Here is a 57,671-nt window from a genome sequence, read left to right on the forward strand (position 1 = left end):
TCATTGGTGCACCTGTGTTGTTCTGAGGTGAGCATATCACCTCTGTTCAGGTGGCCAAATTCAGTAAACCACTTCAAGGGCTGTGTCCACATTACGTGGGTAGGATCATACAGGCTCGGTGGTATCGAGGCACCCACATACTTCACTGAATATTTCATCCCATGGTTTGCCAATCTGTTTGATCAGAAAATAAAACAATGGTGTGTAATCTCGGCCCCGCTTCTGTCTGCCATGCATTGTCTCGCGCTTTGCCAGTAGCTCATCTCCGACTTTTTTACGATTGCGTTCCCAGCGATACTCAGCACCTGGATTATTAGAATGGTGTCGCGTAGTCGTGTTGACGCTGCGATACAGCTTACGGGATTTATTCAGTTGATGAGTACGCATAGCTCGATCTCGTGCATCCTTTCTTTTGTGGGTCAGTAGCCCTTTTCGGAGCTAGATTCAATAGTGATTGGCTGTATAAAAAATGGCCATGCTTGAAGGCAGTCTCATTCTGCTCAAATACCTTCCTACTGACAACTACCAAAAGTCCGCTCTTGGTTGTGAGTTCAACCGATGGATGCAACACACTTATTGAACCGCTCTGCGGGTAAGCAAATTGCACGTTATTCTGTGAGTTCCATTAATTCGATCTGGAACGTTGCCGTTCGTAGGCGAACATACGACGTCGCCGTCCGTATCAAACACGTCATACGTTTGCATGTTGGATGTTGTCAGCCGGTGCAAACCCTGCTTTTATAGCAACACAAATGGGACATGAAAACGCACAGCGGGTTTATACAGTGTACTCTGCCTGGATACATGCTCTGGACGGTGATCAGATTGCATTCCTCAACAAGCGCATCGATGAATACAACTCTGCCCCCATAGTGCCCCTGACGGTAAAACCAGTTTAGCTAACTCATTGTATTTATGGTGTGATGTCATGAAAAAGCTGTTTGTGCAGTTTTATCTGTTGCTGTTTGTCTGCTTTCTGGTCATGACCTTGCTGGTTGGTTTGGTTTATAAATTCACTGCCGAGCGCGCAGGTAAGCAATCGCTTGACGATTTGATGAAAAGTTCGCTGTACCTGATGCGCAGCGAACTGCGCGAGATCCCTCCCAGCGACTGGGGGAAAACCCTTAAAGAGATGGACCTCAATCTCTCATTCGATCTGCGTGTTGAACCGCTGAATAAATACAAACTGGATAGCATCACGACGCAGCGACTGCGGGAAGGCGATATCGTCGCGCTTGACGATCAATACACGTTTATTCAGCGTATTCCGCGCAGCCACTACGTGCTGGCCGTGGGGCCGGTGCCGTATCTCTATTTTCTGCATCAAATGCGTTTGCTGGATATGGCGTTGATGGCCTTTATCGCTATCTCCCTCGCCTTTCCAGTTTTTATCTGGATGCGGCCACACTGGCAGGAGATGTTAAGGCTGGAATCCGCAGCGCAACGCTTCGGCGAGGGACATCTCACCGAGCGGCTCCATTTTGACAATGGTTCCAGCTTCGAACGCCTCGGGATCGCCTTTAACCAAATGGCGGATAACATCAATGCCCTTATTGCCAGCAAAAAACAGCTTATTGATGGCATTGCCCACGAGCTCCGCACTCCGCTTGTACGTTTGCGCTATCGCCTGGAGATGAGCGACAATCTGAGCGAGCAAGAGTCGCTGGCGCTTAATCGCGATATTGGTCAACTGGAAGCGTTAATTGAGGAATTACTGACCTACGCTCGCCTCGATCGGCCGCAAAATGAATTAAAGCTTACGGTCCCCAACCTCCCCGCCTGGCTGATTGCCCATCTTGACGATGTGCAAAGCGTCAATCCTGAACGTGAAGTCCATCTGAGCAACCTGGTGTCTGGCGATTACGGCGCGCTGGATATGCGACTGATGGAGCGCGTACTGGATAACCTGCTTAACAATGCTTTGCGCTACTGTCATTCCACCGTGCATGTCAGTCTGCTGTTAGCGGGCAACCAGGCCACCCTGCTTGTTGAGGATGATGGCCCGGGTATCGCACCCGATGCGCGTGAACGCATCTTTGAGCCGTTTGTACGCCTCGATCCCAGCCGGGATCGCGCCACGGGCGGTTGCGGACTCGGATTAGCGATTGTTCGCTCAATCGCGCTGGCAATGGGGGGAACGGTAAGCTGTAGCGAAAGCACGTTGGGCGGCGCACAGTTCAGTTTCAACTGGCCAGTCTGGCACGACATCGCCGATTTCCCCCCTGTAAGACCTTAACCGCACGGTGGTCAGGCGTGGAATGTTGTGGTATACAATAAGTATGTTGTAACTAAAATGGTGAACATATGGCCCGTTACGATCTTGTTGAACGCCTGAATGGTACCTTTCGCCAGATAGAGCAAGAACTGGCAGACCTGACGGAAAAGCTTGAGCAGCATACCTTGCTGATGGCGCGTGTCTTTTCTCTGCCAGAAGTGACAAAAGAGGCCGAACATTCGCCGCTGGAAACCATCGACGTTAAACAGCATCTGGGGAAGGAAGCCGAAGCGCTGGCTTTGCGCCATTACCGTCACCTGTTTATCCAGCAGCAGTCTGAACATCGCAGCAGCAAAGCCGCAGTACGTCTGCCGGGGGTGCTCTGCTATCAGGTTGATCATGCCACGCAGGCGATGTTCGAAAATCGGATTCAACGCATCAACCAGTTAAAAACCACGTTTGAGCATCTTGTGACGGTCGAATCCGCCCTTGCGCCCAATGCGCGTTTCGAGTGGGTACACCGGCATTTACCCGGGCTTATTACGCTGAATGCTTACCGCACACTGACGGTTATTCGCGATCCGGCCACCTTGCGATTTGGCTGGGCAAACAAACATATCATCAAGAATTTGCGCCGCGATGATGTTCTGGCGCAGCTGGAGAAGAGTCTCAGTTCGCCGCGTAGCGTTTACCCGTGGACCCGCGAAGAGTGGCAGACCAAACTGGAACGCGAATATCAGGATATCGCTGCCCTGGGGCAACACGCCAGACTGAAGATTAAGCGGCCGGTGAAAGTGCAACCTATCGCCAGAGTCTGGTACAAAGGGCAACAGAAACAGGTTCAGCATGCCTGTCCGACACCGCTTATCGCGTTGATTAATACGGACAACGGCGCTGGCGTACCGGATATTGGTGAATTGTTAAACTACGATGCTGAAAATATTCAGCACCGTTTTAAACCACAGGCACAGCCGTTACGATTGATCATCCCACGGCTGCACCTGTATGTGGCGGATTAATGGCCCGGTTTCATACTGCCGACCATCAATTCCGGGCGAACCCAGCTGTCGAACTCCGCTTCCGTCAGGTAGCCTAACGCCAGGGCTGACGCTTTCAGGGTCAGCCCTTCTTTATGCGCTTTTTTGGCGATTTCTGCTGCTTTGTCATACCCGATATGCGTATTGAGCGCCGTCACCAGCATCAGCGATTCGTTGAGCAACTGGTTGATGCGCTCACGATTCGGCTCAATTCCCACGGCACAATGCGCGTTAAAACTCTCCATACCGTCTGCCAGCAAACGAACAGATTGCAGGAAGTTATGAATCACCATCGGACGATAGACGTTAAGCTCAAAATTGCCTGATGCCCCGCCCATATTCACTGCTACATCATTGCCCATCACCTGGCAACACAGCATAGTCAGCGCTTCACACTGGGTCGGGTTCACTTTACCCGGCATTATCGAACTTCCCGGTTCATTTTCTGGAATTTCAATCTCGCCAATTCCACAGCGTGGGCCTGACGCCAGCCAGCGCACATCGTTGGCAATTTTCATCAACGACGCTGCCAGCCCCTTTAACGCACCGTGCGCATGGACCAGCGCATCACAGGTTGCCAGCGCTTCAAATTTGTTCGGCGCAGTAACAAACGGCGCGCCGCTACTTACCGCCAGTTCATCCGCCACCCGGCCGGCATACTCCGGATGGGTATTCAACCCGGTTCCGACGGCCGTTCCGCCCAGCGCCAGTTCCGCGACGTGCGGCAAACTATGCTCAATATGGTTGAGATTGTGTTCCAGCATCGCCACCCAGCCCGAAATCTCCTGGCCAAGCGTCAGGGGGGTCGCATCCTGCAGGTGTGTACGGCCAATTTTGACAATATCCGCAAAGGCGTGGGATTTTTCGGTGAGCGTTTTGGTCAATACCTTCAACTGTGGGATCAGCTGATTGCGCAACGCCAGCAGCGCAGCGACATGCATCGCCGTCGGGAAAACGTCGTTCGAACTCTGACTTTTATTGACGTCATCATTCGGATGCACTTTGCGTTCCATGCCGCGAACGCCGCCCATCAGTTCGCTGGCACGGTTTGCCAGCACCTCGTTCATGTTCATATTGCTCTGGGTTCCCGACCCGGTCTGCCAGATAGCCAGCGGGAACTCATCAGTATGTTTGTCAGCCAGCACTTCATCTGCCGCCTGCCTGATAGCAGAGGCTTTCTCCGCCGACAGTAATCCTAAATCTTCGTTGACCTTTGCCGCTGCGCGCTTGGTCAGCGCCAGCGCGTGGATCAGTGAGACGGGCATTTTCTCCGTAGAAATACGAAAATGCTCCAGCGAACGCTGGGTTTGCGCGCCCCATAGCTTATCTGCCGGGACATCAATCGCGCCCATCGAATCTTTCTCGCGGCGTACCGTTACCATGACCTGCTCCTTATACAATCATTTGATTAGGTTATGTTTCGACATGGCCCACTTGCTTGCGGTCTTAATAAGTATCAACGAAATCAGTACCGCCATTTGGTAGTTTGTGCGGTAAAAAAAACCGCCCCGAAGGGCGGCTGACGTTACTTAACGCAGCGTGCGCACTGCGACGTCTGAATCTGTTGGAAGAAATCGTTGCCCTTATCATCGACAAGAATAAAGGCCGGGAAATCTTCGACTTCAATTTTCCAGATAGCTTCCATCCCCAGTTCAGGATATTCCACACACTCCAGACTCTTGATACTGCCCTGAGCCAGTACCGCCGCCGGACCGCCAATGCTGCCAAGATAGAAGCCACCGTGCTTATGACACGCATCGGTAACCTGTTGGCTGCGGTTGCCTTTCGCCAGCATGATCATACTGCCGCCTGCCGACTGGAGCTGATCCACATAGGAATCCATACGTCCTGCGGTGGTTGGGCCAAGCGAACCAGAGGCATACCCTTCTGGCGTTTTCGCCGGGCCGGCGTAGTAGATAGGATGATCTTTCACGTACTGCGGCAAACCTTCACCGTTATCCAGACGCTCTTTCAACTTTGCGTGAGCAATATCGCGCCCCACAATAATGGTGCCGTTCAACGACAAACGCGTCGATACCGGATACTGCGACAGTTGCTCAAGGATCGCTTTCATCGGGCGATTAAGGTCGATCCGAACCGCCTCACCTTCACCGGCCTGACGTAACGCTTCCGGGATGTATTTCCCCGGGTTGTGCTCAAGTTTCTCTACCCAGATACCTTTACGGTTGATCTTCGCCTTGATGTTGCGGTCCGCAGAACAGGAGACGCCCATTCCCACCGGACATGACGCGCCGTGACGCGGCAGACGAATCACCCGGATGTCGTGTGCGAAATATTTCCCGCCAAACTGCGCGCCCAGCCCAAGATTTTGCGCTTCAATCAGCAGCTCTTTTTCCAGTTCGACATCACGAAACGCCTGGCCGTGCTCGTTACCTTCGGTTGGCAGTTCGTCATAGTATTTTGCCGAAGCCAGTTTGACGGTCTTCAGCGTTGCTTCCGCCGAGGTACCGCCAATCACAAAGGCGATGTGGTACGGTGGGCAAGCCGCCGTCCCCAGCGTGCGCATCTTATCGACCAGATAATTTTTCAATTTTCCGGGTGATAACAGGGCTTTGGTTTCCTGATACAGATAGGTTTTGTTCGCCGACCCGCCGCCTTTGGCGATACACAGGAATTTATATTCGTCGCCATCGACGCTGTAGAGATCAATCTGCGCAGGCAAGTTGGTGCCGGTATTGACCTCTTTGTACATATCCAGCGCGGCGTTTTGCGAATAGCGCAGGTTGTCTTCGATGTAGGTGTTATAGACACCGCGGGCAAGCGCGGCTTCATCGCCGCCGCCTGTCCAGACACGTTGACCTTTTTTACCGACGATAATCGCCGTGCCGGTATCCTGGCAGGTTGGCAAAATACCTTTAGCAGCGATGTCGGAGTTACGCAAAAATTGCAGTGCGACATACTTATCGTTTTCGCTGGCATCCGGGTCATGCAGAATATCGGCCACCTGTTGCTGGTGCGCAGGACGCAGCATAAAAGAGGCATCATGGAATGCCTGTCGGGCAACGAGGGTTAAGGCTTCCGGGGCAACCTTGAGCACTTCCTGCCCGGCAAACTCGGCAACGGAAACATGCTCACTGGTCAGTAGATAATATTCGGTGTCATCCTTTTGGAGGGGAAAAGGATCCTGATAATGGAAGGGTTTGTTTGACATTGTACTCTCACTTACAGCTCGGTCTGTTTATACTCTGGGCAGATTTTCCAAAGCCCTGCTAAAAAGCAATTCACCTATCCTACACATTTTTTTAACAAAAACTGAGACAAGGACGACTTTTTACGTGCAGAGGTTACTTCCACTGGGTTTCTTGCTTTAATACACGCATTAATTTCCACATTGAAACAAGGCTTGATAATGCAAAAACTCATCAACTCAGTGCAAAACTATGCCTGGGGAAGTAAAACTGCGTTAACAGAACTCTATGGGATCGCCAATCCGTCTCAGCAGCCGATGGCTGAACTCTGGATGGGGGCGCACCCGAAAAGCAGCTCAAAAGTTCAGGATGCTCACGGTCAAACCGTCTCATTGCGCGACGTGATCGACAGTAACAAATCTGCGCTGCTTGGCGATGCGGTCGCTAACCGTTTTGGTGAGTTGCCGTTCCTGTTTAAAGTGCTGTGCGCCGCGCAACCGCTCTCCATTCAGGTACACCCGAACAAACACAATTCTGAAGTCGGATTTGCGAAAGAGAATGCCGCGGGTATCCCGATGGATGCCGCAGAGCGCAACTATAAAGATCCGAACCACAAACCCGAGCTGGTTTTTGCCCTGACGCCATTTTTGGCGATGAATGCGTTTCGTGAGTTTTCCGAGATTGTTTCTTTGCTACAGCCAGTTTCCGGCGCACACCCAGCCATTGCGCACTTCCTGCAAGCCCCTAACGCGGAAAGTCTGAGTCAGCTCTTTGCCAGCCTGCTCAATATGAAGGGTGAGGAGAAATCCCGCGCGCTGGCGGTGTTAAAAGCCGCACTGAACAGCCAACAAGGCGAACCGTGGCAGACTATCCGTGTTATTTCTGAGTTCTACCCGGATGACAGCGGCCTCTTTTCACCGCTGCTGCTGAATGTGGTCAAACTGAACCCTGGCGAGGCCATGTTCCTGTTTGCCGAAACGCCGCATGCGTACCTGCAGGGCGTGGCTTTAGAAGTCATGGCGAACTCCGACAACGTGCTGCGTGCCGGATTAACGCCAAAATACATTGATATCCCGGAACTTGTCGCCAACGTTCAGTTTGTGGCAAAACCCGCGTCTCAATTGCTGACCACCCCGGTCAAAAACGGTGCGGAGCTGGACTTCCCTATCCCGGTGGATGATTTTGCGTTTTCCCTGCATGACCTGTCTGCGCAGGAAACGGCTATCGCCCAGCAAAGCGCGGCCATTCTGTTCTGCGTTGAAGGTGAAGCGGTACTGAGCAAAGGCGAAGAGCGGCTGGTCCTTAAGCCGGGAGAATCGGCATTTATTGGCGCACAAGAGTCTCCGGTTTCTGCCAGCGGCGTGGGCCGTTTAGCCAGGGTTTATAACAAGCTTTAGCAACATACTGAATTTTTTAACAACTCTTGCTAAGCTAGTAAGTGGCTTATAACTTATCCAGGCGGATTCTCCCGCCTGGTTTCATTTTATGGATAATCGATATGAAAAAATCGCTGGTAGCTGCGGGAGTCATCGTTGCACTTGGCATCGTCTGGACGGGTGGCGCCTGGTACACAGGGAAGAAACTGGAAACGCATCTTTCCGAGATGATTTCTGAGGCTAATACCCAACTTAAACTGAATTCACCGGAAGCGAACATAGAACTCAGTTATCAGAACTACCAGCGTGGCGTATTTAGCAGCCAGTTGCAGTTGGTGGTAAAACCCATCGCAGGTAAAGAAAGTCCATGGATGAAACCAGACCAAAGTCTGGTGGTGAATGAAGCGGTAGATCACGGTCCCTTCCCGTTCGCCCAGTTGAAGACGCTGAATCTTGTCCCTTCAATGGCCTCAGTCAAGACCACCCTGGTGAACAATGCGTTTAGTAAGCCGTTGTTTGATTTCGCCAAAGGTGAGTCACCGTTCGAAATTAACTCCCGTATCGCCTACAGTGGCGACACGCGCTCCAGTATCGCCATCAAGCCGTTAAGCTACGAAAATGAAGGCGAAAAAGTGGCATTCAGCGGGGGTGAATTCCAGTTCGATGCAGACAAAGACGGGAGCATCCTTTCTCTGACGGGTGAAGCGCAAAGCGGACTGGTTGATGCCGTCAATGAATATAACCAGAAAGTACAAATCACCTTTAATAACCTGAAAACCGACGGTGCCAGTAGCGTCGCCAGTTTTGGCGGGCGCATAGGTAACCAACAGCTGTCGGTAGAAAAACTGGCAATCTCAGTCGAAGGCAAAGAGATGTCGGTACTGGAAGGGATGAACATCAGCGGGAAATCCGAACTGACGCCTGATGGTAAAACCATCAACAGCCAACTGGACTACGCGCTTAAGAGTCTTAAAGTTCAGGGGCAGGATTTGGGTAGCGGTCAACTAACCTTGAAAGCGGGCCAGATTAATGCTGAAGCCTGGCATCAGTTTAGTAAGCAGTATAACGCGCAAACACAAGCGCTGATGGCACAACCGGACGTGGTGCAAGATCCTGACCTTTATCAGGAAAAAGTGACTGAAGCGTTTTTCACCGCCCTGCCGCTGCTGTTGAAAGGCGAACCGGTGATCACTGTTGCGCCATTGAGCTGGAAAAACGCCAAAGGTGAAACAGCACTTAATTTATCTCTTTTCCTGAAAGATCCGACAACCTCAACCGTTGAGCCGCAAAGCCTGGCGCAGGAGCTGGACCGCTCTGTTAAATCCCTCGAGGGTAAGCTGACGATCCCGGTGGATATGGCCGTTGAGTTCATGACGCAGGTCGCAAAGCTTGAAGGCTATCAGCCGGAAGAAGCGGCCAGTATGGCGAATCAACAGGTAAAAGGTCTCGCTGCGATGGGACAAATGTTCCGTATCACGACGATGCAGGATAATGCCATTGCCACCAGCCTGCAGTACGCGAACGGTCAGGTAACACTTAACGGGCAAAAAATGCCGTTAGATGAGTTCGTGGGGATGTTTGGCATGCCGACGCTCCCTGTTCCACAAGCGCCTGCCGTACCTCAGCCGTAATTTTTCAACACGCAGTCTGCCCGATGACATTACGCTCATCGGGCAATTCGCTTCGCGATGGGTTCAGCCGTTGCGCCAGAACGTTACTTCTGGGTGATAAGTCGGGCCGAAATGGTCTGGCTACGCGACACGCTCTCTTCGTGACCAATCTTCTGCAGGATGCGTTCCGCCAGGGTATACCCTATCTCGCGGGCGGGGGTACAGGCCCAGACAATGGGCAAATCATCCAGTGCATGTTCCGCAACATCGGCAAACGCCGCCAACGAAATTTGCTGATCAAAATAGCGATCCACGCCGCTTTCGCCACTTTGACGCCCTGCCCGCATCAACCCAAACCACGCACCCATCGCGATAGTTTCGTTGTAGCAGACCACCGCGCTAATGGTCGGGTTGTGTCGCAGCAAGGCGGTAATCGCTTCGGCTGCCTGCTTCTGGCTGGAAACACATTCCAGTACCCAGTCGCTGTGAAACGGCAAACCGAATTTCAGGAGGGTTGCGCAATAGCCGCCGACGCGCTCAGCCCGGGTCAGCGATGAACTTTGCCCCCCGAGCCATGCAATGCGTTGATGCCCGTGGCGAATGAGATGCTCGGTCAGCAACTGCGCCGCCTGCATGTTATCCGGGCGGACCGTATCCACTTCATCAAGGTAACTGGCGCGTGAAGCAAACACCACCGGGATCCCTTTTTCCTCTGCCAGTTGTCGCAAGGTATCGCTGCTGCCTGCCGCACCGGCAATCACCACACCATCGACGCCCTGATTGAGCAACATAGAAAAGCGTTGCGTTAGCTGTTCGCCGTCCTGACCGCCGTGAAGGAGAAAAACCATCCGCCCCTGCGACTCCAGCGCTTCCGTCAGCCCGGCGGTCAGTTCTGCATAAAAAGAGGCCGACAGGTCACGCACAATCAATCCAATGACGCCACTCTGCCCGCCGCGCAGCGCCGAAGCCTGACGATTGCGAACAAACCCGAGCTGTTCAATCGCCGCATTCACCCGTTCGCCGGTGGCCGACGAAATGCGGCCTTTACCGCTAAGTACTAATGAAACGGTACTGACAGAGACACCCGCAGCCAACGCAACATCATGGATAGTAATTTTTTTGGCTATGGCCATGAAAACTGAAAACTCCCCCGAAAACGTGACCTACCCGTGCCTTGACCGGATAGAGATAAAACGTTTTATCAATTACTTATATTTATACGCTTTATTATCCTTCTGTAATGTGATTTATGCCGCACTAAAATTAGGTAAAACGTTTTATCTTTTCGTCCCACAAACCTAAAACAGAGCCTTCTTTTCACAAGGAATCGTTAGATGACGACGAGAACAACGCCAAAAATAACCTTATGGGAGTTTTTTCAGCAGCTGGGGAAAACGTTTATGTTGCCCGTGGCCCTGCTCTCTTTCTGCGGGATCATGCTGGGCATCGGTAGCTCTCTGAGCAGCCATGACGTTATCACGCTGATCCCGGCGTTGGGGAATCCTGTGCTACAGGCCCTGTTTACCTGGATGAGTAAAGTCGGCTCCTTTGCGTTCAGTTTCCTGCCGGTGATGTTCTGTATCGCCATCCCGCTCGGGCTGGCGCGTGAAAACAAAGGCGTTGCCGCCTTTGCGGGATTCGTCGGCTATGCCGTGATGAACCTTGCGGTGAACTTCTGGTTAACCGCGAAAGGGATCCTTCCGACCACCGATGCCGCGATTCTGAAAGCCAACAACGTACAGAATATTCTGGGGATCCAGTCGATCGACACCGGGATCCTCGGCGCGGTTATCGCCGGGATTATCGTCTGGATGCTGCATGAGCGTTTTCATAACATCCGTCTGCCGGACGCGCTGGCCTTCTTTGGCGGCACCCGTTTTGTTCCGATCATCTCTTCCGTAGTGATGGGACTTGTCGGTCTGGTTATCCCGCTGGTGTGGCCGGTTTTCGCGATGGGTATCAGCGGACTGGGACACATCATTAACAGCGCCGGTGATTTCGGTCCAATGATTTTTGGTACCGGTGAACGCCTGTTGCTGCCGTTTGGTCTGCACCATATTCTGGTGGCCTTGATTCGCTTCACCGAAGCGGGCGGCACGCAGGAGGTTTGCGGCCATAGCGTCAGTGGCGCATTGACCATTTTCCAGGCACAGCTGAGCTGCCCTACCACCCACGGTTTCTCTGAAAGCGCGACCCGCTTCCTGTCTCAGGGGAAAATGCCGGCTTTCCTCGGCGGTCTGCCAGGTGCGGCATTGGCTATGTATCACTGCGCCCGCCCGGAAAACCGTCACAAAATTAAAGGGCTGCTGATTTCAGGTCTGATCGCCTGCGTCGTCGGCGGAACGACAGAACCGCTGGAGTTCCTGTTCCTGTTTGTCGCTCCCGTGTTGTATGTGATTCATGCCCTGCTGACTGGCCTTGGCTTCACCGTTATGGCGATTCTGGGCGTCACTATCGGTAACACCGACGGCAACATCATCGACTTTGTGGTATTCGGTATTCTGCACGGCCTCTCCACGAAGTGGTATCTGGTGCCGGTGGTGGCCGCCGTCTGGTTTGCGGTCTACTACGTGATTTTCCGCTTCGCCATTACCCGCTTTAATCTGAAGACGCCGGGTCGCGATACGGAAATTGCCAACAATATTGAGAAAGTCGTGGCCGGTGCGCCTGGAAAATCCGGCTATAACGTTCCGGCCATCCTCGCTGCGCTGGGTGGCAGTGACAATATCGTCAACCTGGATAACTGCATTACACGCTTACGTTTGTCGGTTAAGGACATGTCGCTGGTGAATGTGCAGGCGCTAAAAGACAATCGTGCCATCGGCGTGGTACAGCTGAACCAGCACAATTTACAGGTGGTCATTGGCCCGCAGGTACAGTCTGTGAAAGACGAAATGGCCAGTCTGATGAACACCGTTCAGGCATAAGGATAGCGATATGTTCGATTTTTCGAAGGTTGTCGACAGGCACGGAACCTGGTGTACGCAGTGGGATTATGTCGCCGACCGTTTTGGTTGCGCCGATCTGCTGCCATTTACCATCTCTGATATGGATTTCACCACTGCCCCCTGCATTCTTGAGGCGCTGAATCAGCGCCTGACGCACGGTGTTCTGGGGTACAGTCGTTGGAAAAACGAGGAATTTTTAGGCGCCATCAGCCACTGGTTTTTGACGCGCCACCACACCCCGATTGACCCTCAATCGGTGGTGTATGGTCCCTCCGTTATCTATATGGTGTCTGAGCTGATCCGCCAGTGGTCCAATGTGGGCGAAGGCGTGGTCATCCATACCCCGGCTTATGATGCTTTTTATAAAGCCATTGAGGGGAACCAACGCACCGTTCTTCCTGTTGCGCTGGAAAAACGTGATAACGACTGGCTCTGCGACATGACAAAGCTCGAGGCCGTACTCGCTCGCCCTGAGAGCAAGATCCTGCTGTTATGCAGTCCTCAGAATCCCACGGGCAAAGTCTGGACTCGTGATGAACTGGAGACCATGGCGGAACTTTGTCATCGTCACGGCGTCCGGGTTATTTCTGATGAGATTCATATGGATATGGTTTGGGGAGAGCAACCTCACATCCCCTGGAGCAACGTGGCGCGCGGTCACTGGGCCCTGCTGACCTCCGGGTCCAAGAGTTTCAATATCCCGGCATTAACCGGGGCATACGGGCTTATCGAAGATGAAAGCAGTCGGGAACGCTACCTGAGCGCCCTGAAAGGCCGCGATGGTTTGTCTTCACCGGCAGTACTGGCGCTTACCGCGCACATTGCCGCCTATCAGGACGGCGCGGAGTGGCTAGATGCGCTACGCGACTACCTGAGAGATAACCTGGACTTTATCGCGCAGTCACTGAATACAGCATTTCCGGAGCTAAACTGGCAGGCGCCGCAATCCACCTATCTGGCGTGGATCGATCTTCGTCCGTTAAACATTGATGATAAGGCATTACAGGATGCGCTGATTTATCAGGAAAAAGTCGCCATTATGCCCGGCTATACTTACGGTCAGGATGGCCGGGGGTTTGTGCGATTGAATGCCGGTTGTCCCCGCGCGAAACTTGAAAAAGGCGTTACCGGTTTAATCAACGCTATCCGGGCCGTACGCTAACTCTGGTTGCGCAATGAAATTAATCATTGCGCAACATAGATTTTACCCCCCGTTTGTTTTTATAATAGCGAGCACTTTTATATTCAAAAAATGAGTGCGACCATGATTGATACTTCCCTTCCGTTAACTGATGTTCATCGCCACCTTGATGGCAACATTCGTGCCCAAACTATTCTTGATCTTGGCCGCCAGTTTAATTTGACCCTCCCCGCTCAAACACTTGAAACCCTGATCCCACATGTACAGGTAACCTCGACAGAACCTGACCTGGTCAGTTTTCTCTCAAAGCTGGACTGGGGCGTGAAAGTGCTGGCCTCGCTGGATGCCTGTCGTCGCGTGGCCTACGAGAACGTGGAAGATGCCGCACGTAACGGTTTGCATTATGTTGAACTGCGTTTTTCGCCGGGCTACATGGCAATGAGCCATCAACTCCCTGTTGCGGGCGTGGTCGAAGCGGTCATCGCTGGCGTGCAGGAAGGCAGCCAGGCGTTCGGTGTTGAAGTCCGTCTGATCGGCATCATGAGCCGCACATTCGGTGAAGCGGCATGTCTGCAGGAGCTTGAGGCATTGCTGGCCCACCGCGATCGCATCACCGCCCTCGATCTGGCTGGCGACGAACTCGGATTCCCGGGTAGCCTGTTCCTGTCACACTTTAATCGCGCACGTGACGCTGGCTGGCATATTACCGTCCACGCAGGCGAAGCGGCCGGTCCGGAAAGTATCTGGCAGGCTATCCGTGAGCTGGGCGCTGAGCGAATTGGTCATGGCGTAAAAGCCGTTGAAGATCGTGCGTTAATGGATTTTCTGGCTGAGCAGCGTATCGGGATTGAATCGTGTCTGACCTCCAATATTCAGACCAGCACCGTCGCATCGCTCGCCGTACACCCACTGAAAACGTTCCTTGAGCACGGCGTGATGGCAAGCCTGAATACCGATGATCCTGCCGTACAAGGGGTAGATATTATTCACGAATACACCGTCGCGGCGCCTGCGGCAGGTCTGTCACGTGAGCAGATTCGCCAGGCGCAAATCAACGGCCTGGAAATGGCTTTCCTGAGTGAAGCGGAAAAACGCGCACTACGTGAAAAAGTGGCTGCGGCGTAAGCGTATCGTTGCCGGATAAGCCACGCTTATCCGGCATTGCCGAAAAGAGAGAAAATCAGGTAAGACTTAGCGTTGCACGGTGTTTCGCTGACTCAATACCCAGTTCAATCAGTTCCATAATTTGAATAGCCTGACTCGCCGGAACCGGATTTTCACCGTTACCGTTCAGCGCATCGCGGATACCGGCGTAATAAGCCGGATAGTTACCCGGAACGGTCAACCAGGTCTCTTCCACACGTTCTTCACCCTCAACACGCGTTAACACACCGTCACGCATATCGTAGCCCCAATCCTCCTGTGGCAGACGTTCGCCATTTTTCAGACGTTCTTCTTGCGGATCAAGACCATATTTCACGTAGCTTGCGCGCGAACCGTGCACGATATAACGAGCCGACTCCGCTGCCGCCAGCATCGTGCCATGCAGAACGACCCGGCGCTGTGGGTAGGCCAGCACGGCATGGAAGTAATCGGTAGACTGCGCGCCCGGACGCAGTTGCGCGAGATCGACCGTCATACTGACAGGTAAGCCGAACAGATTAATGGCCTGATCGAGCAAATGCGGCGCCAGATCATACCAAATACCGCTGCCCGGTCCGCTCTGTTCCCGCCAGCGATCGCGAACCTGCGGACGAAAGCGGTCAAAGTGAGATTCAAAATACGCCACCTCGCCCAGCACACCATCAGCCAGCAGCGCCTTCAGCGTCAGGAAATCGCTGTCCCAGCGCCGGTTGTGGAAAACGGAAAGCACCCGTCCCAGACTGCGGGCTAGTGAATCCAGCTCACGCGCTTGTGACAGTGTCACGGTAAACGGTTTGTCCACCACGACGTGTTTCCCCGCTTCCAGCGCCGCTTTTGCCAGCGGGAAGTGCGTGTCGTTCGGGGTGGGGATCACAATAAGGTCGATAGTCGGATCGTTGAAAAGATGTTTAGGCTCAGAGACAACCGCCACAGAAGGCCAGTCAGCCTTCACTTTTGTTTCATCACTACTGGATACCGCCGCCAACTCCAGTCCAGGCGTCCCTACGATCAAAGGTGCATGGAAAGTTTTGCTGGCATAACCGTAACCGATTAACCCAACACGGATGTTGTCACTCATGTCATTGCCTCTCATTACAGAACATTCACATTTCACACTATCCAATAACCACTCACAATAGTTTAGTGGCCTTACAACGACAAAGGCCATAAGTTAACTTAAGTCAAACAAATGCCACTTTACCTAAACTTGTTGTGAAAAAGTCGTTGAAATCGTTCCCGATGAACTTGCCGTCTTAAATGTTGATGGGTAACATTTGCATCCTGTGTTTATGGATAAATCAAAGCAAATGTCGTCAGTAATGAATCGTCTTATTGAATTAACAGGCTGGGTTGTTCTTGTGGTCTCCGTCATTCTTTTGGGTGTAGCCAGTCATATCGACAATTATCAACCTCCAGAACCTACCGCCACCGTTGGGAAAAAATAAACGTCGCCGGGATCAGATGCCGTACATGGCATGACGCGAGGATGTTTACCGTTTGGTCACCCCGTGAATCCGCTGTAAATTTATCAAAATAGGATAAATGTACCGCGTCCAGACCCGACGTTTATTGCCTGTTTTAAAGAAGCGCGTTACCCTTCCGGCGGGTGCTTAATTGCACCCGCCTGTTTATACGTAAGAACTATCTTATTTTGAAAATCACGTGTCGCTTAACGTTCCCTGCGCCTGGTTGTGTATTTTCATATTTACTACTCCGTTAGTGTTATTTTTTTAATATGGATCCCTATTTATGACTGTCCAGGATTATCTATTAAAATTCCGTAAAATCAGTTCACTCGAAAGTCTGGAAAAATTGTTCGACCATCTTAACTACACGCTGACTGACGATCGGGAGATTATCAATATGTACCGTGCCGCCGACCATCGTCGTGCGGAATTGATCTCCGGTGGACGACTGTTTGATGTCGGTCAGGTGCCCAAATCTGTCTGGCATTACGTGCAATAACGAAGAGAGTAGCGATCACCGTTAAAAGATTTATAATAATCGCCCCAAAATAGAGGGTATGCCTGTTAGCGCCAGCAAATCTGGAGAAGATATGACCACAACACCGGCACAACGCATTGGAGGCTGGTTGCTTGGCCCGTTAGCCTGGCTGTTAGTCGCGCTATTGAGCGCATCACTGGCACTGCTGCTTTACGTCACTGCGCTTGCGAATCCGCAAACGCTAAAAGCGCTGAGTGAACAAGAGACGGGCAACTTAGTGCTCTGGGGCATTTCATTTTTGACTGCGATTGCGATGTGGTACTACACGCTGTGGCTGACAATTGCCTTCTTCAAACGCAGGCAATGTGTGCCTAAGCACTATATTCTCTGGCTGCTGATATCCGTATTACTGGCCATCAAAGCGTTTGCGTTTTCGCCAGTGCCTGATGCTTTTGCCGTTCGCCAGTTGTTGTTTCCATTACTGGCGGCTGCCCTGATGGCGCCCTATTTCAAACGTTCAGCGCGCGTAAAAGCCACGTTTGTGAACCCGTAATAACCTTACAGTTCACCTGTTGTCGCCTGCTGTAGATTGACAGATAATAGGCGGCTTTTTTATTTCAGGCCGAAAAATGACTGATTACCTGCTGCTCTTTGTCGGAACTGTGCTGGTCAACAACTTTGTACTGGTTAAGTTTCTGGGTCTTTGTCCATTCATGGGAGTTTCCAAAAAGCTGGAAACCGCGATGGGTATGGGGCTTGCAACCACGTTTGTGATGACGCTTGCGTCTATTTGCGCCTGGTTGATCGACACCTGGATTCTTATCCCGCTCGATCTCATCTATCTGCGCACGCTGGCGTTTATTTTAGTCATTGCCGTGGTCGTGCAATTTACCGAGATGGTGGTGCGTAAAACCAGTCCAGCACTGTATCGTCTGTTGGGGATCTTTCTGCCGCTTATCACCACCAACTGCGCGGTGTTAGGCGTGGCGTTGCTCAACATCAACCTCGGTCATAATTTTCTGCAGTCGGCGCTGTACGGTTTTTCCGCGGCCGTCGGCTTCTCTCTGGTCATGGTGTTATTCGCCGCGATTCGTGAACGCCTCGCCGTGGCAGACGTTCCTGCCCCCTTCCGTGGCAACGCGATAGCGCTGATTACCGCAGGTTTAATGTCATTAGCCTTTATGGGCTTTAGTGGTTTGGTGAAGTTGTAATGAATGCTATCTGGATTGCCGTTGCCGCCGTGAGCCTGCTGGGTTTGGCGTTTGGCGCCATTCTGGGTTATGCCTCCCGCCGTTTCGCGGTTGAAGATGATCCGGTTGTCGAGAAAATTGACGAAATTCTGCCGCAAAGCCAGTGTGGGCAATGCGGTTATCCTGGCTGTCGCCCCTACGCAGAGGCGATTGGCAGCGAAGGTGAGAAAATAAACCGCTGCGCGCCTGGCGGTGAAGCCGTCATGCTCAAAATTGCGGAATTACTGAATGTAGACCCGCAACCCATTGACGGGGATGAACAGGAACTCATCCCGGTCCGCATGCTGGCAATCATTGATGAAAACAACTGCATCGGCTGCACGAAATGTATTCAGGCCTGCCCGGTAGACGCGATTGTGGGTGCCACCCGAGCGATGCACACGGTCATGAGCGATCTCTGCACCGGCTGCAATCTGTGTGTCGACCCTTGCCCGACCCAGTGCATCGAATTACGTCCGGTGGCTGAAACGCCTGACAGTTGGAAGTGGGATTTGAACACCATTCCCGTTCGTATCATTCCCGTGGAACAACATGCTTAAGTTATTCTCTGCCTTTAGAAAAGATAAGATCTGGGATTTTGACGGCGGCATTCATCCACCGGAAATGAAAACCCAGTCAAACGGTACGCCCCTGCGCCAGGTTCCGCTGGCGCCGCGTTTCGTCATTCCCTTAAAACAGCACATTGGCGCCGAAGGTGAACTGTGCGTCAACGTGGGCGATCGCGTGTTACGCGGACAACCGTTGACCCGCGGTCGCGGAAAAATGCTGCCGGTTCATGCGCCAACCTCCGGCACCGTCGTTGCCATTGCTCCCCATTCCACCGCGCATCCTTCCGCCCTGGCAGAACTCAGCGTCATTATTGATGCTGACGGCGAAGATTGCTGGATTGAACGCGAGGGCTGGGCGGATTATCGTACCCGGAGTCGTGAAGATCTGATCTCCCGTATTCACCAGTACGGCGTTGCCGGACTCGGCGGTGCGGGATTCCCGACTGGCGTTAAATTACAGGGCGGCGGCGACAAGATCGAAACGCTGATCATCAATGCGGCGGAATGCGAACCCTATATTACGGCAGATGACCGCCTGATGCAGGACTGCGCCGCCCAGGTGGTCGAAGGTATCCGCATTCTCGCGCACATTCTGCAACCGCGTGAGATTTTGATCGGCATTGAAGATAACAAACCGCAGGCCATTTCCATGTTGCGGGCGGTACTGGCGGACGCGCACGACATTTCGCTGCGCGTTATCCCGACGAAATACCCTTCCGGCGGCGCAAAACAGCTCACACAAATTTTGACCGGTAAGCAGGTTCCGCATGGCGGTCGTTCTTCCGATATCGGTGTTTTGATGCAAAACGTCGGCACCGCGTATGCCGTCAAACGCGCGGTAATTGATGGTGAACCGATCACCGAGCGCGTCGTGACGTTGACTGGCGAGGCGGTGAGTCGCCCCGGCAACGTCTGGGCGAGACTGGGCACACCGGTTCGCCACCTCCTTGACGATGCCGGTTTTTGCCCTTCCGCCGATCAGATGGTGATTATGGGAGGGCCGCTGATGGGCTTCACCCTGCCGTGGCTGGATGTTCCGGTCGTGAAGATCACCAACTGTCTCCTTGCGCCATCGGCCACTGAAATGGGCGAACCGCAGGAAGAAAAAGGCTGTATCCGGTGTAGCGCCTGTGCCGATGCGTGTCCGGCCGATCTGTTGCCTCAGCAGTTGTACTGGTTTAGCAAAGGCCAGCAGCACGACAAAGCGACGGCGCACAATCTGGCGGACTGCATTGAATGCGGCGCCTGCGCCTGGGTATGCCCGAGCAATATCCCGTTGGTGCAGTACTTCCGGCAGGAAAAAGCCGAGCTCTACGCCATCAGTCAGGAAGAAAAGCGCGCCGCAGAAGCGAAAGCACGCTTCGAAGCCCGACAGGCACGACTTGAGCGTGAGAAAGCCGCGCGTCTTGAGCGACACAAAAGCGCCGCTGTACAGCCTGCCGCGAAAGATCATGATGCGATTGCCGCCGCGCTGGCTCGCGTGAAAGAAAAGCAAGCCCAGGCAATGCAACCGGTGGTGATTCAGGCGGGGGCGAAACCTGACAATAGTGCGGTGATTGCCGCGCGAGAAGCGCGCAAAGCACAGGCCAGAGCAAAACAGGCTGAAAACGGCAACATCGAAGAGAGCCGTACCGATGCAGATCCGCGCAAAGCCGCCATCGAAGCAGCGATTGCCCGCGCCAAAGCACGTAAGCAGGAACAGCAGACTGCCAGTGAACCAGCCGACCCCGTAGACCCACGCAAAGCCGCCATTGAAGCAGCGATTGCCCGCGCCAAAGCGCGTAAACAGGAACAGCAGGCAGTCAGTGAATCCGCTGAGCCCGTAGATCCGCGCAAAGCCGCCGTTGAAGCGGCCATTGCCCGCGCCAAAGCACGTAAGCAGGAACAGCAGGCAGTCAGTGAACCTGCCGACCCCGTGGACCCGCGCAAAGCTGCCGTCGAAGCGGCCATTGCCCGCGCCAAAGCGCGTAAACAGGAACAGCAGTCAGTCAGTGAACCTGCCGAGCCCGTGGATCCACGCAAAGCCGCCATCGCAGCGGCGATTGCCCGCGCTCAGGCAAAAAAAGCCGCACAGCAGCAGGTTGTTAACGAGGAATAAATGGTATTCAGAATCGCAAGCTCTCCTTACACCCATAACCAGCGCCAGACATCGCGCATCATGTTACTGGTGCTTATCGCCGCGTTGCCGGGGATTGCCGCGCAGCTGTGGTTTTTTGGTTGGGGTACGTTGTTCCAGATACTCCTGGCCTCGGCCAGTGCGCTGATTGCTGAAGCCACCGTGCTCCAGCTACGTAAACAGCCTGTCGTCTCGATATTAAAAGACAACTCCGCCCTGCTTACGGGTTTACTGTTGGCAGTGAGTATTCCGCCGCTCGCCCCCTGGTGGATGGTCGTGTTGGGGACTGTGTTTGCCGTCATTATTGCCAAGCAGCTGTACGGCGGCCTTGGGCAAAACCCGTTTAACCCGGCGATGATTGGCTATGTGGTGCTGCTGATCTCGTTTCCGGTACAGATGACCAGCTGGTTGCCTCCGCACGAAATCGCAGCGTCTGTTCCTGGTTTTTCCGATGCGCTACAGGTTATTTTCACCGGACATACCGCCGCTGGCGGTGATATGAACACGCTGCGGATGGGTATTGACGGTATCAGCCAGGCAACGCCGCTGGATACCTTTAAGACATCGCTGCATGCGGGTCACTCTGTTGAGCAGATCATGCAATACCCCATCTACAGCGGGATGTTGGCAGGTGCTGGCTGGCAATGGGTGAACCTGGCCTGGCTGGCTGGCGGCGTATGGCTACTGTGGACGAAGGCTATCAAATGGCACATTCCCGTCAGTTTCTTGCTGACGCTTGCCCTTTGCGCTTCGTTAGGCTGGCTTTTTTCACCTCAGTCACTGGCATCCCCTCAGTTACATTTGCTCTCTGGCGCGACCATGCTGGGCGCATTCTTTATATTGACCGATCCTGTGACAGCCTCAACGACGAATCGTGGCCGGTTGATTTTTGGCGCGCTGGCCGGCTTGTTAGTCTGGCTTATCCGCAGTTTTGGCGGTTATCCCGATGGTGTGGCCTTTGCCGTTCTGCTGGCAAACATCACCGTTCCCCTGATCGACTATTACACCCGACCTCGCGTGTACGGTCATCGAAAAGGATAAACCATGCTGAAAACAATTCGTAAACACGGCATCACGCTGGCGCTGTTTGCAGCGGGTTCGACAGGACTGACCGCCGCCATCAATATGATGACAAAAACGACGATCGATGAGCAGGCAGCGTTGCAGCAAAAAGTGTTGTTTGATCAGGTTATTCCGGCGGACCGCTACAATAATAACCTACAGAATAGCTGCTTTGTCGTAAACAGCCCGGCATTGGGGAAAGGTACGCATCGTGTTTATATCGCCCGTATGGACGATACGCCTGTTGCGGCAATTCTCGAAGCTACAGCTCCGGATGGTTACTCCGGTGCAATTCGGCTGTTAGTGGGTGCCGATTTCAACGGTACAGTCCTCGGCACGCGGGTGACAGAGCACCACGAAACGCCGGGTCTGGGCGACAAAATAGAATTGCGGCTCTCCGACTGGATAACCCACTTTGCGGGCAAGAGCATCGGCGGAGAAAATGATGCGCACTGGGCGGTAAAAAAAGATGGCGGCGACTTTGACCAGTTCACCGGCGCGACCATTACGCCGCGAGCAGTTGTTAATGCGGTGAAACGCGCAGGTCTGTATGCGCAAACGCTGCCTGCGCAACTCCCCCAACTCACCGCCTGTGGAGAATAAACCATGAGCGAAATTAAAGACGTCATTGTTCAGGGGCTCTGGAAAAATAACTCCGCCCTCGTGCAGTTACTCGGTATGTGCCCTCTGCTGGCAGTCACCTCAACCGCCACCAACGCGCTCGGTTTAGGTCTTGCCACGACGCTTGTGCTGACACTCACCAACCTGACGATTTCGGCACTGCGTCGCTGGACACCCGCGGAGATCCGCATCCCTATCTACGTAATGATCATTGCGTCCGTAGTCAGCGCAGTACAAATGCTGATCAATGCTTATGCATTTGGCCTGTACCAGTCGCTGGGGATTTTTATCCCGCTGATTGTGACGAACTGCATTGTGGTTGGCCGTGCAGAGGCGTTTGCCGCCAGAAAAGGCCCGGCGCTGTCGGCGCTTGACGGTTTTTCTATCGGGATGGGCGCCACCTGCGCAATGTTTGTGCTCGGTTCGCTTCGCGAAATCATCGGCAACGGAACCTTATTCGACGGTGCAGACGGTCTGCTCGGCAGCTGGGCAAAAGTGTTGCGAGTAGAAATTTTCCATACCGACTCACCGTTCCTGTTGGCAATGTTGCCGCCGGGAGCCTTTATCGGTCTGGGACTCATGCTGGCCGTGAAATACCTTATCGATGAGAAGATGAAAAAGCGTCGTGCCGAAGCCGTTACGGCAGATTCACCAGCAGGCGAAACAGGGAATGTCTCATGAACAAAACAAAACGTCTGGAAATCCTGACGCGTCTTCGCGACAACAATCCACACCCCACGACAGAGTTAAACTTTACGTCGCCGTTTGAACTGCTGATCGCCGTTTTGCTCTCCGCGCAGGCCACGGACGTTAGCGTGAACAAAGCGACGGCGAAGCTCTACCCTGTCGCCAACACCCCTGCGGCGATGCTGGAACTCGGCGTAGAGGGCGTTAAGTCCTATATCAAGACGATTGGCCTGTTCAACAGCAAAGCCGAGAATGTCATCAAAACCTGTCGGATATTGCTGGAGCAACATAACGGTAAAGTTCCTGAAGACCGCGCCGCACTGGAAGCGTTGCCAGGGGTAGGACGTAAAACCGCCAATGTGGTACTCAATACCGCCTTTGGCTGGCCGACCATTGCCGTCGACACGCATATCTTCCGCGTCTGCAACCGAACCCAGTTTGCACCGGGCAAGAATGTTGAGCAGGTTGAAGAAAAGCTGCTCAAAGTGGTTCCGGCGGAATTTAAAGTCGATTGCCACCACTGGTTAATTCTTCACGGACGCTACACCTGTATCGCCCGGAAACCCCGTTGCGGTTCCTGCATTATTGAGGATCTCTGTGAATTTAAAGAGAAAGTCGATATCTGAGCGACACGGAGGATGCCTATCCTCCTTACATTCATAACGTTTTGTTACACCCTCGAGACGCCGTCATTCACCGACAATGATACCAGGTCAGAAAGCCTTTCCAATGGAATATGCTGGCTATTAAACACTCCACCAGGTTAATCGTTTTTTTGATAGCGGAAATTTCTATTCATACGTGATCAAGATCACTTTGATAACTCGATGTGAATTTTTTTACCACTTCTTGTTAAAGTCACAATCAGTTGACCTGACCCCCTCTTTTCACTACAAAACATTACACTGGCTATTTTTCAGATAATGGCCTATTTCACTACTAAAAACCTTATATAGTAGAACATATCGCCACCATGGGGATTCCTGCCCCTTCCTGTAGAGTAATAAACTGCCTTTCTTCATTAGAAAAAATTTAACGCTACATAACATTTCGTGCGGCCGATGATTCCACCAGATAAGTTAAATGTAACAGACTATTACAAACCCCTTGTCTGACAGGGCAAGATAGTGAACATTACTTGCCGTTTCCCCTCCCACTATAACAATCGGACGGATGAACTTGACTCATCACGTACCTGAACTCCCCCGTTGATATGGGATGTAAAAAAAGAGGTAAAAGTGTCTACTGCAAACAATAAACCAACTGAAAGCGTGAGTTTGAACGCATTCAAACAGCCTAAAGCGTTCTATCTCATTTTCTCTATCGAGTTATGGGAACGTTTCGGTTATTACGGCCTGCAAGGAATTATGGCCGTCTACCTGGTAAAACAACTGGGTATGTCAGAAGCTGACTCCATCACCCTCTTCTCCTCCTTTAGCGCCCTGGTTTATGGACTGGTCGCTATCGGTGGTTGGTTAGGTGATAAAGTATTGGGCACCAAACGCGTCATTATGCTGGGTGCTGTCGTATTGGCGATTGGTTATGCTCTGGTAGCATGGTCTGGTCACGATGCGGGTATCGTTTATATGGGTATGGCGGCCATCGCGGTCGGTAACGGCCTGTTCAAAGCGAACCCGTCTTCTCTGCTTTCTACCTGCTATGCGAAAGATGACCCGCGTCTGGACGGTGCATTCACCATGTACTATATGTCCGTCAACATCGGTTCATTCTTCTCCATGCTGGCAACGCCATGGCTGGCTGCCCGCTACGGCTGGAGCACGGCATTTGCACTGAGCGTTGTCGGTATGCTGATCACGGTCGTTAACTTCGCATTCTGCCAGCGCTGGGTTAAACAGTATGGTTCCAAACCTGACTTTGAGCCGATCAATTTCCGTCATCTGCTGCTGACCATTCTGGGCGTTATCGCGCTGATCGCGATTGCAACCTGGCTGCTGCACAACCAGCAGGTCGCACGTATGGCGCTGGGCGTAATCGCACTGGGCATCGTCTTTATCTTCGGTAAAGAAGCCTTTGCGATGAAAGGTGCCGCGCGTCGTAAAATGATTGTTGCCTTCATTCTGATGCTTGAAGCCATCATCTTCTTCGTTCTGTACAGCCAGATGCCGACGTCTCTGAACTTCTTTGCTATTCGTAACGTTGAACACTCCATCCTGGGTATCGCGTTTGAACCAGAGCAGTATCAGGCGCTGAACCCGTTCTGGATCATTATCGGTAGCCCGATTCTGGCCGCTATCTACAACAAGATGGGTGATACCCTGCCGATGCCAACCAAGTTTGCTATCGGTATGGTGCTGTGCTCCGGTGCGTTCCTGATCCTGCCAGTCGGCGCGAAATTCGCTAACGAAGCAGGTATCGTATCCGTTAACTGGCTGATCATGTGCTACGGCTTACAGAGTATCGGTGAGCTGATGATTTCCGGTCTGGGTCTGGCAATGGTCGCACAGCTGGTTCCACAGCGTCTGATGGGCTTCATCATGGGCAGCTGGTTCCTGACAACCGCAGGCGCAAACATCATTGGTGGCTATGTCGCTAACATGATGGCGGTGCCGGAAAACGTGACCGACCCGCTGATGTCTCTGGAAGTCTATGGTCGTGTGTTCCTGCAGATTGGTATCGCTACTGCGGTTATCGCTGTTCTGATGCTGCTGACAGCACCAAAACTGAACCGCATGACTCAGGACGACGATGTACGCGAAAAAGCCGCCAAAGCCGCAACTGCGTAATTTTCAGGGAAACTGATTTTAAGGCCGCTAACGTTAAGTTAGCGGCTTTTTTTTTAGCCGACGTAGCACTACCATTGGTTAAACCTCAGCAAAAAGGAGTTACCGATGAAATTGTTCTACAAACCGGGTGCCTGCTCTCTTGCTTCTCACATCACCCTTCGCGAGAGCGGTAAAGATTTCACGCTGGATAGCGTTGATCTGATTAAAAAACGTCTGGAAAACGGCGATGATTATTTCGCGGTGAATCCGAAAGGACAGGTTCCTGCACTACTGCTGGACGACGGCACGCTGCTGACTGAAGGGGTCGCCATTATGCAATACCTTGCTGATACCGTCCCCGACCGCCAGCTACTGGCACCCACCAGCAGTATTGCTCGCTACAGAACGCTGGAATGGCTCAACTACATTGCGACAGAGCTGCATAAAGGCTTTACGCCGCTGTTCCGCCCGGACACCCCGGAAGAGTACAAACCGACGGTTCGCGCCCTTCTGGAGAAAAAGCTGCACTACGTGAATGACGTACTCAACGATGACCAATGGATCTGCGGGCCGCGTTTCACCATTGCAGATGCTTATCTGTTCACCGTGCTGCGGTGGGCGCGAGCCGTTAAGCTCAATATGGAAGGGTTAACGCATATTGACGCCTATATGGCGCGGGTAGCAGAACGCCCAACCGTCAAGGCGGCGCTTAAAGCAGAGGGATTGAATTAACGATTGTTATCGCCGGGTGGCGTTACGCTTACCCGGCCAACAATACGGACTGACCAATGGCCCGATAAACGATAGCGTCATCGGGCATTAAGTCAGAGCTGTGTTGCGCTAAAGTAGTGTTCCGGCTTCGCAATACGATCCTGTGCCGCAACGACCTGCAACTCATACTCCTGCATACTCTTCGTCGCTACCATGATTTCATAGACCGCGGCCGTCACATGCTCAAGCGCTTCCTGTAGGGTTGCACCCTGCAACAGTTTGACTAACAGCAGGCCGCTGGTCACATCGCCGACGCCCACCGGCTGGCGAGTGCCAAAATCCACTAATGGACGACTGATATGCCACGCTTCATTGCGGGTCACCAGCAGCATTTCAAAGCGATCCGCGCTGTAGCCTGCACGCGCCAGATGCTTCACCAGCACGATCTCCGGCCCCATCGCAATCAACTCACGGGCGGCCAGTACGGCTTCTTCAACATTATGTACAGCATGCTCGCAGAGAATTTCCAGCTCAACCAGATTTGGCGCAATGATGTCACTGGCTGGAAGCGCATGACGAACATGGAATTCCGCCACGCCAGGGGCGACGATACACCCTTTTTCAGGATGCCCCATGACCGGATCGCAGAAATACTTCGCCTGCGGATTCGCTGCCTTAACCTGGCGAACAATCCCCAGGATATGCTCACCCTGCTCTGCTGAGCCAAGGTAGCCGCTGAGTACGGCATCGCACTTCCGTAACTGATCAATCTCGGCGATGCCCTGCACAATTTCGGTTAAATGGCTGGGCGGCATGACGCAGCCGGTCCATTTACCGTATTGGGTGTGATTCGAAAATTGAACGGTGTTGAGTGGCCAGACATTCGCGCCAAGACGGCGCATCGGAAATTCTGCTGCACTGTTACCCGCGTGGCCAAAAACGACGTGAGACTGGATGGCGAGGATATTCTTCATTTTTTTACCTGAACATTAAAAATAAGGGAGTGATTTCTCACTCCCTGTTACTTAATGCGTTACTTCCAGCAAATCAGACAGTAGTTCTTTTTGCCACGGCGCAATAAGGTATAGCGACCAAACAAACGATCCGCATCGTTGAAGAAGTATTCAGGATCGGACTGTTTTTCGCCGTTGATGGTGACAGCATTCGAGGCAATTGTTTTACGCGCCTGACCGCGAGACGGTTGCAGCTCAGAATCCACCAACGCCTGCATCAGATCGGCGCCCTTTTCCATCTCAACCATCGGTACGCCATCCTGCGCCAGCTGTTCGAAGTCGGCTTCGCTCAGCGCACTCAGCGTGCCGTTGAACAGGCTTTCGGTGATGCGTTTTGCGGCCACCAGGCCTTCTTCACCATGAACCAGACGCGTCACCTGCTCGGCCAGCACATACTGAGCACGCGGTGCCTTACCGCTGTTTTTGTCTTCTTCTTCGAGGGCATTGATCTCTTCAATGTCCATAAAGGTGAAGAACTTCAGGAAGCGATATACGTCAGCATCTGCGGTGTTGATCCAGAACTGGTAGAACTTGTACGGGCTGGTTTTCTTCGGATCCAGCCAGACCGCGCCGCCTTCGGTTTTACCAAATTTGGTGCCGTCAGCTTTGGTGATCAGCGGAACCGTCAGACCAAAGACCTGATTCTGGTGCAGACGACGCGTCAGATCGATACCGGAAGTGATGTTACCCCACTGGTCAGAACCGCCGATCTGCAGCGCAACACCGTGCAGTTTGTTCAGGCAGGCAAAGTCATAACCCTGAAGCAGGTTATAGGAGAACTCGGTAAAGGAGATGCCCTGATCGTCACGGTTCAGACGCTGCTTAACCGCTTCTTTGTTGATCATCTGATTAACGGAGAAGTGCTTGCCGATGTCACGCAGGAAAGTCAGCACATTCATGCCGCCAAACCAGTCGTAGTTGTTCGCAGCAATAGCAGCGTTGTCGCCACAATCGAAATCGAGGAACGGTGCAACCTGTTTGCGGATTTTATCCACCCACTCCTGAACCGTATCTTCAGTGTTCAGTTTACGCTCAGCGGCTTTGAAGCTCGGGTCGCCAATCAGACCGGTCGCGCCACCTACCAGTGCGACAGGTTTGTGGCCTGCCTGCTGGAAGCGTTTCAGGCATAACAATGGAACGAGATGCCCCAAATGCAAGCTGTCAGCGGTAGGATCGAAGCCGCAATAGAGCGCGATCGGGCCTTGCGCCAGTCGCTCTGCTAACGCTTCCTCGTCCGTCACCTGGGCTACCAGCCCCCGCTCTTGCAATTGTTTAATCAAGTTACTGCTTGCCATCAAAATCTCCATGTATAAAACGACTGCACCTTAGCCGGTACACGACTTTTCGCCTGATGCGAAAGAAACATAGAATAAAGCGCCGGAATCAGGAGTACCAGCGCTTAAAACAAGAAATTTGCATCTTTAAGGAGCAAGCCTGTCGATTTTCCACCCGTTGTTTTCGCGTTGGTACAAAAAGCGGTCATGCAGACGGTGTTCGCCACCCTGCCAGAATTCCATTTGCTCAATGCTGACGCGAAATCCGCCCCAGAAGCTGGGCAGCGGCACTTCACCCTGCTGGAATTTCTGCTTGAGTTCGAGGAACTTGCTTTCGAGGATGCCACGCGCGGAGATACGGCTTGATTGTTTCGAAACCCAGGCGCCAATCTGACTGTCACGCGGGCGACTGTGAAAATACTTCACCACCTCAAGCGTGGACAGGCGTTCTGCTTTACCAATCACCATCACCTGACGTTCCAGCATGTGCCACGGGAACAACAGACTGATGCGCGGATTGTTTTCGAGTTGATGCGCTTTACGGCTACCAAGGTTGGTATAAAACACCATCCCTTTATCGTCGTAATGCTTGAGTAACACGATACGTTGATAAGGTTGACCATTTTCATCAACGGTCGCGACAACCATCGCCGTCGGATCGGCCAGTCTGGCTTCGCATGCCTGACCCAGCCAGCGTTCAAAAAGGGGTAATGGTTCGGCGGGAAGATCGTGGCGACGCAGGCCACCTTTGGTGTATTCACGGCGCAAATGCGCGATTTGCTGCAATTCGTCGTTATCAGACATGATGTTCGCTACGGATTGTCAGTGGGTGGCGCTATTGTGCGCCGCCCTGCTGAAAATCTCAACGCTTCGGGTTTTGTAACTGGCAGTTATTTAGCACAATTCTGTCACGTTTGTAGATTGTGGCACTGTCGCCTTTTGACCAGAAGACGTAGATGCCATCCGTGTAGCGTGCGCCTGATGCGGACACACCCTGCTTGAGCGTTTGCAGTTTATTATCGTAGATAAAGCTCACCTCTTGTCGCGTATTATTCAATTTGACGGTGAGTGGTTTTTCATCACACTGGTATTCCAGCGTATCTGTTTGCATACGCTCAACAAATTGATTGTAGACACTACAACCGGTGAGCAGCATGGGCAGACAAACGAGTAAGAGTTTTTTCATAGACGTATCCTGACGACTTTCCTGGTCCCGGAGGGTAAAACACCCTCCTTAACATCCTAAGTGTAACGGTATACGCTCGAAGAAAAATTCAGTTAACTCTGAGATCGTGGATTCGCAGGGAAAATAGCGCCCAGTATGCTCGGTTCTGAGGCCCCCGTCACTGAAGGCAGGTTTCCAGGGAGTCCGGCGAGCGTTCGCCAGGCAAGCCAGGCAAAGGCAAGCGCTTCCATATCATCACCGCTGATCCCGGCGTCATCTGTACTGGTCACTTCAGTTCCAGGCAACAATCCTGCCAGACGCGCCATCAGCAACGGGTTACGACTGCCGCCGCCGCAGACCATTAACCGCTCGCAGCCGCCGCTCAACAAAACTTGCTCTGAGATCGTTACCGCCGTCAGTTCTGCCAGCGTCGCCTGCACATCGCGAGGCTGAAGACCCGGAAATAATGAGAGATGCCGTTCTATCCAGCCGTAGTTGAAATACTCACGCCCGGTACTCTTCGGTGCCGGCAGCGAAAAATACGGGTCGCTCAGCATATTCTGCAACAGCGGGAGGATAACATTGCCCTCGCTCGCCCACTGCGCGTCTTTGTCATAGGGTTTGCCACACTGCCGCCAGATCCACGCATCCATGAGCATATTCCCCGGTCCCGTGTCATAGCCGCGAACCGGTTGTTCGGGGATCAGCAGCGACAAATTGGCAATCCCCCCGATGTTCAGCACCATGCGTCGTTCAGTGGGATGCGCCAGCAGCGCCTGATGAAACGCCGGAACCAATGGCGCGCCCTGACCGCCGAGCGCAATGTCACGACGGCGAAAATCGCCCACCACCGTTATTCCGGTGCGTGCCACGATCTGGTTGTTATCGCCAATTTGCAAGGTATGCGGCGCAATCCCGACAGGCTCATGCCACACCGTCTGCCCATGGCATCCGATGGCAATAACGTCCTGAGGTTTCAGATTTTGCTGTACCAGCATCGCGTTGACTGCCTCGGCAAAGAGTTGTCCGAGCTGTGTATCCAACTGACCGAATTGGGAAAGCGTGAGTTGCTGCCCCTGGCAAATATCCAGTATGGCCTGTTTCAGATGAACAGGAATCGGCCAGGTCAGACTCGCCTGTTGCGCCACCATATTTTCGTCTATTGCCGCCAGCACAACATCGACACCGTCAAGACTGGTCCCGGACATAACACCAATAAAACGGCCCGATTTCATATGTTTTCCTTTTTGGCATGGATTTCACTTATCACACTCAACCATAATATACCGGTCAATGCCACGCTTCACTGCCGGATTTTGACCGCGCGTTCAGCGCGATGAGTTTGTATTCTGATAAGTCTCGCGAATGGTTCGTTTATACTTGGTTAACCCAATTCTGATTATGATTTTCACAATGTTCCAGTAGAACATGTGACCTTAGGCTCACAAATGCCATATAATTTAACCATGAGGGATGCTTAAGTAGCGTTTCGTGGTGAACAGGAGATTTATAAATGATTAAACGTGTGCTGATCGTTTCAATGATGGGGTTGTCTTTGGCAGGCTGTACGAACACCGATAGCCTTTCCGGGGATGTCTATACCGCATCTGAAGCAAAACAAGTTCAGAATGTCACGTACGGGACTATTGTGAATGCTCGTCCGGTTCAAATTCAGGGTGGTGATGATTCGAATGTCATCGGCGCTATCGGCGGTGCGGTATTGGGTGGTTTCATCGGTAACACCGTCGGCGGCGGTACCGGACGCTCTCTGGCAACCGCGGCGGGCGCAGTAGCCGGTGGCGTTGCAGGTCAGAGTGTACAGGGCGCGATCAACAAAACGCAGGGTGTGGAGCTTGAAATCCGTAAAGATGACGGCAACACCATCATGGTTGTTCAGAAGCAAGGCAGCACCACGTTCTCTGCAGGTCAGCGCGTTGTACTGGCCAGCAACGGCAGCCAGGTTACCGTCTCTCCGCGCTAACCGAAGCGCTGATGCCGCCTGACGTAAGACGAGTATGTGTGGCCTGCCGGGTCACACATACGTCTTTCCGGGTTAATCCTGCGATTGCAACTCGATAATGTTGTGCTCAAGTTTGGCAACCAGCTTGATTAAAATGTCAATTTCCTGCTGAGAAATCCCTTCCAGAATCTCCCCACGGGTCTTATTAATCACAGCTTCCATCTCGGTAATAAGAGGCGTGGCTTTTTCCGTGAGCTTTATACGTTTCGCGCGACGATCGCTTGGACACGTCTGTCGTGAAATTAACCCTTTCTCTTCGAGCTGATCTAACGTACGTACCAGCGAAGGCTGCTCAATGCCGATCGCTTTCGCCAGTTGAATTTGCGACTGCTCCGGCGGCAATTGATGAATGTTGTGCAGCGTTACCCAGTGTGTCTGCGTCAACTCCAGAGGTTTCAGGCGATGGTCAATCAGAGCACGCCAAATGCGCACCAACCGTGCCAGATCAGAACCTAGTGGCGATTCCAATTTCATCTCCTTATAATTAGCTTGCTAAGTTATTATACTGATTTTAGAATAGTGTGCAGTATTTATATTCTCAAAACAAATGTATTGCTAAATTTGCATACGGGTAGACATTTTTTCAGACATTATGCGAGAAAGACGTGCGTTGCCCCGCTCTATACTAACCCTAAAGCCACGCTTTCTAATGCAAAGGAATAGTGCTTGTGACATTCATGTTCAACGCAACAGGATTGCCCTTACAAGATCTGGTGTTCGGCGCATCAGTTTATTTTCCTCCCCTGTTCAAAGCGTTCGCGCTGGCATTTGTCATCTGGTTGATTTTCCATCGCCTGTTACGCGACTGGATTTACTCAGGTGAAATCTGGCATCCCCTGCTGATGGATCTCTCTCTCTTTACACTTTGCGTCTGCCTGAGCCTTATCTTACTGATTGTGTGGTGATTATGTCCCTGAAAACCATTAAATACTTTTCAACTATTGGGGTTGCTGTTATCGCCGTGCTGGCCGGTTGGTGGCTGTGGAATTATTACATGCAGTCGCCGTGGACGCGCGATGGCAAAGTCCGGGCAGAACAAGTGAGCGTGACGCCTCAGGTCTCCGGAAGCATTATTCAACTCAACGTGAAAGATAACCAGTTCGTCAATGCAGGCGATCTCCTTTTTACCATCGACAAGACCCCTTTCCATATCGCAGAACTTAACGCACAGGCACAGTTGGCAAAAGCGCAGTCCGATCTGGCAAAAGCCAATAATGAGGCAAATCGCCGTCGGCATTTATCCCAAAACTATATCTCCGCCGAGGATATGGACACGGCGAATCTGAACGTTAAAGCTATGCAGGCCAGTGTTGAAGTCGCCAGAGCAACCCTGAAACAGGCCCAGTGGCAGCTAACCCAGACGGAAGTCAAAGCCCCGGTCGCGGGGTGGATAACCAATCTTTCGACCCGCACGGGCGATTATGCCACCACCGGCAAGCCCCTGTTTGCGCTTGTCGACAGCCACTCATTTTATGTGATCGGCTATTTTGAGGAAACCAAATTACGCCATATCCGTGAAGGTGCTCCAGCACAAATCACATTGTACAGCGGCAATATAAAGTTACAGGGTCACGTAGCCAGCATTGGCCGGGCCATCTACGACCAAAGTGTGGAAAGCGATTCCGGGCTGGTGCCTGATATCAAGCCCAATGTTCCGTGGGTTCGCCTGGCGCAGCGCGTTCCTGTGCGGATTGAATTTAACGCATTGCCGCATGACGTCACGCTGGTGTCGGGCACCACCTGTAGCGTGGCGATTGCTGGCCAGCGCTAATGAAACGCCTTCATCAGGTGTTGCAAAACGCCCCCTGGTTTAAAGCGACATCCGGGCAATGGCGATATGCCTTACGCAACACCATTGCCATGTGTCTTGCGCTGACGTTTGCCTATTATCTGAACCTGGATGAACCCTACTGGGCGATGACCTCCGCGGCGGTTGTGAGTTTTCCTACGGTAGGCGGCGTTATCAGCAAAAGCCTGGGGCGAATCGCCGGGAGTTTGCTTGGCGCAACCGCTGCCCTGATCCTGGCGGGACATACCCTCAACGAGCCCTGGCTCTTTCTGCTGAGTATGGCCGCCTGGATTGGCTTTTGTACCTGGGCCTGCGCGCACTTCACCAACAACGTGGCCTATGCGTTTCAGTTAGCGGGTTATACGGCGGCAATCATCGCCTTTCCGATGGTTAACATTAGCGAGATCACCCAGTTATGGGATATCGCTCAGGCCCGCGTATGCGAAGTAATTGTGGGCATTCTGTGTGGGGCGATGATGATGATGATCTTGCCCAGTACCTCTGACGGCACCGCACTGCTCACCGCGTTAAAAAACATGCACGCGCGATTGTTGGAGCATGCCAGTCAGCTCTGGCGGCCCGAGACAACTGACGCCATTCGCTCCGCCCACGAAGGGGTGATCGGTCAAATCCTGACGATGAATTTGTTACGCATCCAGGCCTTCTGGAGCCATTATCGTTTTCGTCAGCAGAATGCCTTGCTCAATTCACTGCTGCACCAACAGTTGCGTCTGACCAGCGTCATCTCGAGCCTTCGCAGAATGTTACTCAACTGGCCTAACCCTCCGGCGCATCTCCAGGAGGTGATTGAACAACTGCTGGTCACTCTCGCTAAACCGCAGACGGACAGCTACACCGTGGCGCGGATCATTGCCCCATTACGTCCTCTGGACAAGCAAGATTACCGGCACATCGCATTCTGGCAGCGGTTACGTTATTTCTGCCGGGTCTACTTACAGAATAGCCATCGCTTAAATTTGCTGGAAAATGTCGCGTCGGTTGAGCAGATTAACGTGAAGCGCAGCCCCGGACTTGCGCGCCACACCGACAACGCGGAAGCCATCTGGGGGGGCTTACGTACGTTTTGCACGTTGATGGTGATTGGCGCATGGAGCATTGGCGCACAGTGGGAGTCAGGCTCTGGCGCGTTAACGCTGGCGGCCATCAGTTGCGTACTCTATTCTGCCGTTGCGGCCCCATTCAAATCGCTCTCTCTGCTGATGCGCACGCTTATCCTGTTGTCGCTGTTCAGTTTCGTCGTCAAATTTGGGCTGATGGTACAAATCACCGATCTCTGGCAGTTTCTGTTGTTCCTGTTCCCGCTGCTCGCGACGATGCAGTTACTGAAGTTACAAATGCCAAAGCTGGCGGGGCTTTGGGGGCAACTCATTGTGTTTATGGGGTCGTTTGTCGCCGTCACTAATCCGCCGGTTTATGATCTGGCTGAGTTTTTAAACGACAACACCGCCAAGATAGCCGGGGTGGCCATCTCCTGGCTGGCATTCGCCATTCTACGCCCCGGCTCAGACGCCAGGAAAAGCCGACGTCACATTCGCGCATTACGCCGGGATTTTGTGGATCAGCTCAGTCGTTATCCCTCTCTGAGCGAGAATGAGTTTGAATCCCTGACGTATCATCACGTTAGCCAACTCAGTAACAGCCAGGATGCATTAGCGCGGCGTTGGCTATTACGATGGGGTGTGGTGTTGCTGAACTGTTCGCACGTTGTTTGGCAATTACGCGCCTGGGAAGCACGTTCAGACCCACTTTCGCGGGTGAGGGATATTTGCATCTCATTATTGCATGACGTGATGAGCGAGCGTGGCGTTCAGCAACGCCCACTCGCCACCACATTGCAGGAATTGCAGCGTATCTGCGACACGCTCGCGCACCATCATCAGCCCGCAGCACAGGAACTGGCGGCGCTTATCTGGCGACTTCACTGTTCACTTTCGCAGCTTGAACAAGCGCCACCGCAGGGTACGCTGACATCCTGATTATTTAATCACGCCACAGGCATAACGCGCCCCGCCACCGCCCAACGGTTTTGGCTGATCGGACATGTTATCGCCGCCAACATGGATCATCAGCGCCTTGTCTTTAACGTCATCAAGGGATGTGAGTCGCGGAGCAACGACAGGCGTTGTCGCAGTACCGTCGCTATTCACCACTAGCAGGGGCAAGTCGCCCATATGGCCTGCGCCACTGGGTCCCTCATGTTTGCCGGTTTTGTGGGGATCGAGATGCCCTCCTGCGGACTCCGCGGCAGAAGCTTTGCCCTCTTTCATCGCGGGCTCGCAGCTACCGTTGGCATGGACGTGGAAACCATGTTCTCCTGCGGGTAATGCTTTGAGATCGGGGGTAAATTGCAGGCCTTTATCGGTTTCGGTGATAGTGACCGTGCCAATCGCTTGCCCGACGCCTTGCGATGTCACCAGATTCATTTCCACTTTTTCACTGTTGGCCTGTGCACCCGCACAAACCAACAGCGTCAACATTGCCAGACTCACACGTTTCATAGGACCTCCGTCAATTTATCTCCCCGTTAAGTGTAAACCAGCGAAATAATCTTGAGCGTAAAGTCCGTATGTTGGTTATGGCACGTCGTAACCGAGAGCGGCTTTACGGATACGGAACCATTGCTGGCGCGACATCGTCAATGATTCTGCTTCAATCGCCGAACGCACCCGCTCAATTTTCCCGGAACCGATAATAGGCAATGGCTGCGAAGGTAGTCGCAAAATCCACGCATACACCACCTGTTCGATGGATTGCGCATTCAGCTCTTCTGCAATCGTGGCAAGTTCTTTACGCAGCGGTTGGTATTCGTCATCATTAAACAGGCGCCCACCGCCGAGGCAGGACCAGGCCATTGGACGAATGCGCAGTTGCTGGAGCTGATCGAGCGTACCGTCCAGCAACAGCGGCTGGTGAACCGGCGAGATTTCCACCTGGTTTGTCGCGAGTGTGAACGGCAGGCGTGACTGCAATAACGTGAACTGTGCTGGCGTGAAGTTTGACACCCCAAAGTGGCTAACCTTTCCACTTTTGTGCAGCTGTTTAAACGCTTCCGCGACATCATCGGCGTCCATTAACGGATCGGGGCGATGGATCAACAGCAGGTCAAGATGGTCGGTTGCCAGATTTTTCAGCGACTGTTCCGCGCTGACAATAATATGGTCGCTATCGGTAATGTAATGACCGAGCGTATTTTCTGCCCGGGCGGTCGTGGCAATACCACACTTGGTGACAATTTGCATGCGTTCACGCAGATGCGGCGCCAGCTTCATGGCCTCGCCAAATGCCGCTTCACACTGGTAGCCACCATAAATATCCGCATGGTCAACCGTGGTAACGCCTAATTCAAGATGCTCTTCAATGAAACTCACCAACTGACGCGCGGACATATTCCAGTCCATTAAACGCCAGTAGCCCATAACGAAGCGGGAAAACTCCGGACCTTGCGGCGCAATCGTGACACGCTGAACCATAACAGCTTCCTCATCAATAGACAGGTTTTGAGTATACGCAATTACGCTTTTAAAAGAGTGAAGGTTGTTGCGGTTCTTCCTGCGGGTCGGGTTTGTTTGCACGCAATCTGCGCATCAGGCGCTGACGGCATAAGCGCAGCACCTCTTGTTTTTCGGCATCGCTCATATTTTGCCAGTTAAAGCGCTCATCACGGCTGCGCAGACATCCACGGCAAAACCCACGATCATCTGACTGACAGATGCCGCGACACGGGCTCTGGACGGGAAAAAACTCCAACTGCTCAGCCACATTCCCTCCTTAATTAAGATAGCCCTGCACCACATACTTCATGTTGCGGCGCACCGCCTGAAGGATGATGTCTCTATGACAATTGAAGACGCTAACTGAAATTCTGGCAACTTCTGTTGCATTAGACCGACTGGTCTATTACACTCTTTTCCCATGAACAAACAGACTGAACATGACACACGCGAACATCTTCTGGCAACAGGCGAAAAGCTTTGCATGCAGAAAGGCTTCACCGGAATGGGGTTGAGCGAACTGCTGAAAACCGCCGAAGTGCCCAAGGGTTCGTTTTATCACTATTTTCGCTCAAAAGAAGCGTTTGGCGTCGCGATGCTGGAACGCCACTATGCGGCGTACCATCTGCGTCTGGCGACGCTTCTGGAATCCGGTGCGGGTAATTATCGCGACCGGGTTCTGACGTACTATCAGGAAAACCTGAAGCAGTTCTGCCAGCAGGGCAGTATTAGCGGGTGCTTAACCGTTAAACTTTCCGCTGAGGTGTGCGATCTTTCGGAAGATATGCGTACTGCGATGGACAAAGGTGCACGGCACATTACCGCGCTGCTGGCGCAAGCGCTGGAAAAAGGGCGTGCTAGTCACTGTTTGTCGTTTGTCGGTGAACCTCTGCAGCAGGCGCAGGTACTCTATGCCCTGTGGTTAGGGGCGAATTTGCAGGCCAAAATTTCTCGTAGTGCAGCACCGCTGGAAAGCGCGCTGGCACACGTAAAAACCATTGTTGCAACGCCTGCCGTTTAACAGGCGTTTTTATTTACCTTATCACTAGTCGACCGGTCTACTCAGGAGTCATTCATTATGTCGTCCGAAAAATTATTTACCCCACTGAAAGTCGGGGCTATTACCGCCGCAAACCGCGTTTTTATGGCCCCTCTTACGCGTTTACGCAGCATTGAACCTGGCGATATTCCGACACCGTTAATGGCGGAGTATTATCGTCAACGCGCAAGTTCTGGGCTTATCATCTCCGAAGCAACCCAGATTTCGGCCCAGGCGAAAGGTTACGCTGGCGCACCAGGGCTGCACAGCCCGGAACAGATTGCCGCATGGAAAAAAATCACCGCCGGCGTTCACGCGGAACAGGGGCATATTGCCGTTCAACTTTGGCACACCGGTCGTATTTCTCACAACAGCCTCCAGCCAAATGGCCAGGCGCCAGTTTCGGCTTCGGCGATCAGCGCGAATACCCGTACTTCTCTGCGCGATGAAAACGGTCATGCGACCCGCGTAGACACCTCAATGCCGCGCGCGCTGGAAACCGACGAAATTCCAGGTATCGTGAACGATTTCCGTCAGGCGATTGCGAATGCGCGTGAAGCCGGGTTTGATCTGGTGGAGCTGCATTCGGCCCACGGCTATCTGTTACATCAGTTCCTTTCCCCGACCTCTAACCACCGTACCGATCAATACGGCGGCAGCGTAGAAAACCGTGCGCGTCTGGTGCTGGAAGTAGTAGATGCGGGTATTCAGGAATGGGGCGCAGATCGCATTGGTATTCGCGTGTCACCGATAGGTTCTTTCCAGAATGTGGATAACGGTCCGAACGAAGAAGCCGACGCGCTGTATCTGATTGAACAGCTGGGTAAACGCGGTATTGCTTATCTGCATATGTCCGAGCCGGACTGGGCGGGCGGTCAGCCGTATAGCGAAGAATTCCGTCGTAAAGTGCGTGAACGTTTCCATGGCCCGATTATCGGTGCAGGGGCTTATACCCCCGAAAAAGCCGAGGACCTGATCGCCAAAGGTCTGATCGATGCCGTGGCATTTGGTCGCGCGTATATCGCCAACCCGGACCTGGTTGCGCGTTTGCAACATAAAGCCGAACTCAACCCGCAACGCGCAGAAAGCTTCTATGGCGGTGGCGCGGAAGGTTATACCGACTACCCTACCTTGTAATTTCGCATTGCGTAATCCTGCATTGATAGCGGCGTAAAAACGCCGCTATACTAAAACAACATTTTGAATGTATTGACCATTTTAAAGGGGAATAACAATGCGTTTACTTCATACCATGCTGCGCGTCGGCGATCTGCAACGCTCCATCGATTTTTACACCAAAGTGCTGGGCATGAAGCTACTGCGCACCAGCGAAAACACCGAGTACAAATACTCTCTGGCGTTCGTCGGTTACGGTGAAGAATGTGATGAAGCGGTGATTGAGCTGACCTATAACTGGGGCGTCGATAAATACGAACTGGGCACCGCTTACGGTCATATCGCCCTGAGCGTGGATAACGCCGCTGAAGCCTGCGAGCGCATTCGTCAAAATGGCGGCAACGTCACTCGTGAAGCCGGCCCGGTTAAAGGCGGCACCACGGTGATTGCGTTTGTTGAAGATCCGGACGGTTACAAAATCGAACTGATCGAAGAGAAAGATGCCGGTCGCGGTCTGGGCAACTAATGCCTGCCGGGCGCAGATCCTCTGCGCCCTTTTATCGTTTTTTTGGCGTTGTCGTTATTGGTAGGATATTTCATAGATAACCGACGCAGAGACTTTGCCACCGACAATCGTGTCGTCGGACGTTCTGTAGTATCTGACTGACATCGGAATTTCATAATGGCCATCACTCGCATCACCCACCGTAAAGGATTCATTCAGATGAACCGTTTGCGGCGTTTGCCCTCCGTCTTTGACTGACAAGATCTGGACACCGACATTTTCCGCCAGCCCGTCCCCTTTATCGCTATACAGCACGCCATTTTCAGCGTCACCGCCATTAGGATCGGTCAGCGTCATATTGACGGTGGTGGTACCGGTGCAAGTGAGATTAATAGCAAAATCCACATTATCACCGACGTCACCTTTATGCGTAAGTTTGTTGGCGTTAATGCGCGCTAAATTGACGAGGGCCGGTGTATCCGCATCAATATCGCAACCGCCGACTTTAACTGAAATGATGAAGGCCTTATTAGAAAGAATCGAACACGAATCACGAGTATTGGTTGTCCGGGAGGACGATAAACATACATCCGCCAACGTCACTCCACCTTCAATAAAGTGGTTTCCAGGAACCAATGGACCTGTAGTGACATAATAAAGTTTATATTTCACCCCCAAAGATCCATACCATATTGCGTGGTCATCAGCCCAGAGCGGCGCGGTAGGATTTTGTTGAAGTCCCTGATAAGGTTTGTTGGGATCGCCGATAGCCAGTGCATAGCCAAATCCAACCGTATTATAGACTTCATAGACAGGTAGATTTCCTTCAGGTGACGAATATGTGCCAATAGCAGAATGGAAAGCTTCCGCCCAGGTAGATGTCCCACTTCCTACATCACATTCCCGTCCTGTAAATTCAAATGCTACCGCGACGTCATCCGCGTATGGCCCGCCAATCAGTGTTCCAACCGGATAGGCTGAGGCATCGTCAGTATTGATTGAGATATTATTGGTATCTACAGAAACACCACTGGAACGAACACATAAAAAACTATAGCTGGCATGGACCTCCTCGATTATCCCGCACAGCGCTAATGCAATAACTGACATTATTACTATTCGTAGTGAGTAGCTCAACGCTCTGTTTAGAATTAAAATAATCGCTGTCATATATTCCTGTTATCCATTATGTGCCGGGAGTTTATCTGCAACTTTCCACAAACGGCTTCAGCGCCGTTTTCTTTGTTTTTTCAGATTCTGGCGCAAGTGCATAATTGACACGACACTGTTCATTTTCATCATCCCCCCATTTAATATGCAAGCTGCCTTTATCATTCGGCACACGGGCATATATCAGGCTCCCTTGGGATACCACCCCGACGCTGATACCATTTTCATCAAAAACATCCGCGCCAAACGGTAGTGTGTTTCCGCCAAAATTCGCCTGAATTAATACCGGCCTCCCCTGACGGGCATCAAACTTCGCTTTCACCACCGCACCATAGCGCGGGACTATTTTTTGCGAGGTGTTTTCCAGTTCCGCGTTTTCAGATATCCCTTTGGGATCAATAACGACATCATTTAACTGATAAGGATTGGTTGACGGGAACAGAGCGTAGCCAAAACGGTCAATGGTCACACCGGGATATGAGGGTATCGCCGCCCCTTCAGCCCCTTTCGCCTCCACCAGGGTAAACGTATCACCCGTGTAGGGTGAGAATGTAATGCCGCCCGAATGCGCAACCACAGAGCCAGACATACCAACCGACGCACTGTGATAATCGCGACCTTTACTGTACGTTGCGGAAAGTGAAGCGACACCACCTTTATAGGTCCCGGCAACGTTACCGCTTGTCCCTGCATAGTCGTCATGACTGCCGCTAACCGAATAAGTATACTGGTTCTGTTCACCGAGACTGCCCGAAATAATCGCCTGTTCTGAGGCCGTGCCAGATGAATCCTGGTTATAGCTCATACTGAGTTGCGGCACAGACGCCCCCATATCGTGGCTTTCCCACAATGGAATCGAGAAATTCAGAAAATAACTGGTCTGGGATGTGCCCCACTCGTCCTGACTACGACTGATATTCAGACTGTAATTCAACCATTTATAACTATTGGAATAACCGATCTGGTATTGCCGCTCTACAGATCCTTTATTCCAATAGTTCTCCATGCTGGCGCTAATATATAACTGGCCCCATCCTTCCTTGAGCCCCTGGCTCAGATTAAGCGTAAAGCGGTTTTTCTGTCGCTGAATCTGATTACTATCATTACCGTGATGCAAATCATCCAGCGTTTCCATCGCCGTGAGGTAATCCATATATCCACTGCTGGAGAAACGGTACGCGGCCAGTGTGATATTACTGTTCGTTTCATTAATCAGCTTGCTGTAACTTATCTGAAAACTTTGACCGGACATATCGCCACGATCGGGCAGATGCGCTTTGGACTGGGTGACGTCAAACGCGATTGCGCCAATGGGAAAACCTAAGGCAGCGCCAATTTTTACCGCCTGATAATCCTTGTTTGCCTGAACGCCCCCATACCCTGTCAGAATGTTCGTGAAGCCCTGTTGCCAGGTCGCCTCCGTAAAGACAGGATCGTCCGATACGCTGTCGCTGCGCAGTTTTCCCGCACTGAGGCTGTACCGCGTACTTCCGGGACGCAGCAATTGCGACACCGAAGAATAAGGAATGGAAAAGTTCTGCTGCGAGCCATCGGCCTCCTGAATGCTCACATCCAGATTACCGCCATAACCGGTCGGATAGAGATCGCTAATCACAAACGCACCGGGCGAAACGGTGGTTTCATAAATCGTCTGACCGCTCTGTTTAACCGTGACTTTCGCATTCGTTTTCGCCACACCGCGTATTTCAGGCGCATAACCGCGCTGCGATTGTGGCAACATGCGCTCATCACTGGCCACCTGCGCCCCGCTGATGGGCAATGTATCAAACAGTTGTCCGCTGGTATTCAGTTGCCCGGCCGCCAGACGTCCCCAGATAGCAGGAATATCCCGCTGCACATAGGTATTCAGGACAGTGTAGTGCCCGCCTTGATCCTGCATCCAGTTCCAGGAGCCATTATGACGAAGGTACCATGCGCCAATATTCAGGCCACTGTTGATCGAGGCGTATAATGACTTCGATTCATAATTGCTGTTTTTTGATTCGTAGGCATTCATATTGTATCCCAGCATCAGGGCGGGGATCCCGCTATCCCACATTGACGGGGGCACAGAACCACGCGGAAGTTTATTGATATAAACTTGCGGGATAGAGAGATTTAGCTGCTGGGCCTCACTGTCAAATTCCTGTGTTGCCTCCGGAATGATATCTTGTATACGTGTGCAGTTCTTACTGTCGGTCAGTACGTCCCATTGCGTGAATTTAATCTGTTCTTTTTTAAAACTGATCAATTCAAAAACATTATTTGGAATACACGCATCAACGGCATTGTTCGCCCCGGCCCGGAACTCGATGTTCGAAATCGTTAATTGCTCAGTGTTCAGCGAGACAATAACTTTATAGATACCCGGTAATACACTCGCGCCATTTGAAAATCGCTTCAGGTCGATAATTTGCGCGCCTGAACGGTTAACAAAAGCATCATTAAACTCATAATTCCCCGCAACGTCCATCGAGGAGATGCCGTCTGTTTTTGCTCCGGCGACAGCATATTGCAATGGAAGCACGATATTAACGTAACAAAGCACATGGAATAAGCGCATAATAAAATCACCGAAAATGAATTATTTTTTGACTTTATACTTATTCAATCCACCAAAATCATTGATTGACGCATATTCGATCGAATCTGCGCTACTTAACTGTTTCACACCGTTGAAATGAAAATCACTTGATCCACCCGGTGAAATCATCTGCCCAGGGGAAACCATTTTCTTCCCACCCGATGTATAACTCACTTCACTCAGGGTGACATAATAAGGTGTCGGGTTAGTTGCTGTAATACCGCTACCGTTAATACTCCAGCGTAGTAAATTGGGCGCGTCATTGGCGCTGCCTTTTAGTGAATCTGGACGATAGAAAAGCTTGATACGTGTTTTGAAGGCAATATTAATCTGGCTTGCGTCAATGGAGTCTTTCGACTTTGCAGGGATAGCCAATACATTCAGATAAAAAACAGACTCTTTATCCTGCGGCAGGCTGTTTTCAGCGATCAGACTGATCCTGAGCGTCTGTCCTTTGCCCGCATTCACCCGGTTAATGGGCGGTGTTAAGACAAAGACAGATGCTATTTTATCAGGCGTCACGTTCTTAACACCGTTATCGATCCAGCTTTGCGCCAGAACCGGCAGGCTTCCTGTATTTTTCATTCGTACAGTCACTTCACTCTCGCCGGCAGGATAAATAACGCGAGTCCCCTCTAACACCAGGCCTGCAAATGAGAGAGTGCTGAAACCAAACAGTGTCATCAATAATGACATCTGCCATAAAAATTTAAAAAGTTTCATTAAATTAATCCAGAATTGACCATTTGTTAACAACACTCTGTGTAACTTATTTACTGATACGACAGTTCATAGGTGGCATTAGCGGTAACTTTACCGACGGCTGGCGCGGCATCATTACTGTAATATTGCACGATATAGGAAAGTGAACCGTTCCCACTGGCATCGATGGTAAATTTCGACCCACCGCTCTGATCCGCATTTAAATCAATTGCAGTATTGGATTTAGCAACATCCACCAACTGCAGACTTACTTTCGTTGGATTCGCTTCTTCGTTTTTCAGGTTGCCATTGGTATCCGGCGTCCCATTCTGCACGCCAAACTGAACACCTATACCTGTCGCGCTCGCCGTACAACCCGTAACGGAAATAGCGAAAGGTGTAGGTTTTGCTGTCGTACCAACCACCGCGATGGTTTCTGTAGACACTTTATCCAGAGTCACCGTGCCATTGGGACCACCGGCATCAACTTTGGTATCACAGGTTGAGGCAACGACTTCTCCGGCGAATTTAATGGTTCCTTTATCGGTAGCCGCATTCGCGGTATTTATGCCGGACAAACTTACTATCGCACAGGCAGACATCACCATGTATAACTTACGCAATTTCATTTATCTCTCCAACGTATAACAAGAGTGTTTATTGAGTATCATTCATCCCTAAAACTTAACACTCACCCAGCCAGTGTTATCTGTAAGGATTTTTATGTTATTTATCGCTATTATATTTTATATTCCCGACAACTCGCATTTTCGAGCAATTTTAGCCATCATATGCAAAAGAATGACTTTAGCGTCAGTACAATAGCCATAACAACATAATAATATTATATATCAATAATAAGCCGTCGGTAATCAATGTTCAGTCTAATTTTGGACAATTCACAACATGGACACCTTAATTAAACACAAAGTTAACCAGGGATAATATTAGATATTAGTTCGCGTAATAGGCAGGTGAGATTAAATAACCCCTTCCACTGTTCAATTAAATTGATTGCACAATCGCTTAATCCCACAACACTGAATAATGCGGATACAAAACAGGAATACAAAATATATTTTTGTACATTTGATGAGTATGGGCACCAGCACCCTATTCCGCGCACACCCACGCTTAGCTCGGTGAGGTCATATTTTTTTGATTTTATGAACAGGCATTCCTGCTATCTGAAGGGGAAGAAAATGCCCACAAGCAGCCTGACAGGACATCAACCTGCTCTACGGAATGTCGATATCCTGGGACGCAATACCCGATGTCCCTTTTCCCTCTGCCATTCCCGTCAGCAACAAAATTTGGCATAATGCGCGCTGCAATTTTTCTGTATTAAGAGACCCTGATGTCCGATAACGCTCAACTTTCCGGTCTGTGTGACCGTTTTCGTGGTTTTTATCCTGTCGTGATAGATGTCGAAACGGCTGGATTTAACGCCAAAACCGACGCGCTGCTTGAGATCGCCGCCATCACACTGAAAATGGATGAACAAGGCTGGTTGATGCCGGACACGACGCTGCATTTCCATGTCGAACCGTTTGAAGGGGCAAACTTACAGCCTGAGGCGCTCGCCTTTAACGGTATCGATCCGTCAAATCCACTGCGCGGCGCCGTCAGTGAGTACGACGCGTTGCACGCGATCTTCAAAATGGTGCGCAAAGGCATCAAAGACAGCGGTTGCAACCGGGCCATCATGGTTGCCCACAACGCCACCTTCGACCACAGTTTTATGATGGCAGCGGCGGAACGCGCATCGTTGAAGCGTAATCCGTTCCATCCCTTCGTGACCTTCGATACTGCAGCACTCAGCGGTCTGGCGCTGGGGCAAACCGTGTTGTCAAAAGCCTGTCTGGCAGCAGGTATGGAGTTTGATGGCACCCAGGCGCACTCCGCCCTCTATGACACCGAACGCACCGCTATCCTGTTTTGCGAAATCGTGAACCGTTGGAAACGCCTTGGCGGGTGGCCACTACCGCAACCGGAAGACGCTTAATCACTTTCATCAGGCGATCGAGCCCATAAAAAAAGCGACCAGAGAATGGTCGCTTTTTTTATTTCCGCTGATTACTCAGCATCAGGTTCTTCGGTTTTGTATTTCGCTGCAGTTTCTTTAATCAGTTGCTGCAACTCACCGCGCTGGTACATTTCGATCAAAATATCACAGCCGCCAACCAGTTCGCCATCAACCCACAGTTGCGGGAAAGTTGGCCAGTTTGCATATTTCGGTAATTCCGCTCGAATATCCGGGTTTTGCAGGATATCAACATAGGCAAAACGCTCGCCACAGGCAGACAACGCCTGGACAGCCTGTGCGGAGAAACCGCAGCTTGGCAGTTTTGGAGAACCTTTCATGTACAGGAGAATCGGGTTTTCAGCGATCTGGCGCTGGATTTTTTCGATAGTGGTGCTCATTGTCTTGCTTCCTTTAACTTCTTTTACGGCAGTAGTCTGACATTGTAGCGGGTCAGACTGGCAACGGAAAATAACATTTTCATTACGCTTTACTATTTTATCCCCTGGCGCGATAAGTTGCATTCTCTATATTCCTTATCCTGTAAAACAACACGCCCTGGACTCTCCGCTGACCATTTTTAGTACGAGCTGTTGATTTTTTTTGCAGTCGCTTACGAAATGGGGTTTTAGATGATAAAAGCGATTAACTTTCTGTGCTTTTATGGATTAGAATCGACAGGTTTTGTAAATCACACGCAGGCATGATAGCCGCCTGCATTAACCAGAGGACTGCTCAGTGGCGCGAATAAACCGAATTTCGATCACGCTCTGTGCTTTGCTTTTTTCCACACTCTCTTTCACATCCCCGGCTAATGCTTCCCGGCAAACCAGGGAGACGCCTGCTGTTTCTCACGTAACGAAAACGGCAGATAAACATAAGAACGCGACGGCCAGTAAAAAAACAACCAAAACCAGTCAGAAAACCGTCAAAAAAGCCGTTAACAAAACCAGCGTAAAAACGGCCTCTTCGTCCAAAAAGCACACGACCTCGCCAGCGAAAACCACTAAAAATGCACATCGCCGTGTCTCTTCCACAACCGCAAAAACAGCCTCCGTCACCTGGAGCGAAAAATGCACGCCACGCAAAGGCCGCAAGCCCCATTGTGTGAAGGTGAAAGAGACCGCACCAGCTTCGCTTGCCGATGCGCATAAGGTCAGGGTACAGAAAGCGACCAAAACGGCAATGTCCACATTGATGAATCAGATTGGTAAACCGTATCACTGGGGCGGCACGTCGCCACGTACCGGTTTTGATTGCAGCGGTCTGGTCTGGTACGCCTATAAAGATCTGGTGAAGTTCCGTATTCCGCGTACGGCAAATGAAATGTACCACCTACGCGATGCCTCACCGATTGAGCGTGATGAACTGAAGAATGGCGATCTGGTCTTCTTCCGGACCCAGGGGCGCGGTACGGCTGATCACGTCGGCGTGTATGTCGGCAATGGTAAATTTATCCAGTCCCCCCGTTCAGGGCAGGAAATTCAGATAACCTCATTGAGCGAAGATTACTGGCAACGCCACTATGTCGGCGCCCGCCGCGTCATGACGCCAAAAACCATTCGTTAATCTCTTACCCTGTTGTTTACGCAACAGGGTAAGTTCTTCTTTTGCATCACCTTTCAATTTGCTACCCTATCCTTACGTACTTTAGGGCTATTGTACGTACCCATATTAATAATAAGGAGAGAAGCAATGTCGTTCGAATTACCTGCATTACCGTATGCCAAAGACGCGCTGGCACCACACATTTCCGCTGAAACGCTGGAATACCACTACGGCAAACATCATCAAACCTATGTGACGAATCTCAATAACCTGATCAAAGGTACCGCCTTTGAAGGTAAATCGCTGGAAGAGATCGTTCGTAGTTCAGAAGGTGGCGTATTCAATAACGCAGCCCAGGTCTGGAACCACACGTTCTACTGGAACTGCCTGGCCCCGAACGCGGGCGGCGAACCAACCGGTAAACTGGCTGACGCTATCGCCGCGTCCTTCGGTAGCTTTGCTGAATTCAAAGCACAGTTCACCGATGCTGCGATTAAAAACTTCGGTTCTGGCTGGACCTGGCTGGTAAAAGGGGCTGATGGCAAACTGGCTATCGTTTCTACGTCCAACGCGGGCACCCCGCTGACCACGGATGCCACCCCGCTGATGACCGTTGATGTGTGGGAACATGCTTACTACATCGACTACCGTAATGCCCGTCCTGGCTACCTGGAGCATTTCTGGGCGCTGGTAAACTGGGAATTCGTTGCGAAGAACTTCGCGGCGTAAATACGACAACGCAGAAGGGTTTCCTTCTGCGTTTTTATTTTCAACTCAATCGTTTAGTTGGCGACATAGGCCGTTTCAGGTTGCCTTCTCGCTGACACAAAGACCAGCAATAACGCCAGCCCTGCCACAATGGCGCCCATCACCGGAACAAAGCTATACCCCAGACCGCCGGAAATCACCGCGCCGCCTGCCGCCGCGCCTAACGCATTGCCAAGGTTAAATGCCCCGATATTCACCGACGAAGACAACCCCGGCGCTTCACTGGCGACACGCATCACGCGCATCTGCAAAGGCGGTACGACGGCAAATGTTGCCGCGCCCCACACCACCATACTGAACGCAGCGCCCAGATCGTTACGCGCCAGGAAAGGAATGGCCAGCATGATGACCATAAGCAGCAGTAAGAAACCTTTCAGCGTACCGTTGACGGAACGATCGGCCAGTTTGCCGCCAAAATAGTTGCCGATCGAAAACCCAACGCCGATCAAAACTAACATCGCGGTGACAAATGCCGGTGTGGCATGGGCAATGTTTTGCAGAACGGGTGAAATATAGGTGTAGAGGGTGAACATTGCCCCCGCGCCCAGCACGGTGGTCAGCAGCGCAGAAAGGACCGGTGGACGCAGCAAGACAGCCAGTTCTTTACGCACGTCCGGCCGTTCCCCTGCGCCACCTTTCGGCAGAGAGAAGAATAAACTGAGCATCGCGATCACCCCAAGTCCAGCGGTCGCTAAAAAGGACATCCGCCAGCCAATGGTTTCCCCAAGCCATGTGGCCGCAGGCACGCCGCCGATGTTTGCAATGGTCAGTCCCATAAACATCGTCGCCACGGCGCTGGCCTGTTTATGCTTCGGCACTACCCTGGCCGCCACGACCGAACCCAATCCGAAAAACGCGCCGTGATTAAGACTGGTCAAAATGCGCGATAGCATCAAGGTGGTGTAATCCGGCGCAATGGCCGACAGGACGTTGCCCAGCGTAAAAATGGCCATCAAAAAAATCAGCGCATTACGACGAGCACGGTGCGATAGCAACAGGGTCATCAACGGCGCGCCCACCATCACACCCACCGCATAGGCGCTGATGAGCATTCCGGCGGCGGGAATGGAGACATTCACGCCATGCGCAATGACGGGCAACAGCCCCATCGGAGAGAATTCCGTGGTCCCAATACCAAATGCGCCAATCGCAAGCGCCAGTAAGGGGTAATTGATTTTCATACGTTGACTCCGCTGCAGCGTGCCGCGAAGCGACACCCGATAAGAGCCAAAAGCATGACATCAATCACAAAAATAATAAAGTTAACAGAATGGCAAAAGACTTTTGCTGATTTAGTAACAATGAAGGGGTAACGAGATGAGGGAGAGCATGCTCCCTCACGGTAAATCAGTGCAGTGCGGCGGTCAGACCACCCGCTACGATCAGGCCCAGAACAATAATAGTGGTTACTAACGAAAACTTCAGATCGGTGCTCATCAAATTTGCTCCTTTTTATTCCCACACAAAAAGTGATATTGCGCATTTTTACACACTTGGATGTAAAAATCTCCCAGGATTTATATTGATAACCACTTTTAACTCTTCCCCTTTTCGTCAAGATCAGACAAAATTCCACGCTTACTTGATTAGCGTACCGGCCATTGACCCCCTCCTGACGTTTCGTGTCGTTTTCCCGGCGTGCCGCAACCCTGATGTTGCGATAAGGGTGTGTAAAGGCAAACGTTTACCTACAGTATTTTCAGGAGTTTGGATATGGTCTGGAGTGAAATGTAATGGCAACAATTAAAGATGTAGCGAAGCGAGCAAACGTTTCCACTACAACCGTATCACATGTAATTAACAAAACGCGTTTTGTCGCAGAAGAGACTCGCAATGCTGTCTGGGCAGCAATCAAAGAATTGCACTACTCCCCGAGTGCCGTCGCCCGCAGCCTGAAGGTGAATCACACCAAATCTATCGGTCTGCTGGCAACCAGCAGTGAAGCCGCCTATTTCGCTGAAATTATTGAAGCCGTTGAGAAAAACTGCTTCCAGAAAGGCTACACCCTGATCCTTGGCAATGCCTGGAATAATCTTGAAAAACAACGGGCCTACCTTTCCATGATGGCGCAAAAGCGTGTGGATGGTCTGCTGGTTATGTGTTCGGAATATCCAGAGTCTCTGCTCTCCATGCTTGAAGAGTATCGCCATATTCCAATGGTGGTTATGGATTGGGGCGAAGCGAAGGCTGACTTTACCGATACGGTCATTGATAACGCGTTCGAAGGCGGTTATATGGCCGGTCGTTATCTGGTGGAACGCGGTCATCGTGAGATAGGCGTCATTCCTGGCCCGATGGAGCGTAACACGGGGGCTGGCCGCCTGGCGGGCTTTATGAAGGCGATGGACGAAGCGCTGATAAAAGTCCCGGAAAACTGGATTGTACAGGGCGATTTTGAACCTGAGTCTGGTTATCGTGCAATGCAGCAAATCCTCTCTCAGACCCATCGCCCTACTGCGGTATTCTGCGGTGGCGACATCATGGCAATGGGGGCGCTCTGCGCTGCTGACGAAATGGGTTTGCGCGTACCGCAGGATATTTCGGTGATCGGTTATGACAATGTGCGTAACGCGCGCTATTTCACACCCGCACTGACCACTATTCACCAACCGAAAGACTCACTGGGTGAAACGGCCTTTAATATGTTGTTAGACCGTATCGTCAACAAGCGTGAAGAGTCGCAGTCTATTGAAGTCCACCCGCGACTGATCGAACGTCGTTCGGTTGCGGATGGTCCGTTCCGCGACTATCGTCGTTAAGCTTCCCCGGCGGGAACCTCTTCAGGTTCTCGCAACCACTCTTTATTCAGCGTTTCACTGTCGCCTAAATACTCTAGCAGCCAGGCTAATGCGGGCGACGTGTCATTTTGCTGCCAGGTCAGGCAGCATGCTGCATCCGGGAATGGATTCTCCAGGGTCAACGCGACCCATTTGCCACTGTCGACCCACGGTTTTGCAAAATGCGTAGGCACCATCCCGACACATAACCCGGCGGAAAGACAGGTTGCTGACGATTCCCAATCCGGTACGATCACGCGCTTTTGGTTGTCCAGCAGCCAGGTGATACGTTTAGGCAGTGTCCGTGACGTGTCTTCACGGACCAGCGACGGCCAGTTGCGCAACGTATCATCACTCAAGGGTCCGGGCATCGCCGCCAGGGGATGATGACTTGCCACCACGCAGCTCCAGCTCAACATTCCCATATCGCGAAAGGTATAGCGCCCGCCGACGGGGATCGCCTGCGTCGCCCCAATGGCCAGTTCCACGCGTCCGTCGGAAAGCGCATCCCAGACGCCGTTAAACACCTCCTGAGAAACGATCAGCTCGACGTCATCAAAGTGGCGATAGAAGTCGACAATCATCTGCCGGGTGCGTTCTGGTCGCACAATATTATCTACCGCGATAGGCAGTTGCCCTCGCCAGCCATTCGCAATCTGTTGGCACTGCTGGCGGGTGATCTGCATTTTTTTGATAACAGAGCGGCCTTCTTTTAAAAACCAGGCGCCGGCGGGCGTCAATTCCACATCCCGGTGGCGTCGTTCAAACAGGGGAACCGCCAGCCACTCTTCCAGTTGACGTACGGTGTAGCTGACGGCCGAGGGCACGCGATGCAGTTCCTGGGCGGCGGAACTGAAGCTACCATTGCGCGCGACAGCATCAACAACTTCAAGGGAATATTCTGACCACATATTCTGCCTACAAAAAATTTGAATTCAGTAGACAAATATTAGCGTTTCACAACAGGAATTTCACTCCCTACACTCTGCGGCAATGTCTTACTGATAAAAAAAGAGAATGTATTATGCAACCGGGAAAAGGGTTTTTAGTCTGGCTGGCGGGTCTCAGCGTACTGGGTTTTCTGGCAACAGATATGTACTTACCTGCATTTGCTGCCATTCAGGCCGATTTGCAGACACCTGCCTCTGCCGTCAGCGCCAGTCTGAGCCTGTTCTTAGCCGGGTTCGCCATCGCCCAGCTCGCCTGGGGTCCGCTATCCGATCGTTACGGTCGTAAGCCCATACTATTGCTCGGTTTGTCGATCTTCGCCCTCGGAAGTCTGGGTATGCTGTGGGTAGAAAGTGCAACAGGCTTGCTGGTTCTGCGCTTTATCCAGGCCATTGGCGTGTGTGCTGCTGCTGTTGTCTGGCAGGCACTGGTGACGGATTACTACCCGTCGCAAAAAGTTAACCGTATTTTTGCCACCATCATGCCGTTGGTCGGGTTGTCGCCTGCGCTTGCGCCATTGTTAGGCAGTTGGATCCTCGCGCATTTTTCCTGGCAGGCCATTTTCGCCACGCTGTTTGTGATTACGCTGATCCTGATGCTGCCCGCCCTGCGTTTAAAACCCACCGCAAAAGCACGTGACGATAGTCAGGATAAACTGACGTTCACTACCCTGCTGCGTTCGAAAGCCTATCGTGGGAACGTGCTGATTTACGCAGCCTGTTCCGCCAGCTTCTTTGCATGGTTAACCGGTTCGCCGTTCATCCTTAGTGAAATGGGTTATAGCCCCGCAGTGATTGGTCTCAGTTATGTTCCGCAAACCATCGCCTTCCTGATCGGTGGGTACGGTTGCCGCGCAGCGTTACAAAAATGGCAGGGGCAACAGCTGTTACCCTGGTTATTGGTCATCTTCGCATTGAGCGTCGTCGCGACCTGGGCGACCAGTTTTATTAGCCATGTATCGCTGACCGAAATTCTGATCCCCTTCTGTGTCATGGCTATCGCCAACGGCGCGATCTACCCTATTGTTGTGGCTCAGGCATTGCGCCCATTCCCACAAGCCACCGGGCGTGCCGCAGCATTGCAGAATTCACTGCAGTTGGGTCTCTGTTTCCTGGCCAGTCTGGTCGTCTCCTGGTTAATCAGCACACCGTTGCTGACCACCACCAGCGTCATGTTATCGACCGTTGCGCTCGCAGGATTGGGGTATTGGATGCAGTCGCAGGCGAGCGAGTCCACGCATCACACCGCGCACTCTGAGATGGCACACAACGATTCGTACTAAAAATAGCGATAATAGCCACTGATTAGCTCGCTAACTTTTTTGGGTTGTTTCACCGATTATTGAGGCCTATACTCATTTTCGGTTGTTACATAAATACGATAAATATTACGTTCTAACGGGAGCCGGAGCGCTCCCGTTTAGCCAGGGAATGGTCTTTTCGGCAAGGGTTCTCCCTTCCTCTGTTCTACGTCGGATTATAGGCTCGCGGACTTTTTTCCGTGAGATTTCTCACAAAGCCAAAAAGCGTCTACGCTGTTTTAAGGTTCTGATCACCGACCAGTGATGGAGAAACTATGAGTTCATCGTGTATAGAAGAAGTCAGTGTACCGGATGATGACTGGTACCGTATCACCAACGAATTACTGAGCCGTGCGGGCGTTGCTATCAACGGTCCTGCCCCGGCTGATATTCAAATCAAAAACCCCGATTTTTTCAAACGTGTATTGCAGGAAGGATCGCTGGGTTTAGGTGAAAGTTACATGGATGGCTGGTGGGAGTGCGAACGACTGGATATTTTCTTCAATAAAGTTCTGCGCGCAGGCCTCGAAAATCAACTCCCTCACCATTTCAAAGATACACTCCGCATCGCAGGCGCACGCCTGTTCAACCTGCAAAGTAAAAAACGCGCCTGGATAGTCGGCAAAGAGCATTACGATCTTGGTAATGATCTTTTCAGCCGGATGCTTGACCCGTATATGCAATATTCCTGCGCCTACTGGAAAGAAGCCGATACTCTGGAGTCTGCCCAGCAGGCGAAGCTAAAAATGATTTGTGAAAAATTGCAGCTTAAACCGGGTATGCGCGTGCTGGATATCGGCTGCGGTTGGGGCGGATTATCGCACTATATGGCGGCCAATTATGCAGTCAGCGTGGTGGGCGTGACCATTTCTGCAGAGCAGCAGAAAATGGCGCAACAGCGCTGTGAAGGTTTGGATGTCACCATTCTGCTGCAGGATTATCGCGACTTACAGGATCAGTTCGATCGTATTGTTTCGGTAGGGATGTTTGAACATGTCGGCCCCAAAAACTACGACACCTACTTTGAGGTGGTTGACCGTAATTTAAAATCTGACGGCCTGTTTCTGCTTCATACCATCGGCTCTAAAAAGACCGACAACAATGTCGACCCGTGGATCAATAAATATATCTTCCCGAACGGTTGCCTACCTTCCGTACGCCAGATAGCCAACGCCAGCGAACCGCATTTTGTGATGGAGGACTGGCACAATTTTGGTGCCGATTATGATACAACGCTGATGTCGTGGCATTCACGCTTTATAAAAGCCTGGCCTGAAATCGCAGAGAACTACAGCGAGCGTTTTAAGCGGATGTTTAGCTACTATTTGAATGCCTGCGCTGGCGCATTTCGCGCCCGAGATATTCAACTCTGGCAGGTCGTTTTTTCGCGCGGTGTTGAACACGGTCTGCGCGTTCCCCGCTAACAGAGCAGCCCCCGAAATTCTGCGGGGGCCACTTTCATCTTTTAGGCGTCATTCGCCAGCTTATTTACGGCGCTGTCCCGGGCCGCTAATACGCGCTCAACCGTATCGATAACCGCCTGGGTTTGCGGGTCAATCTCGATATTCACGCGAGCGCCCAGCTTTTTCTTGCCAAGCGTAGTGCGTTCGAGCGTTTCTGGAATAAGGTGAACACAAAAACGCGTTGCGGTAACTTCTCCCACGGTCAGGCTGATGCCATCGATGCCGATATATCCTTTGTACAGAATATATTTCATCAACTGCGGATCCTGCACTTTGAACCAAATCTGACGGTTATTTTCTGAGGTCAGAATTTTTGAGATCTCGGCAGTGGTCATAATATGGCCCGACATTAAATGCCCACCAATCTCATCACTGAATTTGGCGGCGCGTTCAACATTAACCAGATCGCCGACGTTCAGCTCACCTAAATTAGTAATGCGTAAGGTCTCTTTCATCAAATCGAAACTGATCTGATTACCCTTGATTTCGGTCACGGTCAGACAGCAACCGTTGTGCGCCACCGACGCCCCCGTCTCCAGCCCATCCAGCATGTATTCAGGTAATTCCACTACATGAGTGCGAAAATTCGGTTTTTCATCAATAGACACCAGTCTGGCGGTGCCCTGCACAATACCCGTAAACATACCTGCAACTCCTGAAATCAGTTTGAATATCTCTGCCCAGCACAATAGCAGGTGAAAATTCAGGTTGCCAGCAAAGTGCCGCTCACTCCTGTTTTTTCACTGGAGAATTACACATTCCCCGCTACAATAGACTGCAAATTCCCCTGCATCTTCTTCTTGCTGCCAATCAAGGCGGCTTTTCTGGTCTCTCAAATAACAACAAAAAACAAGGTGTATACGTGCAAAAGTATATCAGTGAAGCGCGTCAGTTATTAGCTCTGGCAATACCGGTGATTCTCGCGCAAATCGCCCAAACCGCGATGGGATTTGTTGATACCGTGATGGCCGGTGGATACAGCGCCACAGACATGGCGGCTGTCGCCATTGGCACATCCATTTGGTTACCGGCCATTCTGTTCGGTCACGGTCTGCTGCTGGCAATGACCCCCGTTATCGCGCAGTTAAACGGTTCCGGACGCCGTGAGCGGATCGCCCATCAGGTGCGCCAGGGATTCTGGCTGGCGGGGAGTGTCTCCGTCCTCATCATGGTCGTGCTGTGGAACGCCGGGTATATCATCCGCTCCATGCATAATATTGATCCGGCGTTGGCCGATAAAGCCGTCGGTTATCTGCGGGCCCTGCTCTGGGGAGCCCCGGGCTATCTGTTTTTCCAGGTAGCGCGTAACCAGTGCGAGGGATTGGCCAAAACCAAGCCCGGCATGGTCATGGGCTTCCTCGGACTACTGGTCAACATTCCGGTTAACTACATCTTCATTTACGGCCATTTTGGCATGCCGGAACTGGGCGGCGTCGGCTGTGGTGTTGCTACTGCGGCAGTGTACTGGGTGATGTTCATCGCGATGGTTTCCTACATCAGGCGTGCGCGTTCGATGCGCGATATTCGTAATGAGCCAGGATTCAGTAAACCTGACACCGCCGTCGTGAAACGGTTGGTCCAGTTGGGTCTCCCGATCGCGTTAGCCTTATTCTTCGAAGTTACCCTCTTTGCCGTAGTGGCATTGTTGGTATCGCCGCTGGGTATCGTCGATGTTGCGGGTCACCAGATTGCTCTCAATTTCAGTTCGTTGATGTTTGTACTGCCAATGTCGTTGGCGGCGGCGGTGACGATTCGTGTGGGGTATCGTTTGGGTCAGGGATCAACACTGGATGCGCAGACCGCAGCCAGAACCGGTTTGGGCGTCGGTGTCTGTATGGCCATGATGACGGCAATTTTCACGGTAACACTGCGAGAGCATATCGCCCTGCTCTACAACGATAATCCGGCAGTCGTTGCGCTGGCGGCACAGTTAATGCTGCTGGCAGCGATTTATCAGATCTCCGACTCCATTCAGGTCATTGGCAGCGGTGTTTTACGTGGCTATAAAGACACGCGATCCATCTTTTTTATCACCTTCACCGCCTATTGGGTGTTGGGTTTACCGAGCGGGTATATCCTGGCGTTAACCGACCTGGTCGTTGACCGTATGGGACCTGCTGGCTTCTGGATTGGCTTTATTATCGGTCTGACCTCCGCAGCCATTCTTATGATGCTGCGTATGCGATATCTGCAACGCCAACCTTCTACGGTTATTTTGCAACGCGCTGCGCGATAAATACGCAACCCCCACCTAAAAGCCCAAAAAAAAACCGAACACACATTGTGTGTTCGGTATCCAACAGATGAATAAATGTACTACTGCGTAAGCAGAATATCACGCAAGTGCATATCCATTCCTCTCATTGTAGATTTAATAAATAAATTAAAAACTCATATTTGAGTCACAAAACTAACGATGAAAAGAGCCGCACAGGTCTACGGCTCGATAATTATAACGATTTTAATATTTAAAACAAATACACAAATTATATGTGAAACATAATTTCATTCGTCGCATGAATGTATATTTCCATTAGTTACGATTGTATTAACTGATAACACATAATAAATAGTTAGGATTTGCTGAACTATTAAGATTCAGCTTAGGATATTATTGATTCAATGAATCGCAATTAGTTCCATCTTCTAAAAATAATTTTGGTATTCGAGGGAT

Annotated in this window: 54 protein-coding genes and 2 pseudogenes; 34 read left to right on the forward strand and 22 right to left on the reverse strand. The window is 51.8% G+C overall.

Annotation, left to right across the window (positions count from 1 at the left end; genetic code table 11):
- Positions 1 to 591 precede the first annotated feature (591 nt).
- The 3 genes and pseudogenes from AC07NP_RS05235 to tus form a co-directional block, all read left to right on the forward strand.
- Positions 592 to 899, forward strand: a pseudogene (locus AC07NP_RS05235) (tyrosine-type recombinase/integrase); the annotation flags it as partial.
- Between the two features lie 29 nt (positions 900 to 928).
- A complete protein-coding gene (rstB, locus tag AC07NP_RS05240) occupies positions 929 to 2,236 on the forward strand; it encodes a two-component system sensor histidine kinase RstB (RefSeq protein WP_494659779.1) in 1,308 nt (435 codons plus the stop codon).
- A gap of 68 nt (positions 2,237 to 2,304) precedes the next feature.
- Positions 2,305 to 3,234 carry a DNA replication terminus site-binding protein gene (gene tus / locus AC07NP_RS05245; RefSeq protein WP_494659780.1) on the forward strand — a complete coding sequence of 310 codons (930 nt, stop codon included), beginning with the start codon at positions 2,305 to 2,307 and terminating at the stop codon, positions 3,232 to 3,234.
- On the opposite strand, the gene fumC is transcribed toward tus, so the two are convergent.
- Both fumC and fumB read right to left on the reverse strand, forming a co-directional pair.
- On the reverse strand, positions 3,231 to 4,634 hold the full coding sequence (gene fumC / locus AC07NP_RS05250) for a class II fumarate hydratase (protein WP_494659781.1): 1,404 nt from the start codon (positions 4,632 to 4,634) through the stop codon (positions 3,231 to 3,233). The two genes, tus and fumC, sit on opposite strands and share 4 nt — an antisense overlap.
- Before the next feature lie 143 nt (positions 4,635 to 4,777).
- Positions 4,778 to 6,424 (reverse strand): class I fumarate hydratase, encoded by a 1,647-nt coding sequence (gene fumB, locus AC07NP_RS05255; RefSeq protein WP_494659782.1) that lies wholly within the window; start codon positions 6,422 to 6,424, stop codon positions 4,778 to 4,780.
- A 198-nt stretch (positions 6,425 to 6,622) separates the two neighbouring features.
- Here fumB and manA point away from each other — a divergent pair, with 198 nt between their 5' ends.
- Both manA and AC07NP_RS05265 read left to right on the forward strand, forming a co-directional pair.
- Positions 6,623 to 7,798, forward strand: coding sequence for a mannose-6-phosphate isomerase (manA, locus tag AC07NP_RS05260; RefSeq protein WP_494659783.1), 1,176 nt, complete (start codon positions 6,623 to 6,625; stop codon positions 7,796 to 7,798).
- A gap of 101 nt (positions 7,799 to 7,899) precedes the next feature.
- A complete protein-coding gene (locus tag AC07NP_RS05265; RefSeq protein WP_494659784.1) occupies positions 7,900 to 9,408 on the forward strand; it encodes a YdgA family protein in 1,509 nt (502 codons plus the stop codon).
- A gap of 83 nt (positions 9,409 to 9,491) precedes the next feature.
- Here AC07NP_RS05265 and AC07NP_RS05270 read toward each other — a convergent pair whose 3' ends face one another.
- Positions 9,492 to 10,520 (reverse strand): Mal regulon transcriptional regulator MalI, encoded by a 1,029-nt coding sequence (locus tag AC07NP_RS05270; protein WP_276291843.1) that lies wholly within the window; start codon positions 10,518 to 10,520, stop codon positions 9,492 to 9,494.
- Between the two features lie 201 nt (positions 10,521 to 10,721).
- On the opposite strand from AC07NP_RS05270, the gene malX reads away from it, so the two are divergent.
- The 3 genes from malX to add all read left to right on the forward strand — a co-directional run bounded on the left by malX (position 10,722) and on the right by add (position 14,601).
- Complete coding sequence (gene malX, locus AC07NP_RS05275) at positions 10,722 to 12,314, forward strand: maltose/glucose-specific PTS transporter subunit IIBC (protein ID WP_494659785.1); 1,593 nt, start codon at positions 10,722 to 10,724, stop codon at positions 12,312 to 12,314.
- Between the two features lie 10 nt (positions 12,315 to 12,324).
- Positions 12,325 to 13,497 carry a MalY/PatB family protein gene (locus AC07NP_RS05280; protein ID WP_494659786.1) on the forward strand — a complete coding sequence of 391 codons (1,173 nt, stop codon included), beginning with the start codon at positions 12,325 to 12,327 and terminating at the stop codon, positions 13,495 to 13,497.
- A 102-nt stretch (positions 13,498 to 13,599) separates the two neighbouring features.
- Entirely contained in the window at positions 13,600 to 14,601 is a 1,002-nt protein-coding gene (gene add / locus AC07NP_RS05285) for an adenosine deaminase (protein WP_494659787.1), read from the forward strand.
- A gap of 55 nt (positions 14,602 to 14,656) precedes the next feature.
- On the opposite strand, the gene AC07NP_RS05290 is transcribed toward add, so the two are convergent.
- Positions 14,657 to 15,697, reverse strand: a complete 1,041-nt coding sequence (locus tag AC07NP_RS05290; RefSeq protein WP_494659788.1) for an oxidoreductase — start codon at positions 15,695 to 15,697, stop codon at positions 14,657 to 14,659.
- 241 nt (positions 15,698 to 15,938) lie between these two features.
- Between AC07NP_RS05290 and blr the strand changes: the two genes are divergently transcribed.
- The 12 genes from blr to gstA all read left to right on the forward strand — a co-directional run bounded on the left by blr (position 15,939) and on the right by gstA (position 26,302).
- A complete protein-coding gene (blr, locus tag AC07NP_RS05295; protein ID WP_203361281.1) occupies positions 15,939 to 16,064 on the forward strand; it encodes a division septum protein Blr in 126 nt (41 codons plus the stop codon).
- Between the two features lie 304 nt (positions 16,065 to 16,368).
- Entirely contained in the window at positions 16,369 to 16,584 is a 216-nt protein-coding gene (gene ydgT, locus AC07NP_RS05300; protein WP_162380406.1) for a transcription modulator YdgT, read from the forward strand.
- 91 nt (positions 16,585 to 16,675) lie between these two features.
- Positions 16,676 to 17,116, forward strand: a complete 441-nt coding sequence (locus AC07NP_RS05305; RefSeq protein ID WP_192612120.1) for a DUF2569 domain-containing protein — start codon at positions 16,676 to 16,678, stop codon at positions 17,114 to 17,116.
- 76 nt (positions 17,117 to 17,192) lie between these two features.
- The gene (rsxA, locus tag AC07NP_RS05310) at positions 17,193 to 17,774 is read left to right on the forward strand and encodes an electron transport complex subunit RsxA (protein ID WP_005121199.1); all 582 of its coding nucleotides are present in this window, start codon (positions 17,193 to 17,195) and stop codon (positions 17,772 to 17,774) included.
- Positions 17,774 to 18,352, forward strand: coding sequence for an electron transport complex subunit RsxB (gene rsxB, locus AC07NP_RS05315; RefSeq protein ID WP_203357931.1), 579 nt, complete (start codon positions 17,774 to 17,776; stop codon positions 18,350 to 18,352). The genes rsxA and rsxB overlap by 1 nt, the downstream gene beginning before the upstream one ends.
- Positions 18,345 to 20,459, forward strand: coding sequence for an electron transport complex subunit RsxC (gene rsxC / locus AC07NP_RS05320; RefSeq protein ID WP_494659789.1), 2,115 nt, complete (start codon positions 18,345 to 18,347; stop codon positions 20,457 to 20,459). The genes rsxB and rsxC overlap by 8 nt, the downstream gene beginning before the upstream one ends.
- Positions 20,460 to 21,518, forward strand: coding sequence for an electron transport complex subunit RsxD (gene rsxD / locus AC07NP_RS05325; protein ID WP_494659790.1), 1,059 nt, complete (start codon positions 20,460 to 20,462; stop codon positions 21,516 to 21,518).
- A 3-nt stretch (positions 21,519 to 21,521) separates the two neighbouring features.
- Positions 21,522 to 22,142, forward strand: coding sequence for an electron transport complex subunit RsxG (gene rsxG, locus AC07NP_RS05330; protein WP_494659791.1), 621 nt, complete (start codon positions 21,522 to 21,524; stop codon positions 22,140 to 22,142).
- Positions 22,143 to 22,145: 3 nt separating this feature from the next.
- On the forward strand, positions 22,146 to 22,841 hold the full coding sequence (locus AC07NP_RS05335) for an electron transport complex subunit E (RefSeq protein WP_203357935.1): 696 nt from the start codon (positions 22,146 to 22,148) through the stop codon (positions 22,839 to 22,841).
- On the forward strand, positions 22,838 to 23,473 hold the full coding sequence (nth, locus tag AC07NP_RS05340) for an endonuclease III (protein ID WP_494659792.1): 636 nt from the start codon (positions 22,838 to 22,840) through the stop codon (positions 23,471 to 23,473). Before AC07NP_RS05335 ends, nth begins: the two co-directional genes overlap by 4 nt.
- 612 nt (positions 23,474 to 24,085) lie before the next feature.
- Positions 24,086 to 25,591 carry a dipeptide/tripeptide permease DtpA gene (dtpA, locus tag AC07NP_RS05345; RefSeq protein ID WP_494659793.1) on the forward strand — a complete coding sequence of 502 codons (1,506 nt, stop codon included), beginning with the start codon at positions 24,086 to 24,088 and terminating at the stop codon, positions 25,589 to 25,591.
- Positions 25,592 to 25,696: 105 nt separating this feature from the next.
- Complete coding sequence (gstA, locus tag AC07NP_RS05350; protein ID WP_203357937.1) at positions 25,697 to 26,302, forward strand: glutathione transferase GstA; 606 nt, start codon at positions 25,697 to 25,699, stop codon at positions 26,300 to 26,302.
- Between the two features lie 92 nt (positions 26,303 to 26,394).
- Here gstA and pdxY read toward each other — a convergent pair whose 3' ends face one another.
- The 5 genes from pdxY to anmK form a co-directional block, all read right to left on the reverse strand.
- Positions 26,395 to 27,255, reverse strand: a complete 861-nt coding sequence (pdxY, locus tag AC07NP_RS05355; RefSeq protein WP_494659794.1) for a pyridoxal kinase PdxY — start codon at positions 27,253 to 27,255, stop codon at positions 26,395 to 26,397.
- 59 nt (positions 27,256 to 27,314) lie between these two features.
- On the reverse strand, positions 27,315 to 28,589 hold the full coding sequence (gene tyrS, locus AC07NP_RS05360; protein WP_203357939.1) for a tyrosine--tRNA ligase: 1,275 nt from the start codon (positions 28,587 to 28,589) through the stop codon (positions 27,315 to 27,317).
- A gap of 126 nt (positions 28,590 to 28,715) precedes the next feature.
- Positions 28,716 to 29,372, reverse strand: coding sequence for a pyridoxamine 5'-phosphate oxidase (gene pdxH, locus AC07NP_RS05365; RefSeq protein WP_494659795.1), 657 nt, complete (start codon positions 29,370 to 29,372; stop codon positions 28,716 to 28,718).
- Positions 29,373 to 29,430: 58 nt separating this feature from the next.
- Positions 29,431 to 29,754: a C-type lysozyme inhibitor gene (gene mliC, locus AC07NP_RS05370; protein WP_494659796.1), complete on the reverse strand. Its 324-nt coding sequence runs from the start codon at positions 29,752 to 29,754 to the stop codon at positions 29,431 to 29,433.
- Positions 29,755 to 29,846: 92 nt separating this feature from the next.
- Entirely contained in the window at positions 29,847 to 30,968 is a 1,122-nt protein-coding gene (anmK, locus tag AC07NP_RS05375) for an anhydro-N-acetylmuramic acid kinase (protein WP_494659797.1), read from the reverse strand.
- Positions 30,969 to 31,246: 278 nt separating this feature from the next.
- Between anmK and slyB the strand changes: the two genes are divergently transcribed.
- On the forward strand, positions 31,247 to 31,714 hold the full coding sequence (gene slyB, locus AC07NP_RS05380; RefSeq protein WP_162380421.1) for an outer membrane lipoprotein SlyB: 468 nt from the start codon (positions 31,247 to 31,249) through the stop codon (positions 31,712 to 31,714).
- Positions 31,715 to 31,786: 72 nt separating this feature from the next.
- On the opposite strand, the gene slyA is transcribed toward slyB, so the two are convergent.
- Positions 31,787 to 32,227 carry a transcriptional regulator SlyA gene (slyA, locus tag AC07NP_RS05385; protein ID WP_192612106.1) on the reverse strand — a complete coding sequence of 147 codons (441 nt, stop codon included), beginning with the start codon at positions 32,225 to 32,227 and terminating at the stop codon, positions 31,787 to 31,789.
- A 194-nt stretch (positions 32,228 to 32,421) separates the two neighbouring features.
- On the opposite strand from slyA, the gene AC07NP_RS05390 reads away from it, so the two are divergent.
- From AC07NP_RS05390 to AC07NP_RS05400, 3 genes and pseudogenes are all read left to right on the forward strand, one after another.
- Entirely contained in the window at positions 32,422 to 32,658 is a 237-nt protein-coding gene (locus AC07NP_RS05390; protein WP_494659798.1) for a DUF1656 domain-containing protein, read from the forward strand.
- Between the two features lie 2 nt (positions 32,659 to 32,660).
- Positions 32,661 to 33,524 carry an efflux RND transporter periplasmic adaptor subunit gene (locus tag AC07NP_RS05395; protein WP_494659799.1) on the forward strand — a complete coding sequence of 288 codons (864 nt, stop codon included), beginning with the start codon at positions 32,661 to 32,663 and terminating at the stop codon, positions 33,522 to 33,524.
- Positions 33,524 to 35,564: pseudogene (locus tag AC07NP_RS05400) on the forward strand (FUSC family protein). The gene AC07NP_RS05395 and the pseudogene AC07NP_RS05400 overlap by 1 nt, the downstream one beginning before the upstream one ends.
- On the opposite strand, the gene sodC reads toward AC07NP_RS05400, so the two are convergent.
- The 3 genes from sodC to AC07NP_RS05415 all read right to left on the reverse strand — a co-directional run bounded on the left by sodC (position 35,540) and on the right by AC07NP_RS05415 (position 37,322).
- Complete coding sequence (gene sodC, locus AC07NP_RS05405) at positions 35,540 to 36,061, reverse strand: superoxide dismutase [Cu-Zn] SodC (protein ID WP_494659800.1); 522 nt, start codon at positions 36,059 to 36,061, stop codon at positions 35,540 to 35,542. The pseudogene AC07NP_RS05400 and the gene sodC overlap by 25 nt on opposite strands.
- A gap of 75 nt (positions 36,062 to 36,136) precedes the next feature.
- Positions 36,137 to 37,033: an aldo/keto reductase gene (locus tag AC07NP_RS05410; RefSeq protein ID WP_494659801.1), complete on the reverse strand. Its 897-nt coding sequence runs from the start codon at positions 37,031 to 37,033 to the stop codon at positions 36,137 to 36,139.
- A 49-nt stretch (positions 37,034 to 37,082) separates the two neighbouring features.
- Entirely contained in the window at positions 37,083 to 37,322 is a 240-nt protein-coding gene (locus tag AC07NP_RS05415; protein WP_192612101.1) for a DUF1289 domain-containing protein, read from the reverse strand.
- A gap of 153 nt (positions 37,323 to 37,475) precedes the next feature.
- On the opposite strand from AC07NP_RS05415, the gene AC07NP_RS05420 reads away from it, so the two are divergent.
- The 3 genes from AC07NP_RS05420 (at position 37,476) to gloA (ending at position 39,735) form a co-directional block, all read left to right on the forward strand.
- On the forward strand, positions 37,476 to 38,075 hold the full coding sequence (locus AC07NP_RS05420; protein ID WP_494659802.1) for a TetR/AcrR family transcriptional regulator: 600 nt from the start codon (positions 37,476 to 37,478) through the stop codon (positions 38,073 to 38,075).
- A 57-nt stretch (positions 38,076 to 38,132) separates the two neighbouring features.
- Positions 38,133 to 39,230, forward strand: coding sequence for an alkene reductase (locus tag AC07NP_RS05425; RefSeq protein WP_494659803.1), 1,098 nt, complete (start codon positions 38,133 to 38,135; stop codon positions 39,228 to 39,230).
- 97 nt (positions 39,231 to 39,327) lie between these two features.
- Positions 39,328 to 39,735, forward strand: a complete 408-nt coding sequence (gene gloA / locus AC07NP_RS05430; protein ID WP_494659804.1) for a lactoylglutathione lyase — start codon at positions 39,328 to 39,330, stop codon at positions 39,733 to 39,735.
- A gap of 54 nt (positions 39,736 to 39,789) precedes the next feature.
- Here the strand turns inward: gloA and AC07NP_RS05435 are convergent, their stop codons facing one another.
- From AC07NP_RS05435 to AC07NP_RS05450, 4 genes are read right to left on the reverse strand one after another with little or no spacing between them, the layout of a single operon-like run.
- Positions 39,790 to 40,884, reverse strand: coding sequence for a fimbrial protein (locus tag AC07NP_RS05435; RefSeq protein ID WP_494659805.1), 1,095 nt, complete (start codon positions 40,882 to 40,884; stop codon positions 39,790 to 39,792).
- Between the two features lie 31 nt (positions 40,885 to 40,915).
- Positions 40,916 to 43,447, reverse strand: a complete 2,532-nt coding sequence (locus tag AC07NP_RS05440; protein ID WP_494659806.1) for a fimbria/pilus outer membrane usher protein — start codon at positions 43,445 to 43,447, stop codon at positions 40,916 to 40,918.
- A gap of 21 nt (positions 43,448 to 43,468) precedes the next feature.
- Entirely contained in the window at positions 43,469 to 44,191 is a 723-nt protein-coding gene (locus AC07NP_RS05445; RefSeq protein ID WP_494659807.1) for a fimbrial biogenesis chaperone, read from the reverse strand.
- Between the two features lie 50 nt (positions 44,192 to 44,241).
- Positions 44,242 to 44,799, reverse strand: a complete 558-nt coding sequence (locus tag AC07NP_RS05450; RefSeq protein ID WP_494659808.1) for a fimbrial protein — start codon at positions 44,797 to 44,799, stop codon at positions 44,242 to 44,244.
- Positions 44,800 to 45,527: 728 nt separating this feature from the next.
- Between AC07NP_RS05450 and rnt the strand changes: the two genes are divergently transcribed.
- Positions 45,528 to 46,175, forward strand: coding sequence for a ribonuclease T (gene rnt, locus AC07NP_RS05455; RefSeq protein ID WP_271446358.1), 648 nt, complete (start codon positions 45,528 to 45,530; stop codon positions 46,173 to 46,175).
- Positions 46,176 to 46,246: 71 nt separating this feature from the next.
- Here rnt and grxD read toward each other — a convergent pair whose 3' ends face one another.
- A complete protein-coding gene (grxD, locus tag AC07NP_RS05460; RefSeq protein ID WP_003832760.1) occupies positions 46,247 to 46,594 on the reverse strand; it encodes a monothiol glutaredoxin 4 in 348 nt (115 codons plus the stop codon).
- 337 nt (positions 46,595 to 46,931) lie between these two features.
- On the opposite strand from grxD, the gene AC07NP_RS05465 reads away from it, so the two are divergent.
- Positions 46,932 to 47,762 carry a C40 family peptidase gene (locus tag AC07NP_RS05465; protein WP_494659809.1) on the forward strand — a complete coding sequence of 277 codons (831 nt, stop codon included), beginning with the start codon at positions 46,932 to 46,934 and terminating at the stop codon, positions 47,760 to 47,762.
- Between the two features lie 126 nt (positions 47,763 to 47,888).
- Positions 47,889 to 48,470: a superoxide dismutase [Fe] gene (sodB, locus tag AC07NP_RS05470; protein ID WP_203357957.1), complete on the forward strand. Its 582-nt coding sequence runs from the start codon at positions 47,889 to 47,891 to the stop codon at positions 48,468 to 48,470.
- Between the two features lie 53 nt (positions 48,471 to 48,523).
- On the opposite strand, the gene AC07NP_RS05475 is transcribed toward sodB, so the two are convergent.
- Complete coding sequence (locus tag AC07NP_RS05475; RefSeq protein ID WP_494659810.1) at positions 48,524 to 49,690, reverse strand: MFS transporter; 1,167 nt, start codon at positions 49,688 to 49,690, stop codon at positions 48,524 to 48,526.
- Between the two features lie 166 nt (positions 49,691 to 49,856).
- Complete coding sequence (cydH, locus tag AC07NP_RS05480) at positions 49,857 to 49,946, reverse strand: cytochrome bd-I accessory subunit CydH (RefSeq protein WP_003029209.1); 90 nt, start codon at positions 49,944 to 49,946, stop codon at positions 49,857 to 49,859.
- A gap of 296 nt (positions 49,947 to 50,242) precedes the next feature.
- Between cydH and purR the strand changes: the two genes are divergently transcribed.
- Entirely contained in the window at positions 50,243 to 51,268 is a 1,026-nt protein-coding gene (gene purR / locus AC07NP_RS05485) for an HTH-type transcriptional repressor PurR (RefSeq protein WP_203357959.1), read from the forward strand.
- Here purR and punR read toward each other — a convergent pair.
- Entirely contained in the window at positions 51,265 to 52,197 is a 933-nt protein-coding gene (punR, locus tag AC07NP_RS05490; protein ID WP_494659811.1) for a DNA-binding transcriptional activator PunR, read from the reverse strand. The genes purR and punR overlap by 4 nt on opposite strands.
- 113 nt (positions 52,198 to 52,310) lie before the next feature.
- Here punR and punC point away from each other — a divergent pair, with 113 nt between their 5' ends.
- Together punC and cfa are read left to right on the forward strand one after the other, a co-directional pair.
- Positions 52,311 to 53,516 (forward strand): purine nucleoside transporter PunC, encoded by a 1,206-nt coding sequence (punC, locus tag AC07NP_RS05495; RefSeq protein ID WP_203357961.1) that lies wholly within the window; start codon positions 52,311 to 52,313, stop codon positions 53,514 to 53,516.
- Positions 53,517 to 53,809: 293 nt separating this feature from the next.
- On the forward strand, positions 53,810 to 54,958 hold the full coding sequence (cfa, locus tag AC07NP_RS05500) for a cyclopropane fatty acyl phospholipid synthase (RefSeq protein WP_494659812.1): 1,149 nt from the start codon (positions 53,810 to 53,812) through the stop codon (positions 54,956 to 54,958).
- A 41-nt stretch (positions 54,959 to 54,999) separates the two neighbouring features.
- On the opposite strand, the gene AC07NP_RS05505 is transcribed toward cfa, so the two are convergent.
- Positions 55,000 to 55,641, reverse strand: a complete 642-nt coding sequence (locus AC07NP_RS05505) for a riboflavin synthase subunit alpha (RefSeq protein ID WP_494659813.1) — start codon at positions 55,639 to 55,641, stop codon at positions 55,000 to 55,002.
- A 218-nt stretch (positions 55,642 to 55,859) separates the two neighbouring features.
- Between AC07NP_RS05505 and mdtK the strand changes: the two genes are divergently transcribed.
- On the forward strand, positions 55,860 to 57,233 hold the full coding sequence (mdtK, locus tag AC07NP_RS05510) for an MdtK family multidrug efflux MATE transporter (protein WP_203357964.1): 1,374 nt from the start codon (positions 55,860 to 55,862) through the stop codon (positions 57,231 to 57,233).
- Positions 57,234 to 57,671: the final 438 nt, after the last annotated feature.

Source organism: Citrobacter sp. GW821-FHT07H02 (assembly GCF_059418505.1).

Excerpts from the sequence above, each read along its gene's own strand:
- rstB (WP_494659779.1), top strand. The coding sequence starts at position 929 with ATGAAAAAGCTGTTTGTGCAGTTTTATCTGTTGCTGTTTGTCTGCTTT.
- tus (WP_494659780.1), top strand. The coding sequence starts at position 2,305 with ATGGCCCGTTACGATCTTGTTGAACGCCTGAATGGTACCTTTCGCCAG.
- fumC (WP_494659781.1), bottom strand. The coding sequence starts at position 4,634 with ATGGTAACGGTACGCCGCGAGAAAGATTCGATGGGCGCGATTGATGTC.
- fumB (WP_494659782.1), bottom strand. The coding sequence starts at position 6,424 with ATGTCAAACAAACCCTTCCATTATCAGGATCCTTTTCCCCTCCAAAAG.
- manA (WP_494659783.1), top strand. The coding sequence starts at position 6,623 with ATGCAAAAACTCATCAACTCAGTGCAAAACTATGCCTGGGGAAGTAAA.
- AC07NP_RS05265 (WP_494659784.1), top strand. The coding sequence starts at position 7,900 with ATGAAAAAATCGCTGGTAGCTGCGGGAGTCATCGTTGCACTTGGCATC.
- AC07NP_RS05270 (WP_276291843.1), bottom strand. The coding sequence starts at position 10,520 with ATGGCCATAGCCAAAAAAATTACTATCCATGATGTTGCGTTGGCTGCG.
- malX (WP_494659785.1), top strand. The coding sequence starts at position 10,722 with ATGACGACGAGAACAACGCCAAAAATAACCTTATGGGAGTTTTTTCAG.
- AC07NP_RS05280 (WP_494659786.1), top strand. The coding sequence starts at position 12,325 with ATGTTCGATTTTTCGAAGGTTGTCGACAGGCACGGAACCTGGTGTACG.
- add (WP_494659787.1), top strand. The coding sequence starts at position 13,600 with ATGATTGATACTTCCCTTCCGTTAACTGATGTTCATCGCCACCTTGAT.
- AC07NP_RS05290 (WP_494659788.1), bottom strand. The coding sequence starts at position 15,697 with ATGAGTGACAACATCCGTGTTGGGTTAATCGGTTACGGTTATGCCAGC.
- blr (WP_203361281.1), top strand. The coding sequence starts at position 15,939 with ATGAATCGTCTTATTGAATTAACAGGCTGGGTTGTTCTTGTGGTCTCC.
- ydgT (WP_162380406.1), top strand. The coding sequence starts at position 16,369 with ATGACTGTCCAGGATTATCTATTAAAATTCCGTAAAATCAGTTCACTC.
- AC07NP_RS05305 (WP_192612120.1), top strand. The coding sequence starts at position 16,676 with ATGACCACAACACCGGCACAACGCATTGGAGGCTGGTTGCTTGGCCCG.
- rsxA (WP_005121199.1), top strand. The coding sequence starts at position 17,193 with ATGACTGATTACCTGCTGCTCTTTGTCGGAACTGTGCTGGTCAACAAC.
- rsxB (WP_203357931.1), top strand. The coding sequence starts at position 17,774 with ATGAATGCTATCTGGATTGCCGTTGCCGCCGTGAGCCTGCTGGGTTTG.
- rsxC (WP_494659789.1), top strand. The coding sequence starts at position 18,345 with ATGCTTAAGTTATTCTCTGCCTTTAGAAAAGATAAGATCTGGGATTTT.
- rsxD (WP_494659790.1), top strand. The coding sequence starts at position 20,460 with ATGGTATTCAGAATCGCAAGCTCTCCTTACACCCATAACCAGCGCCAG.
- rsxG (WP_494659791.1), top strand. The coding sequence starts at position 21,522 with ATGCTGAAAACAATTCGTAAACACGGCATCACGCTGGCGCTGTTTGCA.
- AC07NP_RS05335 (WP_203357935.1), top strand. The coding sequence starts at position 22,146 with ATGAGCGAAATTAAAGACGTCATTGTTCAGGGGCTCTGGAAAAATAAC.
- nth (WP_494659792.1), top strand. The coding sequence starts at position 22,838 with ATGAACAAAACAAAACGTCTGGAAATCCTGACGCGTCTTCGCGACAAC.
- gstA (WP_203357937.1), top strand. The coding sequence starts at position 25,697 with ATGAAATTGTTCTACAAACCGGGTGCCTGCTCTCTTGCTTCTCACATC.
- pdxY (WP_494659794.1), bottom strand. The coding sequence starts at position 27,255 with ATGAAGAATATCCTCGCCATCCAGTCTCACGTCGTTTTTGGCCACGCG.
- tyrS (WP_203357939.1), bottom strand. The coding sequence starts at position 28,589 with ATGGCAAGCAGTAACTTGATTAAACAATTGCAAGAGCGGGGGCTGGTA.
- pdxH (WP_494659795.1), bottom strand. The coding sequence starts at position 29,372 with ATGTCTGATAACGACGAATTGCAGCAAATCGCGCATTTGCGCCGTGAA.
- mliC (WP_494659796.1), bottom strand. The coding sequence starts at position 29,754 with ATGAAAAAACTCTTACTCGTTTGTCTGCCCATGCTGCTCACCGGTTGT.
- anmK (WP_494659797.1), bottom strand. The coding sequence starts at position 30,968 with ATGAAATCGGGCCGTTTTATTGGTGTTATGTCCGGGACCAGTCTTGAC.
- slyB (WP_162380421.1), top strand. The coding sequence starts at position 31,247 with ATGATTAAACGTGTGCTGATCGTTTCAATGATGGGGTTGTCTTTGGCA.
- slyA (WP_192612106.1), bottom strand. The coding sequence starts at position 32,227 with ATGAAATTGGAATCGCCACTAGGTTCTGATCTGGCACGGTTGGTGCGC.
- AC07NP_RS05395 (WP_494659799.1), top strand. The coding sequence starts at position 32,661 with ATGTCCCTGAAAACCATTAAATACTTTTCAACTATTGGGGTTGCTGTT.
- sodC (WP_494659800.1), bottom strand. The coding sequence starts at position 36,061 with ATGAAACGTGTGAGTCTGGCAATGTTGACGCTGTTGGTTTGTGCGGGT.
- AC07NP_RS05410 (WP_494659801.1), bottom strand. The coding sequence starts at position 37,033 with ATGGTTCAGCGTGTCACGATTGCGCCGCAAGGTCCGGAGTTTTCCCGC.
- AC07NP_RS05420 (WP_494659802.1), top strand. The coding sequence starts at position 37,476 with ATGAACAAACAGACTGAACATGACACACGCGAACATCTTCTGGCAACA.
- AC07NP_RS05425 (WP_494659803.1), top strand. The coding sequence starts at position 38,133 with ATGTCGTCCGAAAAATTATTTACCCCACTGAAAGTCGGGGCTATTACC.
- gloA (WP_494659804.1), top strand. The coding sequence starts at position 39,328 with ATGCGTTTACTTCATACCATGCTGCGCGTCGGCGATCTGCAACGCTCC.
- AC07NP_RS05435 (WP_494659805.1), bottom strand. The coding sequence starts at position 40,884 with ATGACAGCGATTATTTTAATTCTAAACAGAGCGTTGAGCTACTCACTA.
- AC07NP_RS05440 (WP_494659806.1), bottom strand. The coding sequence starts at position 43,447 with ATGCGCTTATTCCATGTGCTTTGTTACGTTAATATCGTGCTTCCATTG.
- AC07NP_RS05445 (WP_494659807.1), bottom strand. The coding sequence starts at position 44,191 with ATGAAACTTTTTAAATTTTTATGGCAGATGTCATTATTGATGACACTG.
- AC07NP_RS05450 (WP_494659808.1), bottom strand. The coding sequence starts at position 44,799 with ATGAAATTGCGTAAGTTATACATGGTGATGTCTGCCTGTGCGATAGTA.
- rnt (WP_271446358.1), top strand. The coding sequence starts at position 45,528 with ATGTCCGATAACGCTCAACTTTCCGGTCTGTGTGACCGTTTTCGTGGT.
- grxD (WP_003832760.1), bottom strand. The coding sequence starts at position 46,594 with ATGAGCACCACTATCGAAAAAATCCAGCGCCAGATCGCTGAAAACCCG.
- sodB (WP_203357957.1), top strand. The coding sequence starts at position 47,889 with ATGTCGTTCGAATTACCTGCATTACCGTATGCCAAAGACGCGCTGGCA.
- AC07NP_RS05475 (WP_494659810.1), bottom strand. The coding sequence starts at position 49,690 with ATGAAAATCAATTACCCCTTACTGGCGCTTGCGATTGGCGCATTTGGT.
- cydH (WP_003029209.1), bottom strand. The coding sequence starts at position 49,946 with ATGAGCACCGATCTGAAGTTTTCGTTAGTAACCACTATTATTGTTCTG.
- purR (WP_203357959.1), top strand. The coding sequence starts at position 50,243 with ATGGCAACAATTAAAGATGTAGCGAAGCGAGCAAACGTTTCCACTACA.
- punR (WP_494659811.1), bottom strand. The coding sequence starts at position 52,197 with ATGTGGTCAGAATATTCCCTTGAAGTTGTTGATGCTGTCGCGCGCAAT.
- punC (WP_203357961.1), top strand. The coding sequence starts at position 52,311 with ATGCAACCGGGAAAAGGGTTTTTAGTCTGGCTGGCGGGTCTCAGCGTA.
- cfa (WP_494659812.1), top strand. The coding sequence starts at position 53,810 with ATGAGTTCATCGTGTATAGAAGAAGTCAGTGTACCGGATGATGACTGG.
- AC07NP_RS05505 (WP_494659813.1), bottom strand. The coding sequence starts at position 55,641 with ATGTTTACGGGTATTGTGCAGGGCACCGCCAGACTGGTGTCTATTGAT.